Annotated in this window: 49 protein-coding genes and 3 pseudogenes; 33 read left to right on the top strand and 19 right to left on the bottom strand. The window is 57.9% G+C overall.

Features of this window, described 5'->3' with window-relative positions; translation table 11 throughout:
* Positions 1-2: 2 nt before the first annotated feature.
* The 3 genes and pseudogenes from LY284_RS36370 to LY284_RS36360 all read right to left on the bottom strand — a co-directional run bounded on the left by LY284_RS36370 (position 3) and on the right by LY284_RS36360 (position 4,428).
* Complete coding sequence (locus LY284_RS36370) at positions 3-434, bottom strand: hypothetical protein (RefSeq protein WP_029672327.1); 432 nt, start codon at positions 432-434, stop codon at positions 3-5.
* A gap of 163 nt (positions 435-597) precedes the next feature.
* Positions 598-1,182: pseudogene (gene istA, locus LY284_RS36365) on the bottom strand (IS21 family transposase); the annotation flags it as partial.
* A gap of 855 nt (positions 1,183-2,037) precedes the next feature.
* Positions 2,038-4,428, bottom strand: a complete 2,391-nt coding sequence (locus tag LY284_RS36360; RefSeq protein WP_375294348.1) for a heavy metal translocating P-type ATPase — start codon at positions 4,426-4,428, stop codon at positions 2,038-2,040.
* Between the two features lie 81 nt (positions 4,429-4,509).
* Here LY284_RS36360 and cadR point away from each other — a divergent pair, with 81 nt between their 5' ends.
* Positions 4,510-4,941 carry a Cd(II)/Pb(II)-responsive transcriptional regulator gene (gene cadR, locus LY284_RS36355; RefSeq protein ID WP_033536745.1) on the top strand — a complete coding sequence of 144 codons (432 nt, stop codon included), beginning with the start codon at positions 4,510-4,512 and terminating at the stop codon, positions 4,939-4,941.
* 33 nt (positions 4,942-4,974) lie between these two features.
* Here cadR and LY284_RS36350 read toward each other — a convergent pair whose 3' ends face one another.
* On the bottom strand, positions 4,975-6,276 hold the full coding sequence (locus LY284_RS36350) for an Nramp family divalent metal transporter (RefSeq protein ID WP_029672333.1): 1,302 nt from the start codon (positions 6,274-6,276) through the stop codon (positions 4,975-4,977).
* 169 nt (positions 6,277-6,445) lie between these two features.
* On the opposite strand from LY284_RS36350, the gene LY284_RS36345 reads away from it, so the two are divergent.
* Genes LY284_RS36345 through LY284_RS36335 form a run of 3 tightly spaced genes read left to right on the top strand, consistent with a single transcriptional unit; the run spans position 6,446 to position 8,908 of the window.
* Complete coding sequence (locus LY284_RS36345; protein WP_372492581.1) at positions 6,446-6,967, top strand: transposase; 522 nt, start codon at positions 6,446-6,448, stop codon at positions 6,965-6,967.
* Entirely contained in the window at positions 6,943-7,296 is a 354-nt protein-coding gene (gene tnpB / locus LY284_RS36340) for an IS66 family insertion sequence element accessory protein TnpB (RefSeq protein WP_077162218.1), read from the top strand. Before LY284_RS36345 ends, tnpB begins: the two co-directional genes overlap by 25 nt.
* 31 nt (positions 7,297-7,327) lie before the next feature.
* A complete protein-coding gene (locus LY284_RS36335; protein ID WP_233392125.1) occupies positions 7,328-8,908 on the top strand; it encodes an IS66 family transposase in 1,581 nt (526 codons plus the stop codon).
* A 51-nt stretch (positions 8,909-8,959) separates the two neighbouring features.
* On the opposite strand, the pseudogene LY284_RS36330 reads toward LY284_RS36335, so the two are convergent.
* The 5 genes and pseudogenes from LY284_RS36330 to LY284_RS36310 all read right to left on the bottom strand — a co-directional run.
* Positions 8,960-9,325: pseudogene (locus LY284_RS36330) on the bottom strand (DUF305 domain-containing protein); the annotation flags it as partial.
* 23 nt (positions 9,326-9,348) lie between these two features.
* Complete coding sequence (locus LY284_RS36325) at positions 9,349-10,557, bottom strand: permease (protein ID WP_029672335.1); 1,209 nt, start codon at positions 10,555-10,557, stop codon at positions 9,349-9,351.
* A gap of 21 nt (positions 10,558-10,578) precedes the next feature.
* Entirely contained in the window at positions 10,579-11,541 is a 963-nt protein-coding gene (locus LY284_RS36320) for a cytochrome D1 domain-containing protein (protein WP_029672336.1), read from the bottom strand.
* A gap of 17 nt (positions 11,542-11,558) precedes the next feature.
* Entirely contained in the window at positions 11,559-11,759 is a 201-nt protein-coding gene (locus LY284_RS36315; RefSeq protein WP_029672337.1) for a heavy-metal-associated domain-containing protein, read from the bottom strand.
* 677 nt (positions 11,760-12,436) lie between these two features.
* Complete coding sequence (locus tag LY284_RS36310) at positions 12,437-12,763, bottom strand: DUF4148 domain-containing protein (protein ID WP_233392123.1); 327 nt, start codon at positions 12,761-12,763, stop codon at positions 12,437-12,439.
* Positions 12,764-13,201: 438 nt separating this feature from the next.
* On the opposite strand from LY284_RS36310, the gene LY284_RS36305 reads away from it, so the two are divergent.
* Positions 13,202-13,618, top strand: coding sequence for a DUF411 domain-containing protein (locus LY284_RS36305; protein ID WP_029672339.1), 417 nt, complete (start codon positions 13,202-13,204; stop codon positions 13,616-13,618).
* Between the two features lie 447 nt (positions 13,619-14,065).
* On the opposite strand, the gene LY284_RS36300 is transcribed toward LY284_RS36305, so the two are convergent.
* Both LY284_RS36300 and LY284_RS36295 read right to left on the bottom strand, forming a co-directional pair.
* Positions 14,066-15,487, bottom strand: coding sequence for a heavy metal sensor histidine kinase (locus LY284_RS36300; protein WP_034472854.1), 1,422 nt, complete (start codon positions 15,485-15,487; stop codon positions 14,066-14,068).
* On the bottom strand, positions 15,484-16,155 hold the full coding sequence (locus LY284_RS36295) for a heavy metal response regulator transcription factor (RefSeq protein WP_029672341.1): 672 nt from the start codon (positions 16,153-16,155) through the stop codon (positions 15,484-15,486). Before LY284_RS36295 ends, LY284_RS36300 begins: the two co-directional genes overlap by 4 nt.
* Positions 16,156-16,842: 687 nt before the next feature.
* Between LY284_RS36295 and LY284_RS36290 the strand changes: the two genes are divergently transcribed.
* The 6 genes from LY284_RS36290 (at position 16,843) to LY284_RS36265 (ending at position 21,847) form a co-directional block, all read left to right on the top strand.
* Positions 16,843-17,322: a hypothetical protein gene (locus LY284_RS36290; protein WP_051996570.1), complete on the top strand. Its 480-nt coding sequence runs from the start codon at positions 16,843-16,845 to the stop codon at positions 17,320-17,322.
* On the top strand, positions 17,319-18,752 hold the full coding sequence (locus tag LY284_RS36285; RefSeq protein WP_029672343.1) for a TolC family protein: 1,434 nt from the start codon (positions 17,319-17,321) through the stop codon (positions 18,750-18,752). Before LY284_RS36290 ends, LY284_RS36285 begins: the two co-directional genes overlap by 4 nt.
* Entirely contained in the window at positions 18,753-20,048 is a 1,296-nt protein-coding gene (locus LY284_RS36280) for a copper oxidase (RefSeq protein WP_029672344.1), read from the top strand. It abuts the gene before it with no gap.
* A gap of 56 nt (positions 20,049-20,104) precedes the next feature.
* Positions 20,105-20,452, top strand: coding sequence for a copper-binding protein (locus tag LY284_RS36275; protein ID WP_029672345.1), 348 nt, complete (start codon positions 20,105-20,107; stop codon positions 20,450-20,452).
* 76 nt (positions 20,453-20,528) lie between these two features.
* The gene (locus LY284_RS36270) at positions 20,529-20,903 is read left to right on the top strand and encodes a copper resistance protein CopC (protein WP_029672320.1); all 375 of its coding nucleotides are present in this window, start codon (positions 20,529-20,531) and stop codon (positions 20,901-20,903) included.
* Positions 20,903-21,847: a copper resistance D family protein gene (locus LY284_RS36265; protein ID WP_033536747.1), complete on the top strand. Its 945-nt coding sequence runs from the start codon at positions 20,903-20,905 to the stop codon at positions 21,845-21,847. Before LY284_RS36270 ends, LY284_RS36265 begins: the two co-directional genes overlap by 1 nt.
* A gap of 273 nt (positions 21,848-22,120) precedes the next feature.
* On the opposite strand, the pseudogene LY284_RS36260 reads toward LY284_RS36265, so the two are convergent.
* Positions 22,121-22,801: pseudogene (locus LY284_RS36260) on the bottom strand (IS3 family transposase); the annotation flags it as partial.
* 786 nt (positions 22,802-23,587) lie between these two features.
* On the opposite strand from LY284_RS36260, the gene LY284_RS36255 reads away from it, so the two are divergent.
* From LY284_RS36255 to LY284_RS36240, 4 genes are all read left to right on the top strand, one after another.
* Positions 23,588-25,477 (top strand): copper resistance system multicopper oxidase, encoded by a 1,890-nt coding sequence (locus LY284_RS36255; protein ID WP_051996596.1) that lies wholly within the window; start codon positions 23,588-23,590, stop codon positions 25,475-25,477.
* A complete protein-coding gene (locus LY284_RS36250; RefSeq protein ID WP_233392121.1) occupies positions 25,474-26,595 on the top strand; it encodes a copper resistance protein B in 1,122 nt (373 codons plus the stop codon). Before LY284_RS36255 ends, LY284_RS36250 begins: the two co-directional genes overlap by 4 nt.
* Before the next feature lie 453 nt (positions 26,596-27,048).
* Positions 27,049-28,308, top strand: coding sequence for a hypothetical protein (locus LY284_RS36245; RefSeq protein WP_029672316.1), 1,260 nt, complete (start codon positions 27,049-27,051; stop codon positions 28,306-28,308).
* Between the two features lie 274 nt (positions 28,309-28,582).
* Positions 28,583-28,987: a four-helix bundle copper-binding protein gene (locus LY284_RS36240; protein WP_375294347.1), complete on the top strand. Its 405-nt coding sequence runs from the start codon at positions 28,583-28,585 to the stop codon at positions 28,985-28,987.
* Between the two features lie 98 nt (positions 28,988-29,085).
* On the opposite strand, the gene LY284_RS36235 is transcribed toward LY284_RS36240, so the two are convergent.
* Positions 29,086-29,673, bottom strand: coding sequence for a DUF305 domain-containing protein (locus LY284_RS36235; protein WP_233392119.1), 588 nt, complete (start codon positions 29,671-29,673; stop codon positions 29,086-29,088).
* Positions 29,674-30,977: 1,304 nt separating this feature from the next.
* On the opposite strand from LY284_RS36235, the gene LY284_RS36230 reads away from it, so the two are divergent.
* Positions 30,978-31,304: a DUF4148 domain-containing protein gene (locus LY284_RS36230; protein ID WP_049815721.1), complete on the top strand. Its 327-nt coding sequence runs from the start codon at positions 30,978-30,980 to the stop codon at positions 31,302-31,304.
* A gap of 490 nt (positions 31,305-31,794) precedes the next feature.
* Positions 31,795-32,478 (top strand): heavy metal response regulator transcription factor, encoded by a 684-nt coding sequence (locus tag LY284_RS36225; RefSeq protein WP_029672314.1) that lies wholly within the window; start codon positions 31,795-31,797, stop codon positions 32,476-32,478.
* A 286-nt stretch (positions 32,479-32,764) separates the two neighbouring features.
* On the opposite strand, the gene LY284_RS36220 is transcribed toward LY284_RS36225, so the two are convergent.
* The 3 genes from LY284_RS36220 to LY284_RS36210 form a co-directional block, all read right to left on the bottom strand.
* Entirely contained in the window at positions 32,765-33,112 is a 348-nt protein-coding gene (locus LY284_RS36220) for a response regulator transcription factor (RefSeq protein WP_029672313.1), read from the bottom strand.
* 328 nt (positions 33,113-33,440) lie between these two features.
* Complete coding sequence (locus LY284_RS36215) at positions 33,441-34,112, bottom strand: cytochrome c (RefSeq protein ID WP_233392116.1); 672 nt, start codon at positions 34,110-34,112, stop codon at positions 33,441-33,443.
* Between the two features lie 193 nt (positions 34,113-34,305).
* Positions 34,306-34,632 (bottom strand): DUF4148 domain-containing protein, encoded by a 327-nt coding sequence (locus LY284_RS36210; protein WP_033536748.1) that lies wholly within the window; start codon positions 34,630-34,632, stop codon positions 34,306-34,308.
* 989 nt (positions 34,633-35,621) lie between these two features.
* On the opposite strand from LY284_RS36210, the gene LY284_RS36205 reads away from it, so the two are divergent.
* From LY284_RS36205 to LY284_RS36145, 13 genes are all read left to right on the top strand, one after another.
* Positions 35,622-35,984 carry a hypothetical protein gene (locus LY284_RS36205; protein ID WP_029672310.1) on the top strand — a complete coding sequence of 121 codons (363 nt, stop codon included), beginning with the start codon at positions 35,622-35,624 and terminating at the stop codon, positions 35,982-35,984.
* 92 nt (positions 35,985-36,076) lie between these two features.
* Entirely contained in the window at positions 36,077-37,372 is a 1,296-nt protein-coding gene (locus tag LY284_RS36200; protein ID WP_029672309.1) for a TolC family protein, read from the top strand.
* Between the two features lie 11 nt (positions 37,373-37,383).
* Entirely contained in the window at positions 37,384-38,934 is a 1,551-nt protein-coding gene (locus LY284_RS36195) for an efflux RND transporter periplasmic adaptor subunit (RefSeq protein ID WP_029672308.1), read from the top strand.
* Positions 38,931-42,137, top strand: coding sequence for an efflux RND transporter permease subunit (locus LY284_RS36190; protein WP_029672307.1), 3,207 nt, complete (start codon positions 38,931-38,933; stop codon positions 42,135-42,137). Before LY284_RS36195 ends, LY284_RS36190 begins: the two co-directional genes overlap by 4 nt.
* On the top strand, positions 42,134-42,484 hold the full coding sequence (locus tag LY284_RS36185) for a copper-binding protein (protein WP_029672306.1): 351 nt from the start codon (positions 42,134-42,136) through the stop codon (positions 42,482-42,484). The genes LY284_RS36190 and LY284_RS36185 overlap by 4 nt, the downstream gene beginning before the upstream one ends.
* A gap of 79 nt (positions 42,485-42,563) precedes the next feature.
* Entirely contained in the window at positions 42,564-44,402 is a 1,839-nt protein-coding gene (dsbD, locus tag LY284_RS36180; protein ID WP_033536827.1) for a protein-disulfide reductase DsbD, read from the top strand.
* Positions 44,403-44,952: 550 nt separating this feature from the next.
* Positions 44,953-45,246: a hypothetical protein gene (locus LY284_RS36175; protein WP_029672303.1), complete on the top strand. Its 294-nt coding sequence runs from the start codon at positions 44,953-44,955 to the stop codon at positions 45,244-45,246.
* A 53-nt stretch (positions 45,247-45,299) separates the two neighbouring features.
* Positions 45,300-45,527, top strand: a complete 228-nt coding sequence (locus tag LY284_RS36170) for a DUF2933 domain-containing protein (protein ID WP_029672614.1) — start codon at positions 45,300-45,302, stop codon at positions 45,525-45,527.
* A 105-nt stretch (positions 45,528-45,632) separates the two neighbouring features.
* The gene (locus LY284_RS36165) at positions 45,633-45,791 is read left to right on the top strand and encodes a hypothetical protein (RefSeq protein WP_160172906.1); all 159 of its coding nucleotides are present in this window, start codon (positions 45,633-45,635) and stop codon (positions 45,789-45,791) included.
* 2 nt (positions 45,792-45,793) lie between these two features.
* A complete protein-coding gene (locus tag LY284_RS36160) occupies positions 45,794-46,345 on the top strand; it encodes a PCYCGC motif-containing (lipo)protein (RefSeq protein WP_049815765.1) in 552 nt (183 codons plus the stop codon).
* Positions 46,346-46,384: 39 nt separating this feature from the next.
* Entirely contained in the window at positions 46,385-46,702 is a 318-nt protein-coding gene (locus tag LY284_RS36155) for a P-II family nitrogen regulator (RefSeq protein ID WP_029672611.1), read from the top strand.
* Between the two features lie 352 nt (positions 46,703-47,054).
* A complete protein-coding gene (gene cueR, locus LY284_RS36150) occupies positions 47,055-47,450 on the top strand; it encodes a Cu(I)-responsive transcriptional regulator (protein ID WP_029672610.1) in 396 nt (131 codons plus the stop codon).
* A gap of 75 nt (positions 47,451-47,525) precedes the next feature.
* Positions 47,526-49,982, top strand: coding sequence for a heavy metal translocating P-type ATPase (locus tag LY284_RS36145; RefSeq protein ID WP_075644179.1), 2,457 nt, complete (start codon positions 47,526-47,528; stop codon positions 49,980-49,982).
* A gap of 67 nt (positions 49,983-50,049) precedes the next feature.
* On the opposite strand, the gene LY284_RS36140 is transcribed toward LY284_RS36145, so the two are convergent.
* Together LY284_RS36140 and LY284_RS36135 are read right to left on the bottom strand one after the other, a co-directional pair.
* The gene (locus tag LY284_RS36140) at positions 50,050-50,706 is read right to left on the bottom strand and encodes an isoprenylcysteine carboxylmethyltransferase family protein (protein ID WP_034472839.1); all 657 of its coding nucleotides are present in this window, start codon (positions 50,704-50,706) and stop codon (positions 50,050-50,052) included.
* A complete protein-coding gene (locus tag LY284_RS36135) occupies positions 50,699-50,944 on the bottom strand; it encodes a DUF2933 domain-containing protein (protein ID WP_075583530.1) in 246 nt (81 codons plus the stop codon). Before LY284_RS36135 ends, LY284_RS36140 begins: the two co-directional genes overlap by 8 nt.
* 385 nt (positions 50,945-51,329) lie before the next feature.
* On the opposite strand from LY284_RS36135, the gene LY284_RS36130 reads away from it, so the two are divergent.
* Genes LY284_RS36130 through LY284_RS36120 form a run of 3 tightly spaced genes read left to right on the top strand, consistent with a single transcriptional unit; the run spans position 51,330 to position 53,289 of the window.
* Positions 51,330-51,944, top strand: a complete 615-nt coding sequence (locus LY284_RS36130) for a LemA family protein (RefSeq protein ID WP_033536753.1) — start codon at positions 51,330-51,332, stop codon at positions 51,942-51,944.
* On the top strand, positions 51,941-52,789 hold the full coding sequence (locus LY284_RS36125; protein ID WP_033536754.1) for a YgcG family protein: 849 nt from the start codon (positions 51,941-51,943) through the stop codon (positions 52,787-52,789). The genes LY284_RS36130 and LY284_RS36125 overlap by 4 nt, the downstream gene beginning before the upstream one ends.
* A 2-nt stretch (positions 52,790-52,791) precedes the next feature.
* Positions 52,792-53,289, top strand: a complete 498-nt coding sequence (locus tag LY284_RS36120; protein ID WP_033536755.1) for a TPM domain-containing protein — start codon at positions 52,792-52,794, stop codon at positions 53,287-53,289.
* Between the two features lie 1,211 nt (positions 53,290-54,500).
* Here the strand turns inward: LY284_RS36120 and LY284_RS36115 are convergent.
* On the bottom strand, positions 54,501-57,671 hold a 3,171-nt coding region (locus LY284_RS36115), incomplete at its 5' end, for a conjugal transfer protein TraG N-terminal domain-containing protein (RefSeq protein WP_233392114.1).

Raw genomic sequence — 57,671 nt, 5'->3', positions numbered from 1 at the left:
GTCTATCTTAACCCGCGTTCGTCGCGCAAGTAGCTAGCAAATCCGGGAGCTTCCGATTCGAACGGGAACGGCTTGCGTTGACGATGTGGCCCGACGCTGCCATACAGCGCCAACTCCAGCATCTGTCGAACTGGATTACGCGCGTCATAAGCGACCTTCGCGCGAGCGATATCGGAATTGCACGACTTACCGTGAATCGACAGCCAGTGCTGCGCGAAGGCATCAATGTGGTCCAGCGCAGTCTGGCCGTCGGTTGCGCCGCGGGCGCTTGCGAATTCGCCGAACTGGCAAAGAATCGGCACCCGTCTGAAAACGTTGCGGTCCGCATAGCCCTGTGCACGCAGCCAACTGACGTAGTGCTCGATATAAGCCCCGGCGACGTTGGCCAGAATACGATCGACGGTGGCCGGCTTGACGTAGTAGTACTCCAACATGACAACCTCCGTTCCAAAATGGGAAGGGAGATTGATCATCCACCATCCGACCTGCGTTATGTGTCCGCTCGCAGTCGAGCCTTGAGGCGCGGTGCGCGTCTCAGGCCGCTAGGGCACAAAACGAGTCCGGGCACAAAACTACGATTTTGTGGCTGGCCACAAAATCGTAGATGCCGCGCCGAGGAACGCCGCCTAAGGCCACGAACGCTCGCGCGTGCGCGTCGAACAACATCTCGTGACTTTGCGTCGGATAGGCCACCAGCCAGAAGGCACGACTCGCGGCGAGCTTCATGTGGGCAACTTCTATCCGTCGCCTCAGCCCTCCGATAAAGACATACTCGCAACTCCAGTCAAACTGGAACGCTTCGCCGTATTCGAATGCGAGCGGCACGAAGGCACCGCGCTGCGCCCCAGCATCGCGTGCCTTCTTCCAGTTGCGCACAAACGCTGAGACGCGGTCGTAGCTCCCGTCGTAACCGGACGCGCGCAAATCCTCATATATCTGCGTTGCGGAACGACGCTCTCGCCTAGGTCGCGTTGTGTCGGCGACCAGCCACAACCTTAATTGCTCAGACCACGGGTCAATAACGCTGTCGTTGACGCGTTTCGGATACTTGGGCTCGCCCGTCGTGGGCTCGCGCAGCCAACGTCGAATGGTGTTTCTCGAGAGCCCCGTCTGTCTCGCAATGTCCCGAAGCGGGACGCCGTCGCGGAAATGCATCCGCCGAATCTTGGCCAACATGCTCACGGTAATCACTCCGTTCTGCTGCTTGGCGTCCAAGCAGGAAGTTGAACATGTGGGTCAATTTTCGATGCAAATTTCTAGCGGAAGTGGGTCAGTTTTGCGCGCGCATCAACATACAAGAACAACGAGAACAACCGCCGGCGTAGGGTGTGGCCTTTTTCTAGGGTCCCGTTTTCGACGGGTACCTGCACGACGTGCGCACCGATGCGCAGCAAGACCCAAATGCAGTCTTCACCTCCGCTGAGTTCCGAACGAGCCGTGTTCAGGCCGAACGTGTGAGGCAGGGATACTCAATTTCGTCCATGCGTCGTGCCGCGGTAGATTTGCCGGCTTCGACGACTTGAACTCAGTCGAACGCGTCCTACAATGGACTTCATCGTAACCAAGCCTCTCTTTGTCCCCAATGACATTTCCTGTTAGCGGCAATTTGAAAGTGCAAACAGAGATGCTGACCTTCCTCGTCATCTCCCACCTTGCGACCAAATTCGCGACCGGTGGATGGATGTCAACAGAGAATACCGTCGAGTCTTCCGTTTTCTGGTCGAAATCAATGCAGCGCGACGAAGATGTCGTAGCCCGGGTTATGTTGACAAGTCGTGCGCTATCGATTTCGAAGGTCATCGAAGCTGAGACTGGCCTCACGCTGAGCGGCAGCGCTCTAGCGTCCATCTTTGACAGCAATCTGCGGTTGGACTTCTCCTCTGCCACGACTCGCGATATTTACGAGCGGTGTTACAGGCATCTTCTGATGGTCAGGTAGGTTCAAAACCATACTCCAAACTATCTGCGCCTCAGGCGGAGCAATTTCGACGACGACCGCGTGGTGAACGCCAACCGAGCAGAGACCCTTACCCAAATCTACTTGCGCAGCAGTCGCAAGCCGTTCGCAACGACGAGCAGGCTCGCTCCCACGTCAGCGAACACGGCCATCCACATCGTCCCGAGTCCACCGATGGTCAGTGTAAGAAAGAGTGCCTTTATGCCAAGCGCCAACGTGATGTTCTGGACCAACACCGTGTGGGTCGCCTTCGAAAGACGGATGAACGTGGGAATCTTGCGCAAATCGTCATCCATCAGCGCGACGTCGGCCGTCTCGATAGCGGTATCCGTACCCATCGCACCCATGGCGAAGCCGATGTCCGCCCGCGCGAGTGCTGGTGCATCATTTATGCCGTCACCCACCATGCCGACCATCGCATTAACACTCGACAGGCTCTCGACCACGCGCAGTTTGTCCTCGGGAAGCTGGTCACCCTCGGCGCGGTCGACGCCCACTTCCTTGGCAATCGCTGCCGCAGTGTGTCCGTTGTCACCTGTGAGCATCGCGGTTCGCACGCCGAGCGCGCGGAGCTCGGAGATTGCTTCGCGGCTCGATTCCTTCACCGTGTCGGCAACAACAAAGAGACCAAGCACACGCTTGTTATCCGCGAGCATAACCACAGTCTTTCCGTCTCGCTCGTATGGTTCTAGTCGAGCCTCGAGTTCCTGCGAACAACGGCCAAGCTCCTCAACGAGGCTGTGATTACCGAGGGAGTAGTGGCGACCATCCACGCGTCCCGCGATACCTCGTCCAGGAATCGCCTCAAACTCCTCGACTGAGAGCCGCGCCACGCCATCGGCATTTCCTGCTCGCGTGATGGCTGTCGAGACAGGATGGTCTGAGCGACTCGACAAGCTGGCCGCAATAGAGCGCACGAACATGCTTTCGATGTCGGTCGCATGGAGCTCGAAGGCGACTTGCACCGGCTTACCGTAGGTAATAGTGCCCGTCTTGTCGAGTGCAAGCCAACGAAGCCTCCGACCCTGCTCGAGGAATGTGCCGCCCTTGACCAGAATGCCTTTGCGAGCAGCGGAAGCAAGACCACTAACTATAGAAACCGGCGTCGAAATCACAAGTGCGCAAGGGCAAGCGATGACGAGCAGCACCAGTGCCTTGTAGACCCAGTCAAACCATGCGCCGGCGAAAAGGAGCGGCGGAACGATGGCGACGCCAAGCGCAACCACGAAGACAATCGGGGTGTAGACCTTGGCGAACTGGTCGACAAATCGCTGCGTCGGGGCTTTGGTGCCTTGAGCGTCCTCGACCGCATGAATGATGCGCGCGAGCGTCGAATTGTTCGCCGCAGCGGTGACTTGAAACTCGAATGAACCCGATTCGTTGATGGTGCCTGCGAAGACGTTATCGCCGAGACCTTTTTCAACCGACATACTTTCGCCAGTAATTGGTGCCTGGTTGACCGTGGTACGCCCCTCTGTGACAGCCCCGTCAAGCGCAATACGTTCTCCAGGACGTACGCGCACAATCGCGCCCAAGTCGACGCGTGCCGCGTCAACGTCGACCCACGAACCATCTGCCTGCTTGACCGTCGCGGTTTCGGGCGCGAGGCTCATCAACCCTTCGATTGCGTTGCGGGCTCGGTCGAGCGATTTCGCCTCGATGAGCTCGGCAATTGTGAACAGCACCATCACCATCGCAGCCTCGGGCCATTGGCCTAAGGCCAACGCGCCCGTAACCGCGATGCTCATCAGCGCGTTGATGTTCAGGTTCAGATTCTTGATGGCGACCCAGCCCTTCTTGTAGGTGCCAATACCGGAACACGCAACGGCCACCAAGGCAAGCCCTGCTACGACCCACACTGACGCACCGAGCCAGTCGGAAACTTCTGCACCGAACGCGGCGACACCGGCGATGACCAATGGCCACCAGGACCTCTTGACCTGCCTCGGAGCGTGACGTGCGGCCGCTTCGTCGCCGAGTTCCGGCGTGAACCCAAGAGTCGAAAGCGCTTTGACGACTGCTTGGAGACCGTCGGGCCGATGAACTACTGTGAGGACCCGCTGCATGAGATTGAATTGCATCTCGGAGACCTCAGCCATTCCGCCGAGCTTCTTGCGAATGAGCGCTTCCTCCGTCGGGCAGTCCATCTGCATTATCCGCATCTGAGTGCTGACCAAGCCTCCGACCGCCGAAGACTGAGTGAGCGCAGCCAGAGCGGGCTGCGCTTTACTGTACCCACCATGCGGTGCGTGGTCGTGTCCATGGACGTGGTCACATTGCGCGTCTCGGCGATGCTCATGAACGTGACGATTGGTCGAATGCCCTGCGTCGTCATGCACCCGTCCTGTCGCATCTTCATCGAGTATGTCTGCGCAGGTATTTCCACGGCAACAACCATCGTGCGTCTCGCGCTTTGTTTTGGCCTGTTGCAACGCGATGTCCGAGCTTTTTTTACCGCAACAATCTTCCATGTCTGCTATCCGCTTGGTATATGCTCCCAGTAAACACCTTGGAGGAACTCCAAGGTCAAGGGTTTTTTGGGGGACAGATGTATGAGAATTGGCGAACTGGCAAAGGCGGCCAACTGCACAACAGACACGGTCCGGTTCTACGAAAAGGAAGGCTTACTCCCGCCGCCTGAGCGGACCGAGGCGAACTATCGTAACTACACTCCCGCCCACATCGACCGTCTCCGCTTCATACGAAACTGCCGCGCGCTTGACATGACGCACGATGAAGTTCGAGCGCTGCTGTCCGCATCGTACGAGCCGAGCATCGGATGCGGCACCATTGACTCGCTGCTGGACGAGCACATCGCGCATGTCGACGAACGTATCGCAGAACTTGTCCGCCTGCGGGAACAACTGGGTACTCTGCGCGCCCGTTGCGCGGGCGACGCGGCGGTCAAAGAGTGTGGAATTATGCAAGGTTTAACCTCGATGGAAACCACGCTTGAGAAACATCGAGGAACTCATCTGGGCTAGGAGGCAGCGGTTCATCGGCCTCACGAGCCGCGATTATCCTCGTGCTAATCCGAACGTTTGCAGCAACAAGAACGCGTTGAGTGCCAGGACGATGACCGCTGCCCCCGCGGCCAGTATGGTCGTAGATGCGCTATTCTTGCGGACACCCATGATGTCCTGTCGGCTACTAAACCATAGCAGCGCCAGCATCGGAAACGGCAACGCCAGGCTCAACACGACCTGACTGATGACGAGCGCAGTTGTAGCATTTACGCCGAAGCCGACTACCGCAAAACTGGGCAACATGGTCACGACCCTCCGCACCCATAGCGGGATACGAAAGCCAACGAATCCCTGCATAATCATCTGGCCGGCCATCGTTCCCACGACCGAGCTTGATATCCCGGAGGCGATTAGGGCAAGTAGAAAAATGCCTGCAGCGCCAATGCCCAGCAGCGGTGCCAATGTGTGATATGCCGTCTCGATTTCGGCGACATCAGGGTGTCCCTCGTGGAATGCGCCGGAAGCCATGATGACCATGGCCATATTGATAAGGCCGGCAGTGCTCAGCGCGATGACCACCTCGAGGTTCGAATACGCCAGTAGCGTGGTGCGTTCAGCTTCTGTCTCTGGGAGCATGCGCCTTTGAGTTAACCCAGAATGGAGGAACAACGCATGTGGCATGACGGTGGCACCAATGATGCCGACAGCAATAGTGAGAGCTTCTGAATCTGGAAGACGTGGCGAAAAGGTATGCGTGAAGACTTCTGGCCAGGCGACCCGTACGATGAACAGTTCGGCTAGGTAAGACAAGCCAATCACGCCCACCAGCCCCCCGATTGCAAGTTCGAGCGGACGGAAACCGGCGCGCTCAAACAACAGAAGCGCGTAGGTCACGAGAGCGGTGACAACCATGCTGACAAACAAAGGCATGTGGAACAGCAGGGATAGACCGACTGCTCCGCCCAGAAACTCGGCCAAATCCGTGGCCATCGCGGCCACCTCGCTCACGCCCCACATGAGAAGGACGAGGGACTTCGGAAAGTGTTCGCGGCAGAGCTCAGCGAGGTTTCGTCCGGTAACTATCCCCAGCTTCGCCGAAAGCGCCTGAAACAGCATGGCTATTAGATTCGCCAACAGCACAACCCAGAGGAGCGTATAGCCGTACTTCGCGCCAGCCTGAATGTTCGTCGCGAAATTCCCTGGGTCCATGTAGGCGATTGAGACGACGACCGCCGGGCCAAAAAACGGCAGGAACACCCGCGCGCCTCGCCCTTCGAGCCGCTCTCGCATCGCCGACTTCGTTTGCTCCGTCAGGGTTTTACGTCTGTCCTTGCGACGGGCACGGTCGTCCATTACCACTCCAGCCTGTCATCTGATGCACGCGCTGCACGTCAGCAGTCCGCCTGCACGCTGACACATCATTCGCCAGCGTGCTTGGCTTGCCACCTCTTCATGTAAGGTAAGCGGTCAATAAAAGACGCCCTTCCGTCTAGGGGCAGAAGGTCAGAAGCTAGGTGTCCACGTGGACACCTGCACACTGACACTGATGACAGAGAACAAAGACCTCAAGAGCCGCCTGGTGATTGGCGCGAAACGCGATGGCCGTCGCGAGTATGACGAAGCCGCACGGGACGAACTTGTCAGGATGTGCCTGAAGCCCGGCGTGTCTATCGCGCGCACGGCCATGGAACATGACGTAAATCCCAATCAGCTTCGCAAGTGGATCACTCGTTACCGTCAGCAGCGAATGGCGCAGGCCCAGCAGAACTTGGCGTCAGGGGTCGCAGACGGCACGCTGATCGATACTCCGACATCGGCGCGCTCGAGCGTGGCGCCGGCATTCATTCCAGTTGTCACCGCGCCATTGGCACCGCCCGATGTGACTCAAGAGCGGTCGCCGCCCCTGCCGTCGATGGTCGTCGCACTTCATGTGCGGCTGCCGAATGGCGTCGAGTTCGAGCTGGGCAACGCGAGTCTCGAAGAACTGGCGACGATCGTCCAGATGCTCGGGAGGCTACCGTGTTCCGGTTCGACGATGGGCTAAAGGTCTACGTTCACCGCGATCCCGTTGACTTCCGGATGGGCATCAATGGTTTGTCGATCCTCGTCGAGCAGGCGATGTCGCTAAACCCGCTGGACGAGGCCTTGTATGTGTTCGGCAATCGACGTCACGATCGTATCAAGATCATTGCCTGGGATGGCAATGGGTTCTGGCTTCTCATGAAGCGGCTCGAAGGTCATGATCGCTTTGCGTGGCCCAACGATGCGGCCGTCGTGATGCTGAGCACAGAGCAATTACGCTGGCTTCTACAGGGCGTGGACCTCGCCGCCATCAAGAAACACCCAAAGCGATATTATGCTCGCGTGAGCTGAACATCGACGCAGCATGCCTGTCTAACCGGGCATGCCGATCAATGTCACGATCACTGCCGAGGAACTGAAGGAGTTGCTCGCCGCACGCGACGCACTTGGTGCCGTTCAGCAGGAGCGTGACGAACTGCGCGGCACACTACGGCTGGTGACAGCGGAGCGGGATCTCGCGGAAGAGCGGCTGCGAGCGTACAAGCGCGAACTGTTTGGCGCGTCTAGCGAATCGCGCGAATCGGACCAGCTTGGTCTGTTCAATGAAGCCGAAGCGCTCACGGTCTCCGGCGGACAGCCCGCGCAGGAAGATACGGCAAATACAGCGGTGTCTGCCCACACACGCAAGAAGCGCGGCCGCAAGCCGCTCGAGCCGAGCCTGCCGCGCGAGGTCGTCCGGCACGAGCTGCCCGAGTCCGAGCGCTTCTGTGGTCACGATGGCCACGCGCTCGTGGAAATCGGCGTTGAGATCAGCGAGCAACTCGACGTGATTCCAGAGCATATCCGCGTCATCCAGCATCAACGCGTCAAGTACGCTTGCCCCTGTTGCGATCTGGGTATCAAGGTAACGCCGCCACCACCGCGGATCATTCCGCGCGGCCTGCTTACCGAATCGGCACTGGCGTGGATCATCACCGGCAAATACCAGTTTGGCATGCCAATCTATCGTCAGGCCGGGCTCTTGCGACGCTTCGGCGGCGACATCTCGTCGAACACGGTTGCCGTCAGCGTTGTGCGGGTTGGGCTTGCGACCCAGCCGGTGATCAACCTGATGCGCGACACGTTGCTCGAAGCAGATCTGATCTATGGCGACGAGACGACCTTCCAGGTGCTCAAGGAGCCCGGGCGCCGACCGCAAACAAAGAGCTACGTCTGGGCGCAAATGAACGGTTCGGGACCGCCCATCCGACTGTTCACTTACACGCCGGGTCGCGGTGCAAAACACGCCGCGCAACTATATGCCGGCGTCAGATCGGGGGCTGCGTTGATGACCGATGGATATGAGCTGTATAGCGGCATCGCGCACGACCATCAGCTCGTCCATCTTGGTTGTTGGGCTCATTCAAGGCGCGCGTTCGTCAAGGCGGAAGATACGGTGCCCAAATCCGCTCGCACTCCGGACCTTCTGTCAACTCGCTTCATCAACCTCATCGGCAAGCTGTTCGCGGCTGAGGCGCGAAGTGCGAAGTGGAGCGCCGTTCGCCGGCTGCGACTACGCCGCCGCTATAGCGCCCGCGTGCTCGCCGTCATCGAGCAATTGTTGATTGAGCATCTGCCTGCCGTCGTGCCGGGTAGCATGCTGGGCAAGGCGCTGCAATATCTGAATCGGCAGTGGCACAAGCTGAGCCGCTACATTGAGAACGGCGACTATCCAATCTCGAACAACGCGTGTGAAAACGAGATTAGGCCGTTCGTCGTTGCACGCAAGGGCTTCCTGTTTGCCGATACGGTTTCCGGCGCGCATGCGAGCGCGAATCTTTACTCACTGGTCCAGTCGGCAAGAGCCAACGGTGTCGATCCGTATCGATACCTCACGTGGCTACTCCGAGGCCTGCCGCTCGCGCAGACCGTCGACGACTACGCCGCGCTCCTTCCTTGGAATATGCCCGCCGAAGTGCGGTAAGTCATTGCCCAGTTCAATAACCCTGATGGGCGTCGTTAATTGACCGCATACCATGTAAGCAATCTCCTCATCTTGTGCCTTGATAATGTTCTTGGCCAGTCGCTTCATGTCGGGGTCCTTTCCGTACTTCAACTCCACCTTCGCCATATCCACGGCGCCTTGGTGATGGGGAATCATGTGCGCCACAAAGTCCTTGTCGGTGTTGCCCGTGTAGGGCGGAGCACTCATGTTTTTCATCATCTGTTCGCCGCCCTCCTTGAAGGCATGGGTTGCAGGGTTCGAATCACCGGCGGTCGACCCGGCCATACTCATGGCGGGCATCGACGCACTCTGCTGTGCGTGCACCGCGAGCGAAGCGCCCGAGAGGGCCACGCCAGCACAGACGGAGATGACATTGAGGAAGGTTACGTATTTCATGCTGGAGCTCCTTGCAAGTGAAATCAGTTGGATGGGTCCTGGCGATGATGATGCGCATCGGCATGTCCAGAGTGATGCCCGTGAGCGCCGTGCTCGTGATGGTCGCCCTCCATCATGCGCATCATCTCCGGACCACCTGTCCTGAAAAATACGACTGTCAAGACGATGAAGATTGCACCAAAGATGATGTCGAGTACGGTCGTGTAGTTGAATGTAATCGCTGCGTCGACGACTGCCGTGTGGCGTTCGCTCGGCACCCACCCGAGCGACTGGAAAAGCCCTTCGACCACGAGTGCCGCTGAAACCATTGAAAGATAGAAGGTCACAGCGAGGAACACCGTCATGCGGCCGCCGTAGTATTTCCTGTAGATGTTGAGGATGGGGAGAATGATGAGGTCGCCAAAGATGAAAGAAGCGACGCCACCGAAGCTGATGCCACCGTTCCACAGTACTGCTGCGAGCGGCACGTTACCCACGGAACAGGTGAACGACGCAACGGCAATCAGCGGGCCTACAAACGCGCCCCAAATCATCGCGACCGTAGGGTGGCTGACGAGGAAGAATTTCTGCCAGAAGCTGTCCGGCACCCATGCGCCGAGCGCGCCCGCGATAAGCAACCCTATTGCAATATCGCGCCAAAGCATCGACCAGTTCATCACGTAGCCGTGACTGATGGCTATCCAACCCTCTCTGGAAGCGAGACGTTGCTTCCAGGTCCCTTGCTGTTTGCTCATCGACATGGCGGCGTGACCCTCCATGCTGCCGGCAATACCCTCGTTCGCCTGTTCGATAGCCTCGCTTTTCAGCGAGCCCTTGAGAAAGAATCGGAAGAGTAGCGACAAGACGACAATCATGACTGGGCCGCCGATGAACTCAGCGGCTGCGAACTGCCAGGTAATCAGCACCCACATCAGCACGCCGAGCTCGAGCACGAGATTGGTTGCTGCGAACTGGAACGCCATCGCGGCCGTGAAGTCGCCTCCCTTGCGCACGATGGAGCGGGTCATCGCGACGGCGGCATAGGAGCAGGAGGACGAGGCAGCGCCGAGCAGACTGGCAGTTGTCAGCGACCCGGCGGACGCATTCGGAAGAAGCTTCGACATCTCCGACTTGGAGACAGCGACTTCAATCAAAGCGGAAAACAGGAAGCCGAGACTCAGCCCCCAGAATATCTGCCACAACATTGTGAAGGACATCCACAACGCGTGACCGAGGGCAGTGACAATCTGCATCGCAACCTCCTGCGAAGACTGCTACATCAGCGGTGCGCGGTTATAGAAGTAAATGCCGTGCGGTGATTTCCCGACCTTGATAGTGTTCACGAGCTTCAACGTCTTCATGTCGATAACGCCGACATAGCGCGTGAAACGGAACGTGACCCACAGGTATCGCCGGTCGGGCGTGAGCTCCATGTCATCGGGCCCGGGCAGCAACCCTGCGATGGTTCCCACATTAGTCAGCGTGTTCTGGTCTAGGATGCTGATGGTATTGCCGACCCGATTCGTCACGAGCACATGTTGGCCGTCGGCAAGGGAGCGGAAGTTGTGCGCCCCTCTATCCGTGTGAATTGTCTTCACGATTTTGCGCGCCCGCCAGTCAATGACGGCCACATAGTCAGCACCGGTCATGCCAATCAGCAGATACTTGTCGCCGGGCGTGAGCCACAGTCCTGCCGGCGCTTTGCCAACAGACATCTTCCACAGCACTGTCTGTGTCGCAAGGTCGATGGCGGCAACTTCTCCGGACTCCTGCAACGTGACGAAGACAATCTTGCTGTCGGCCGTGAAAATCATGTGGCTTGGCATCTTAGCGAGCGGCACCCGCTTGGCGAGCGAGACATTCTTGCCGTCGTAGTGGTAAATATCCACACGGTCAAGACGCAGTCCGTTGGTGACGAACCACTTCCGGTCGTAAGAAAAGCCAAGCTGATATGGGTCTTCGATGTCGGGAACCCACCTCTGAGTCTTACCTGTTTTCGGGTCCAGAAACACGAGGTTATTGCCCACCGAGTTTGCGACAATCAGAGACTGGTTGTCTGGCGTCGCCATCAGATGGTGCGGCTCTTTACCGACCGGGAAAGTGTCAACGACTTTCTGACTCGCCTGGTCGATGAGACTTACACTCGCGTCCGCCGAGTTTAGAACGATGACGTTCTCCGCCAAGGCGGGTGTACTTGCGAGTATCGCGACGGCAAGAGCGCCAAGCATATATCGCATCGGAGATATGCTCGGCTTCATGAAGCGAGCACCGTGGGATGAAAACCCGCGGCTTCGATTGCTGCCATGACCAGTTCCTGGGACACGGTCGAATCGACCTCGACAACCTTGCCGGCCACGTCGATTGCCACACTGGCTGCGGCGTCCTCCCGCGTGATGGCTTGCGTGATGGCGCTCGCACATCCGCCACATGACATGTCCTTGACTTCGAATTTCATTGCTGGCTCCAGCAGTTAGAAGCTCTGATGCTGAACCTTCCCATTGCGGGAAGGTCAAGCTTGTTCTCCGATTGCGCATGTCTTCCAATTCACGCGCAGGAACCGCGGGAAATGCAACGCCAAGGCCTCGTGGCGTCCGCTTTCCCTGATGGAGTCCCGCGACAGGTTTCACGCTAGCAAGCTTCAAGCCTGTGTTTTCCGGTGACTTCCGCCTTGAAGCGTCCATCTTTAGACCGCGCTCGGGATTTTCTCGACATGCCTGAGCGCAATCGCGGGCCCAACTTTGTTTCCTTGATAGCGGACAACTTCTCGAATAGGACGCACCGACGTAAATTGAAGCCCATTGAGCATGCTGGCGGCGACCGAAATGAGATTGGTTACGACCGACGGAACAGGATGGCATCGGCGGCAACGTGAGCGATTCTCTTAACCTGCAACGGCTCGTCATCGCACAGAAGTCAGCCGCCGAGGAATGAGCATCAAATTGAAGCGGAGCATCAAACCGAAGACCATCCGTTGCGCTGAAGTGACCGGGTGGCAGGTGCTCCGAGCAAAAACCAAATGTATGTTGAGCTCGCTAAAGTTTTTTGTCTAAAACCACAAAAAGAACATATCACGGCTGGCGCGAACGTTTAAAACAGCGGAAAGCGCGGTGCTCAGGTGCAGCACAATCGGGTTCAGTGACTTGTTGCTTTGCTGGGCGTGTCGAACTCTAAAGTCTTCTCAGGGTGAGCGCGAGCGTATGCGTCCTTGTTCTTTTTCATGGAAGCCGCGCTAGGCGGGTACTCCGACCGTCGAAAAGGCAAAATACCATCCTTGTAGGCCTGGACGAGTTCACGCCGAACCTCCTCGCGCGTTTTCCCCCGGTTCAACGGACCTTCATCGCCATAGGCTACGCCATTGACTCCTACTGTCAGCAGCATGAGCGTCGCGATTGCAATAATGAGTTTCATCGCATTCTTCCGTTGACCAAAATTCATATTGGCCTTCTCTTCAGTGTACAAGTCCGAAGCTGCTTCACGATGACGCGAAAATGATAAAACTGCCATTTGACTGTAATTTTTTGCCGACACCTCTCTCATAGAAAAAGAGAGAGCAAACGATGGAAGTAACGGTCGCTAGCCCAAGCTTCGCTGTTTATGGTGAGCAAGGTTATTTTGTTTGATGTAGACGACGGGGGCAGTTGCCAGGAGAACCAAGAATTACCTAGTACGGGACAAAAAAGTAGAAGCGTCCTAAGCCGGACTTTAGCCCCGAGGATAGCAGTAACAAGAATAGCGCGTCGCCCGGTTGACCTGACAGCTCTTAATAGCCGGTGAGAGACGCTCGAGTTACCGTCAATCTGCCGGGTGCGACGCCACGTCGCTTTTTCTCGGTGTCGCGGTCCTCGCAATTCCGCTAATATAACGTTTCAGAAGCAGTTCGGATTTTCGGAAGCGAACATGAAACGTCTTTTTATCACAGCGGCTTTTATGCTTGGAGCGCCGATAGCGCATGCCGCGGCTGTCACGGTCACGATATATAAAAGCCCTGATTGTGCCTGCTGCGAAGGTTGGGTTAAACATGTAAGGACTGCGGGTTTCGCGACTAACGTCGTTGATACGAGCAACCTTCAAGCGGTTAAGGACCAGCTAAGCGTACCGACCTTCGTGCGTTCCTGCCATACCGCTGTCGTGAGCGCCACGAATCAAGTCATTGAAGGCCACGTTCCTGCATCAGCTATAAAAAAGTTAGTTGCTCAACGGGCAGTGCGCGGTGTCGCCGCGCCGGGAATGCCGATGAATTCTCCTGGCATGGGAAAAATGGATGGGAAATTGGTCACCGTTGACTTCTCCGGAGAAAAATTCTCGCAGGACTGACCCGAACGAAGGGCGAGGTGTCAGATGCGTGATTCAAGCACGCGGCGAGCTCTCTCGCGGTTAGCTGCTCCAGGCGCATTTAATCGCCGATTTGCCCTCGCGGCCGGCCAGGATTGCTCCGTCATTCTGCAGGGATGGCAACGAGCAATCAATCATGGCTGGCGAATTCCCCATTTGTGCATCGCTCGTGATGTTTCAAGGATACTTTGCGAATCACCGCTCATGGTCGCAGGGCAATTTAATGTCCTACGGGAGCAGCGACGGGATTTGTTGCTCTGAGCCGCGACAAGTCTTGCGGCTCCTTGCCAACACGAATCGTCCACTTTCTAACTCTTCATGTCGACGAAACTCAGGCGTGCATTCGTCGGGTTTAGTACAATCACAAATTCTGCTCCGGGCTACCCTTGGCGCGACAAGCCTATTCGAGAAACAATGCTGACAACGTTTTCAGGCGGGGACGACCTCATTGATTGCAGCAGAATCGCTCGTTGGGAAATATAGAGTAAACGTCGTCCGACCAGCGGCACTTTGCACGTCAATTTTGCCGCGGTGCAGTTCCATAATAGATTTGACGATGGCAAGGCCCAAACCCGCATTCTTCCCGGAATCGTGTCGGGCAGGGTCTAGCCGATAGAATCGGTCGAATATCTTTTCGACGTCCGTGGCGGGTATTTCGACGCCTTCGTTAGTAACGGAGACGGCGGTATAACCGCGCCCGTTGGAACCTCGCAACTCGATGGTGGAACCGGGAGATGCATGGTCCAAGGCATTGCTTACAAGATTACTAACTGCTCGTCGAAACATCGTTGTATCGGCGCGAATAGTACCGTCGCCCTGAACGCGTAGCGAATTGCCGCGTTCCTCGGCTAGACCGTCAAAATAGGACGCGAGCCGTCGAAGCTCTGAAGCGATATCTACATCGACAGTCGTGATGGCTTGCTGAGCATTATCGGTCCGAGCAAGGAACAGCATATTTCCAATCATGCGCTGAAGCCGCTCGCACTCTTCGATGTTGGAGTCGAGAAGCGCTTCATACTCCTCAACGCTCCTGGTCTTGGATAGCGTGATTTGCGAAGAGCTGATTACGTTCGCGAGCGGCGTGCGCATGTCATGAGCGAGGTCCGATGAAAATTGCGACAACCGGACGAACGCGCGCTCCAAGCGGTCCAGCATTCGATTTACCGAGTGCGCTATTTCGTGCAATTCGACTGGGCCGCGCTCAATATTGAGTCGTTCACTCAAGTTGTGCGCCTCGATGCGAGACGCCTGGCGGCCAATACTTTTCACCGGCGTAAGTCCGCGCCTCGCCACGAGATAACCAAGAAGTCCTACCAGCGCCGAACCAATTGCCGCCGCAGCCCAAACGTCCAAGCGGTAACTAGCCAGCAGGGAAACTCTGTCAGAAGCACTGCGCGCGAGAAGTATGCGCACGGTCTCCCCGGAGGGCAGGGTCTCGCTTGAAAAAATGCATCTTGCAGACCCAATCGCTTCGGGCGAGCACGTGTAAGGGAACCCTTGCAGTCGCCGCGGCTCGTAAGCGGACAACAGACCACCGGGCGTTTCCGGGTGTTGAACCACTATCGCGCCCGCTCGGTCCAGGACCGTCAAATATACGCCCGGATGAGATAGCAGAATTTCGTGAAACATATTGCTGGCGTCGCGGACGCCTGCGACTGTCCCGGTGTTGTGAATGAGTTGTCGGAACTGACTGAGCTTTCCGTCAATCTCGATATCATCGCGTCGCTGAAGTTCTGATGAGAGCGACGTATACAGGAACGCACCCATTAACGCGAATACCATCGCCGCGACGCCGAGGAAGGCGAGCGCAAGGCGGCCGGACAGTGAATAATGCTGCCCATCCGCCTTCATGTGCGCTCCTCCAGTACGTAGCCCATGCCGCGCACTGTATGGAGCAGTTTTCTTTCAAAAGGAGCATCGATTTTGGCCCGCAGGCGCTTAACGGCGACGTCGACGACGTTTGTGTCGCTGTCGAAATTCATGTCCCAGAGTTGGGACGTGATGAAGGTACGCGTCAGCACCTCTCCTTGGCGCTCTGCCAGCAATTGAAGGAGCGCGAATTCCTGGGCTGTCAAATCAATACGAACGTTTCCACGACGGGCGCGTCGCTTGAAGAGTTCAATTTCGAGGTCAGCGATGTTGATTACGTCGCGCGCTCCGCGCGGCGAGCGTCGAAGCAAAGACTTGACGCGCGCCAGGAACTCCGCGTACGCGAATGGCTTTGAAAGATAATCGTCGGCCCCCAACTCGAGCCCTTTGACCTTGTCCTCCACCGTGTCCCGGGCAGTAAGAAGGAGCACCGGTGTCGATTTTTGTTGCCTCAACCGGCGAAGCACTTCGAAGCCGTCTAATTGGGGAAGCATCACGTCTAGGACGACAATATCAAAGTCTTCATGCAAGGCGAGGAAAAGGCCGTCCTTTCCGTTTGATGCAACGTCGACGTTGAAGCTCGCCTCGGTTAACCCCTTATGCAGATATGACGTCATTTTTTGTTCGTCTTCGACGAGGAGTATGCGCATATTGAGCCTTTCAATCGCAGAGGGCGTCGGTAAGGTTAGCAACGGCTGTCAGTCAAGCACATGACGCGAAAATGACATTTCGGTAATTTTAGGGTCTTCCATTACAGCTTGGTCATTTTCGAGCCACGGTCGCGTCATGCTCACCTGTGTATCGTCCTGTCAACTAATCCGCCGTAGCTTGCAACGGGTATAAACCCGCGTGCTAGACTCTTGCCTCATGACAAACTGGCGCCAATTCCTTACTGTCGTTCTGCTGATGCTCAGCCTGTCGGCTCGGGCATTCGCGGGCACACCGCTGAGCTGCGAACTTTCGCGGACTAGCGGAGGGAGTTCCTCCGTTAGTCATTTCCGTGCAACTCACTTGTTTGATGCAGCGTCGGACTCCGTCGCCGCCGTCGGCTCCGCCCAGCATCATCACGACGCCCATGACGGCTCACACCATCACGGCAGTGGGCCCTGCAGCATCTGCGCGTCGTGCTGCTTCGGTAATGCTCTGCCACCGGTAGCGGTCGTAGCGACACCCATCGAGCTATCTCATCAGGTGGCACCTACGCCACCGCACGTTCGCTCGGCCCGTTTTTTGACGGGCGGTATCGAACGTCCTCCTCGAACTCTTCTCGTTTAAGTCGAGTCGTCCCGCCCATGGCGTGACGCACCTTCGTTCTGTCTGCAACTCCTTGTGGACAGTTGACTTACGTCGAGAAATTTTTTATGCGAAACATTCTAGCGGCGCTGCTCACTGCGGCGGCGGCGATGCCGTCCTTCGCGAGCGAAACGCCGTCGCTTCCCGACCCTACGGACGCCGCGGCGCCGGTGCCGTCTGTGATGGTTCCGGCGATAGCCGGTTCATATCAATCGTTCCAGGACAAGCCGGTCGGGCCTTGGAGCGAGCTCAACAATGCCGTGGCTCCAACTCCGAAAAAAACCGGTCCGGCTGGAATGTCCGGGGTCGGAGAAATGGACCATTCCACGATGCCGTCGTCGACGGCCGTCACCAAAGCTAGCAAGGGCGCGGTACGTGGGGACGAAAAATCGCAGAAGGGCCGCAACGGCATGGCCGGAATGAGCCCTTCAGAGATGCCCGCGAAGTCCGCGACTGATGGCAACACGGGCTCGACTCGTGACAACAAGAAAGAGCATTCGAACCACGAGGGTATGCACGAATGAACCAGCGTTTTCTTTCCGCTGGCCGCCTAGTGACGACCGTAAGCATCGTCGCGGTGCTGGCCGGGTGTACGACTTTTTCTAAGGACGGCGGTTTTAACAGTGTCGCTAATGTCGCATCTGAACGACTGGGAAAAGACGCTGTCATCGTGAAAACTGACGATGACCGCAATGCGGTTTTCACGCGGACCAAGGAGTTGTTGGCCAAACCGCTGACCATGGACGATGCAGTGCAGGTTGCGCTCCTGAACAACCGCGGATTGCAGGTTTCCTATGGGGAGCTTGGTATCTCCGAGGCTGACCTCGTGCAGGCAGGACGATTGCCAAACCCGGGTTTCACGTTCAGTCGGACGCATTCCAGCAACGACCTGACCATCGGCCGTACGTTCTCGATGGGCATCTTGAGCATTTTTACGCTCCCGCTCGCGACTCGAATCGAAAGCCGCCGCTTCGAACAGACGAAATTGCTTACGGCCGATGCCATGCTCAAGGTCGCCGCTGACGCACGCCGCGCTTACACCACCGCAGTGGCCGCCCAGCAGTCGGTTGCCTACGCCGAGCAAGTCAAGGATTCGGCCGAGGCAGCTGCAGAACTCGCTCAGCGGATGCAACAAGCAGGCAACTTCAGCAAGTTGGACTACGCGCGAGAGCAGGCGTTTTACGCCGACTCCGTGGCTCAACTTGCGAAGACCCGCCAGGAAAGCGTTTCGGCCCGCGAGAAGCTTACTCGCGTCATGGGCCTTTGGGGTTCGGGTACTCAATACCAGCTTCCTGACCGGCTGCCGGACCTTCCGAATTCTCGCCCGGAATTGAATGACTTGGAAAGCTTTGCAATGCAGAACCGTCTCGACATTCAGGCGGCGAAGTTGCAGACACAGAGCGTGGCCACTTCCTTAGGCTTGACCAAGGCAACACGCTTCATTAACGCACTCGACGTTGGAATTCTCAATAACTACGAGACCGACAAGGGTCACGAGCACGGCTACGAAATCAGCGTCGAGATTCCCATCTTCGACTGGGGCGGGTCGAAGGTAGCACGCGCGCAAGCAATCTATATGCAATCGGCAAACCGCTTGGCGGAAACCGCTGTGAACGCCAGGTCGGAGGTTCGCGAATCTTACTCGGCCTACGTGACCGAATACGACGTAGCTAAGCACTACCGCGACGAAGTCGTTCCGCTGCGCAAGTCGATTTCAGACGAGCTGATGCTTCGCTACAACGGCATGCTTGCAAGCGTTTTTGAGTTGCTGGCGGATTCTCGTGAGCAGGTCGGCGCCGTCAACAGCTATATCGAGGCGCTGAAGGACTACTGGATTGCGGAGACCGATTTGCAGCAAGCAGTCGGTGGCCGCCTTCCTACTCTAGCCGTCGCCCAATCTCACCCCGCGCCTCTGGCACAGCCGGCATCGTCACCAAATTCTGAAGGTAAATAAATGGTCTCACGTCGAAATTTCATCGGCGGTTCAGGCGCTGCGTTGTTGGGCGCAGCACTTGTTAGCAAGGCCGGCGCTGCATCTCTGCCGGAGGCGCCGACAACGTCGAGCGTTAACATGCAGCCACCGTTGGTCCCGTCGAGCGGCCGCGCCTACACACCGGTGGTGACTCTCAATGGCTGGTCGTTGCCATGGCGCATGAAGAACGGCTGGAAGGAGTTTCACCTGACAGCCGAGCCAGTCGTGCGCGAAATGGCCCCCGGTATGAAAGCGAACCTTTGGGGCTATAACGGCCAGTCGCCGGGTCCAACCATCGAAGCGGTCGAGGGCGACAAAGTTCGAATCTTTGTGACCAACAAGCTTCCCGAGCATACCACCGTGCATTGGCACGGAATGCTGCTGCCGTCCGGGATGGACGGCGTTGGAGGGCTGACGCAACCGCATATCCCGCCGGGAAAGACCTTCGTCTACGAGTTTCAACTCGAGAAACATGGGACGTTCATGTATCACCCGCACGCCGACGAGATGGTGCAAATGGCAATGGGATTGATGGGTACGTTCATCGTCCATCCCAAGGACCCGAACGTCATGCGCGTTGACCGAGATTTCGTTTTTCTGATGTCGGCGTATGACATTGACCCTGGGAGTTTTACTCCGCGGGTCAACGAGATGACCGATTTCAACATGTGGACCTGGAATTCCCGAGTCTTTCCGGGCATCGACACATTGCCGGTGCGTAAGGGGGACCGTGTTCGCATTCGGTTCGGTAACCTCACGATGACCAATCACCCAATTCACCTGCACGGCTATGACTTTGAAGTGACGGGGACGGATGGCGGTTGGATTCCGCCGAGCGCGCGCTGGCCGGAGGTGACTGCAGACGTGGCCGTAGGCCAGATGCGAGCTATTGAATTTGCGGCGAATCGGCCGGGGGACTGGGCGTTTCACTGCCACAAATCGCACCACACGATGAATGCCATGGGCCACCAGGTGCCAAATCTGATTGGCGTGCAACAAAAGGATTTGGCGAAGCGTATCAATAAGCTCGTTCCGGACTACATGGCAATGGGGAGTGCGGGCGGCGCCATGGGGGAAATGGAGATGCCGTTGCCTGAAAATACGCTCCCCATGATGACGGGAACGGGACCATTCGGGCCGCTTGAGATGGGCGGTATGTTCACGGTTGTGAAGGTGCGCGAAGGCTTGGGCCGTAACGATTATCGCGACCCGGGTTGGTACAAGCATCCTAAGGGCACTGTCGCATACGAATACACCGGCGACATGTCTGATAGCTAAATCGCAGGTCCGCGGCGAGAAGCGGATATTTTCTAAACAGTATCTGGAGAAAGAGCATGAAAAAGACATTTGTTTCGATTGCATTCGGCGTTGCATTGGCCACTTCTGGCGCCGCATTCGCGGCGGGCGATATGGAGAACATGGACATGTCGAGCGGCGCCAAGCAAGGGGGGGCAGCTAACTCATCGATGTCGCACGGCGAAATTAAGAAAGTGGATACGGCGTCCGGCAAGTTGACCATCAAGCACGGCCCGCTTGAGAACCTCGGCATGGACGGGATGACGATGGCTTTCAAGGTCAAGGACCCGGCGATGTTGTCGCAAGTCAAAGTGGGCGACAAGGTTGATTTCGTTGCAGAGGAAATTAACGGTGCGTTGACTGTTACGAAACTGCAGAAACAGTAAAAGCATCTAGGACAGACAACTCGGTGCGCAGCGCTGTTTCGACGGCCCGCACCAACCACTATCAAGGAAATCAAAAATGAAGGCTTCGAAAAACAAGCTCATCGCGCCGGTCGTTGCGACTCTGGCCATCGCATTGACCCCAGCTATTGCCTTCGCACACGGCAAGCTCGAGAGCGCAGAACCTCCTGTGAATGGCACGGTTTCAACTGCACCGGGCGTACTGCGCCTAACCTTCAATGAAGACCTCGAACCGACTTTCAGCACCATCAAAGTCGCTGATGCGAGCGGTGCATCGGTAGGTGATGAAAAGGCCAAGGTGGACCCGGCAAACAAGCGCGTTTTGACTCTCGCCGTTCCGAAGTTGGCGGCAGGTACGTATTCCGTGCAATGGGCTGTCATGACCGGTGACAGTCACAAAGCGAAAGGCACGTATAAATTCTCGGTGAACTGATGAACTACGGCTCCTTGGACATCGAGCGCCTTTTGTTGATGGCGTTGCAAAACCTCGGTCTTGCGGCCATGGTCGGCGCTCTTCTCAGCGCGTGGTGGCTGAGGGGACCGAAATCCGATTGGCAAGTGCGCGCCTCGGCGAAGCTCGCACTTGTCTTCAGGATGTCAGCCATCGTAGCGTTGCTGTCAAGTACGGCAGGATTTTGGGTTCATTGCGCGTTGATGAGCGAGACTACTCTCCTCGACGCTTGGCCCGCAGTCCGCTCGATGCTGGTGAAGACGCAGTTCGGCCATATTTGGGCAATTGGGGCTAGTCTGCTGCTCTGCGCTGTTGTGTTGTCGTTCAAACCTACGAGTGGCGCCGGTATTCCGTGTCACCCTCTAATGTGGCTCTTGATAGGGGGAGTCGCTCTGGCAAAAAGTAACGCGGGTCACCCGGTAGATGCAGGTATTTTGAGTCTCCCCGTATGGGTGGATTGGGTTCACCTTCTCGCGATTAGTTCGTGGGTGGGTATGGTCCTCATGGCAGCGTACATCGTGTCGCCGGGAATGTTGCGCGCGAGGTCGACGGAACTCTCCGGGGGCGCGAGATATGTTCAGGCGATGTCGGATGCGGCTACCGTCGCCCTCATCGCCCTGTTCCTGACGGGCGCGTTCAACGGCTGGCGTGGTGTCAGCGCACCTGAGAATATTCTCGGTTCGTCTTACGGTGTGGTCCTCGTCTTTAAGCTTGCGCTCGTCTTGGTCGCCGCCGCGCTGGGCGGCCATAACCGGTTCTTCGAGATGCCCGCGCTTCTTGCGTCGCTGAAAGGGTCTTCGTCTGCCATTCAGACGCGTCAACTGAAACGCTTCGCGACCGTATTGCATATAGAGTCATGGGTCCTTATAGGCGTGATTGCAATTGCGACGGTGCTCGTATCGAGCCCGCTTCCGGGCACCGAGTGACAGAGCGAAATCTCGGCAGGCTCCTGCACATCGGTGCTCACAAGCCCCTCGCAACTTAAATTGGAAAGCGGTCGGCGCGAACCGAAGATAGCAACGCGGCGGTTCGCGGCGAGTCTACCGTCATCGAGATTAGTTGAGGCTCTCAGCAGACTCGTCTTTCGGGCCCGGAGTTCTACTTCGGGCCTTCTTAACCGCGTGGCGAGCCGTGTTTCTGCGATGGGAGACGCATCCGTCGATGTCCTCTCCGCACTGAAAGACCTTCTCGTGAATTTGTAGTCGGCGGGCATTGTAGAAGCCGAGCCAGTCGGCGATTTCATCCATCGCAGCACTCTGCGTTGCGAAGTGACGAGCGCGCAGTCGTGCGACCCCTCAGCGAGCCTTACAGGCTTTCGGTCGACGCACTATCACAACAATCGCCGCGACGGCTCCGTGACAAACGGATGCCAGTACGCCTTAAGCGTGTCCTGGAAGAGTCCGCTGCAATATTGGCTGCCACGGTGATACGCACCATCATTCCGGCTCCCAGGCGACGCCGGAACGCAATGCGATGCGCAGCGCATCTGTGGCCAGTCCGGCATTCATATGCGGCTGCATCGACCGGCCCACCACCTGCCATCTAAGCATGTCGATGACGACGGCCAGATACAAGCCAACCTTCGACCTCCGCGTCATACGTGATGTCGCTCGTTAGAGCTGCTTCGGCGCTACCGCCGTGAAGTTGCGCTCCATAAGTTCGGCGTGACCGGCAGGTTGTGGTTCGAGTTGGTCTTCGCAACGTACTTGCGCTTGTGCCGTGCGTGGATACCGTGCCGCGCCATCAGCTTGCGAAGCCGGTCCTAATCCACGCGTACGCAGCGCAATCAACTCCTTCCAAATGCGCGGCCGTCAGTATTCGCCCTTAACCTCGGCATGAATCGGCTTGATGTACGTCAGCAGCACGTCGTCGCTCACCCGGCAGGACGAAGCCGGAGCGGTATTCCTTCTCACATCCGAATTGCCATAGCGGTGCTTATGAAAAAATGACGCAACGTTTTACGATTCGCGTTCTGGAGGGTCAAACGGACCACGGTCAAAAGCTGCAAGCCGGGACAGCTTACAAGCGAAGACCCAATCAAACGTGACCCGCCGAGGGCACGGCCGCACAAATCCTCGAAATGCAGTACGGCAAGGATTCGGGAACGGCGGGCATGAGTTCGACTGAGCACGGCAAGGCGACAGCCACGCGGCACGGCCCAGGTGCGCAGGTGACTGCGAGCAGTTTGGGGCATTAAGCGTCGATGCGTCGCCCCGTCAGGTTCACGACCGCGACCGGCGGCGCTCGAACCCGGGGACTTTGGTATTCGAAAAAATACATCTTTCTCGACTTTCTTGCTCGAACTAACCAGTGGTTGGAGCGCGAACTGCGTAGACGCAGGATGGTGGCATGCTCGCAAGTGACGCATTGATTGCGCGCACATTACGACTGGGTCATTTGTTAGTCATCTTCAATCGTATTGCGTTTTTCCGCTTTCCTTCCGCTGTCTTGTGCAGTTAATCTCATCGACAAGTCGACTCGGTCGCTCGCATACAGAGGGCTGGTCAATGTTCAAAAGCGTTTTCGTATGGAATGTCGTCGGCTCCGGCTTTTCGCCAAGGGCGTCGATACTGCCTCGTGTGCAGTGCGCAAGAAGCCTCGGCGTTCGTATGACCATGCGGCGCGCGGTGGGACAAATCCTAGTTCTAGTTGTGAGAGGGCTTGACGTGACTAAGCTAAAGCAACAAGCGGATATTGATGTTGAAATCAACGGAAGGCGGCGTTTTGTACGCGGGCTCGCAGCCGGTAGTCTCGTCGCTGGCATTGGCGGATGGCCGATTGCATCACATGCCGCAACTGTAAGCACGGGTCCGACGGTACTTAGCGGCACGCAGTTTGATTTAACGATTGACTCGACACCGGTCAACTATACCGGGCGCACCCGACCTACAACCTCCGTCAATGGGTCGATTCCTGCTCCGATTCTCAAGTGGAAACAGGGTTCGGAAGTTGCGATGCGAGTCACGAATCGGCTTGCGGTTCCTACCTCCATTCATTGGCACGGCATCCTTGTCCCCTTTGGAATGGACGGCGTCCCTGGCATCAGCTTTCCTGGAATCGAGCCCGGCGAAACGTTCACCTATAGATTCCTTGTTCGGCAAGCGGGAACGTACTGGTATCACAGTCATAGCCGTTTCCAAGAGCAGACCGGCCTATATGGGCCACTGGTCATTGAGCCCGCCAATGGCGAGAGCGTCCCTACGGACCGTGACTACGTTGTCATGCTTAGCGACTGGACCGACGAGAATCCAGAGCGAGTCATGCAGAACCTGAAGGTCTCCAGTGACTACTACAACTACCAGATGCCGACGGCGCCGCAGTTTTTTAGCGATATCAAGCGAATCGGGCTCAAGGGGGCATTGAAGAAGCGGCAGATGTGGAACGAAATGCGAATGAACCCCACCGATTTCAATGATGTGTCGGGGGCCACCTACACATACCTCGTCAATGGTGTGGCTCCTGCCGGGAACTGGACCGCTATCGCGCGACCTCGTGAAAAGGTGAGACTTCGTTTCATCAACGGGTCTTCAACGACGCTTTTCGATGTTCGTATCCCGGGCCTGAAGATGACAGTCATATCGACAGACGGACAGGAAGTTGAACCGGTTGAGGTTGACGAATTCCGCATTTCGGTCGCCGAGACCTACGACGTTGTGGTTGAGATGCCTGACGACAAGGCGTACACGATTTTTTGTCAGTCGATGGACAGAAGTGGATATGCCCGCGCAACTCTCGCTTCATACCCCGGTATGCAAGCTCAAATTCCCCCAATGGACCAGAAGACCTGGCTGACGATGGACGACATGGGTATGGGCGGGATGGACGGAATGAAGGGAATGTCGGATATGGGCGACATGAAGGGCATGCACGACATGAAGGGCATGAGCGACATGAAGGACATGGGTGACATGGGCGACATGAAGAGCATGGGCGACATGAAGGACACGGGTGACATGAAGGGCATGGCCGACATGAAAGACATGGGCGACATGAAGGACATGGGCGACATGAAAGGCATAAACGGCGGAGGGACCACGGGGATGAGTGAGATGGCTCTTAAGACCGGCCCTGAAGTCGACATGCGACCGATGACTGTTTCGAGTTCTCTAAGCGACCCAGGACCACGGCTGCGGGGCAACGGCCGAAAGGTGCTGACCTATTCCGACCTGCGGACCATTGGCGGCCCGCTCGACAACCGCCCGCCTACGAGGGAAATGACGCTACGGCTTACGGGGAACATGGACCGTTTTATTTGGGGCTTTGATGGCAAGAAGTTCTCGGAAGCTGAACCTATCGTCTTCAACTATGGGGAGCGGCTCAGGGTTACGCTCATAAACGACACGATGATGAACCATCCGATTCATCTTCATGGGATGTTTATGGAATTGGAGGACGAGCATGGGCAATTCCTCGTGCGGAAACACACCATCAACGTCCAGCCCACCAAGCGAGTGAGCTATTTGGTAACAGCGGACGCTCCCGGGCAATGGGCGTTTCATTGCCATCTTCTGTATCACATGGAGGCGGGAATGTTCCGCAAGGTGGTGGTCGCATGAGCGCGAGCGACTTTTTCAGGCGCGCGAGCCAAAGGAAGCCGGTCAAGCCCTTTCCAACCGCGGTCGCGCTATTGATAGCCTCCTCGTCGGCCGTGGCTGCAGGAGATATGTCGCAGATGGACGGTATGCCGGGCATGAAAGGCATGGGCAACGTGGACATGTCGGACGAAGGGACTAACTCATCTCAGTCCCGCTCCGGCTCCGCCTTACAGACGGGCGGAGCACCCAGGGCAAAAGGAACGTCAGGGATGGACCGCGGGGACCAGACGAAATCGCCGGGCGACCAGCCACATCCCAAATCGGCTGCATCGACCGACAGCAATGGGTCGAAGTCTAGCGGCGACGCCGGTATCCGGGTGGATAATTCGAAGAGTCCGAAGGCAGGCCCGCTCAATGGACCCAATCACATCATTGGGGTAGACGAACCTCGCATTCCGATGGCGAACCCGAATGAAGGCATACCGATGCAAGGCATGGATATGTCCGACAGCGGTATCTACCATCAAATTCTCATCAACCAGTTGGAGTACGTTAAGGCAGTTGGAGGACAAGGATGGTCGTGGGACGGTGAGGCATGGATTGGCGGCGACATCAACAGGCTTTGGTTGAAGAGTTCTGGGGAGCGTCTTTACGGAAAAACAGACGATGCGCGCGTCGAAGCTCTCGTATCACATGCATACTCGACCTATTGGAACGCGCAACTTGGTGTCCGGCACGACTTCGGTAATGGACCGACTCGCGATTGGGCAGCCATCGGCGTTGAAGGACTAGCTCCTTATTTCTTCAATATACAGGCGACCGGCTATATCGGAACTTCCGGCCGCACCGCTCTTCAGTTGAAAACATCCTACGACATCTTGCTGTCTCAGAAGCTCTTTCTGACCCCCGAAGCCGAGATGAATGCATACGGCAAGTCCGACCCGGAGCGAGAAATTGGCAGTGGTATATCTGATATCAAACTGGGGTTGCGTCTTCGCTACGAGATTAGGCGAGAAATAGCTCCCTACATTGGCTTTGTGTGGGGACGCCGCTTCGGCCGTACGGCTGATTTTTCCCGCCGCGATGGAGAGCCGGTAACCGATACGGAACTGGTAGTTGGCTTGCGCCTTTGGTATTAACGCACCTCCGCTGTCCCCGTCGTTTGAACATGAAGCGTCGCGCCCGGCACTCCAACGTCGCCTTCGCCCTAGTAGTCCACAACTCGAACTAGGCAGATGATGTCAGCATTACATTTTGGTCATTCAACCGTCATTTTTGCGGTCCTCCTTCGACGAGGCATATCACGTAGGTAAAGCGCAACCTCGGTGAAGAAACCGTTGTCGGGTGGAACCGACGGCGGCTCGGTCATTCAGCCTTCCACGTCAGGCCGCGTTGCGCGCCCTAATGTGCCGTGCGACCGGTGGAACGTCCTGACGCGTTACTCGTTACAACACATGCGGCGAGCCGGGATTCTCCCGATGACCCACAAGGCAGGGCTAATGCGAGCCGGCACGCTCGGATGTACGTTTTCATATGGCTTTTGAGCAACGGGGCAGTGGTAGACTCGCGGCAAACGAGAGAGTCGCGAGCAAATGGACGAAATAGCAGCGTTGATTCAGCATTGGAAGCAAGACCCGACAGGAACGTTTCAGAGTTGGTTCTTATGGCCCGAACGCTTAAAGAATTTCCGCTCGATTCGCCAAGGGCTTCGACAAGTTGTGAAGGAGATAAAGGCAGGCACTTTCGGGAACGCGTACCGCGGGTCGTCACTCGAGACTGTCGTTCACTCAATCGCCGAGCAACGGCAAATATTTAAAGGGGCGGACCATGCGTTCATCTGGAAGCCGAAGCTCCGAATCCCGGACATCTACGAGAACTCCGGCAATCAGCGGGCGTTCGCGCGGCTCCTGGAAACTTGCGACTGCTGCAGCGAAGCAGAAGAAGTGCTTTGCGCCATACGAGCGCTCGATTCCCATGCTATCAAGGGGCTGGGACCGGCTGTCGCGAACTTGTTGTATTTCATCCATCCGACGCTGGTCAGTCCCTTCAATACAGCCATCGTCAAAGGCTTCAACGCAGTCTCGCGCTCGAACGTTAAGCTCGGCCGCTGGGACCATTATTTGACGATGCGGGAGAGCATTCTTGCGTTCAATGCGGCGCATCGCGGGCTCTTATCCAACGACCTTGGTGCAGCCGCTGGATTCCTGTTTGACGTTGGAAGCGAACGGTATCCGCTTCCGCCGATGGCTGACGACATGGCCTCACACGACGCGTGGCGCAAAGACCTTGAGGCAGTCCGCGCCCAATCCGCGAGTCAAGCCAAACAATTGGCGGCAAGCAGACAGGAGGATGCGACACATACGCAGATTCAAGGTTGGCTGCGCGACCTCGGACATTCGCTTGGATATAAGGTTTGGATTGCGACCAACGATAGGTCCCGCCCGTATGAAGAAGGAAAGCTCTCCGACGGATGCCTTGAGCAGTTACCGGTTGCGCTTTCAATCGTGGGCGGAGACACGGTACCTTTGATTGACGTCATCTGGCTGCATGAAGACGGCTCGGTTGTCGCCGCTTTCGAAGTAGAGCATTCGACGTCAATCTACTCCGGCATCGTTCGATTGCTCGACCTTGCGCTTGGGTCCGCAGATACTATTCAACGACATCTGTATCTCGTTGCTCCCGACAGCCGAGAGAGCGACGTTCGTAGTCAACTCGCGAGGCCGGCATTCTCGCGCGTGGCTGCGCTGAGCATGAAATACATCCCCTATAGTGCGCTAAAAGCAAATCGGGAAACCATCGCGCGTTTCGGCACCGGGATGAAGCCCATCGAGGCCATTGCCTCCAAGCTGTAGTCACTTGTCTCCCGTTGCTTGCTGGTCGCTTTAATCTAGACGCTAAGAATGTCCGGTTCACTCCGTAGCAGCGGCACGCATTTGTTCAAATGTTTCTGCGAAATGCTTCCTGTTGGGCCTGTGGTGTTCGTTGCGGTTCTGATAGATGAGCGGACACCGCATCATGCTCGTTGGAACGCTTGATTTAGCGAGCGATAGCCGTCGGTGGCCGACGTAGGAACAGACCTCGTCGCCGACCGATAGACCTACCGCATGTCATGACAGGACTGCATTGATGCTTGCATCACCGGGCACGATGCGTGCGCGTCCTTCTTCGCTGGCTCATCCAGCCCCTACTATTCAAGGAGGAAATATGGCTCACCAACAGTATCAGTCGTGCATTGACGCTTGCGATTCCTGCGCCACTGCTTGCGACAATTGCGCAACTGCATGCCTGTCTGAAAGCAACGTCTCCCAAATGGCCGATTGCATCAGACAGGACATGGACTGCGCTGGTGTCTGTCGTCTTGCGTCTGCGGTCATGGCTCGCGGCAGCCAACATGTCAAAGACATTTGTTCGCTATGCGCGTCCCTATGTGAAGCATGCGCTACCGAGTGCGAGAAACACCAACACGAGCATTGCAGGCAATGCGCAGAGGCTTGCCGCACGTGCGCGAAGGAATGTCGCGCGATGGCGTAGGACGCTATCTCGCCAAGCGGGCCCAGAGCGGCTCGCTCGGTCCGCCGTGCGAAAAAGGTGTAAGCACTTGGCGATGCAGTTTCTATATTCGGTAAGCGCTATCGACCACCGCTGTGCTGTCCGCGCAGATTTCCTCCTTCGGGTTGCAGTGGGCTAGCGTCCGAGAAGGGTTGATAATCTGCAATCCCGAAGTTCTTCTCGAGCAGCTCTCGCATCTCGTCGACGGCGCTAGTCTGAGCGTGCCACATTTGATTGCATAGGCGCGCGAGTGCCTCATGGCGTCGGTCTACACCGCTCATGCATCCATTAAGGGACTTAAACAACTGATAGTGGTGGTGACTGAATACCTCCAGGTAAGCGCGGTCGAAAGACTTGCCTGGCTGCGCATGCTCAAGTATTCCGATGGCCGCCTGTTGTTCCGGACGCAGCTGGGGTTGGTAGTTGATTCCATACCAGTCGTGAAGAAGCGACTGCAACTGAAAAATCTGCTCGCGCTGTGTGCGATTTTCCATACGAGCATTAGATTTGATTTCGTCCGAGCTGGCCTTAGCTTGTGTCGGAGGAAACCCCGGAGACGGTGACGTTCCCTCGGTTGGAGACAGATTGCCGCTCGTTCGAACGTCAGTGCCTGCGGCAAGCTCGGTCATCCTGAGCGCAGAAAAATGATGGTCCACGATGGTCTCCATCAGTCCCACCTCGAAATTCGCCGTTAGTCCTCGCCCAGGGCCGTCAGCATAGGTGGACGAGCTGGCAAAAGCAGCTACTGCTGCGACGATTGCGATTGCCGTTCGACGGCCTTGACGTGCACAGATGGTAAAAGCCGGAACGTCACGCCGTACTGTTTCCTTCCTCATACTAAATTGCATAATCCCCTCCGTGGAATTTTCCGAGTATGCGCATCGCCGAGTGACAGAGGGAGCGCTAGCATCCGTTAAGCCCGATTGGCAAAAATGACAAAGATTTCACGCGACAGTCATCAACCAGAAAGGAAGAGCTTCTCGCCTTTGCGCCACGAAACGGTGCCCAACTTCGTTTCTCATAATCTACGCAGCTCAACCCTAGTTAAACCAGTTAAACCCGGCCACGGCGAGGCGAATATGAGAGACGCCCTGGAACCGACGTCCGTGACACGTACGAATGGCCGCGTCGAGAAATGCCTCGGACCTCGCTTCACCGGCATGGCGTCGTGATGAATGTACAAGGCAAACGACACGGTCGACCGGGACGAGGCCGCAGAGATGCTCGCGGATGCGGTGCGATTTGCCAGTACGTCTATCACAGTCGATGCGGACAAGAACTACGAAGCGGCGGGGTTCGTGGCCATGTGCCGCTGTGACGCCGCATGTGGCGCAAAGCTCCGCATGCGCGGGCGGGTCCCAGGTCCGCGATTAACGCGCCAACGACGTAATGGTGGTTGCGCAATCAGTCAACTCAGACGCGAACGCATAGAGTATCGAGGTCTGTGGCGAGTCGACCCAGTTGCTGGGTAGGGCAAGACCGTCGGCAGGATTCGGCAGGCGATGTCCAGTTGCTTTTGCTGACTCAATCGGCCACAACTTGTTTCACGCGCGAACGCTTGCTGCTCAAGCAACATGAAAGGGTAAGCAAGACGGAAAGCGGCATCAGCGTCACCCGAATCAAGGAAGCTCGCCGTCGGAACACCACCGCGCTAGCTCTTGCGTATAAGCGAGCACGCGTTCGCGAAGGATAGTTCAACGACCTGCTAAGTCATTCAGCATCGCACCGACGCGATGTTACTTATTTGACCGCCATCACGGCTGCGCCGCGCACGGCAACCACTCATACCGTGAAAGAGCAGAACCTCTCAATTGGAAAAGCGCAATGCAGTGACACACTCAGCCCTTCGCGTCCTGCACGTTGGGTGACTGAATAGTCATCTGAGCGTCACGGTGTTTTCAGGTGCACGTCTTCAGAATAAGCCCCGTAGCGCGTCGAATCACCGACGCAGCTGTTAACAACGAGGTTAAACATGAAATTGCATCGTCTTGCTGTCGCCCTATGCTTGAGTGTCGCCACAACAGCTGCCTTGGCAGATTCTATGCACAATTACCCTCCGAAGGAAACCGCAAGAGCGGAAAGTGTTGAAACTACTCAATCCGCTCACGTCTGGCAAGCGCCGGTCGCTCAGGCCGCACCCACAGGGAAGACCCGACAGCAAGTCTTGCAAGAATTGAAACAAGCGGAACGAGACGGACTCATCCAGCACGGTGACAACGACTATCCGCCTAGCGAATCGCGCGTTCAATTGAACAAAGAAAAGTACGCTGCGCGGCAACGCGCGGCGCAAGCGCAGTAAGGGTCGGCCGGCTCGCGCTGCCTTGTTTCGCCAACAAGGTGCAGTGTTTGACAGCCAAGGTGTGAGCCGGACACTTAGGTTACGCTGGTGCTGAAAGAGCGAGGTCCAGCTTGAAAGCAGATATTGGTAGTGGCCGCGTAGTAATGGTAGCGATAATAGCGGGCGTCGTTCTTGCCGCCTGTGGCACGATATCGAATCAGAAAGGCTCTGCTGCTAGCACTAACACACGCGCTGCACCGAGTCCACAGTTGAAGCCCGAGTATCCCTGCCAAAACCTGCACGTAAAGCCAACGAACTGTCCTCCGCGGTAAGCGAACCGCGCGCATCAAGTTCGGCCGGTAAGGTTCTTGGAGAGGGGGAGGCTCACGGAGTTCATCCCTCGCCTCCTCGGTTCTCAATTTGTCTTCCCCGGAATAATCTCGAAGCGGAGTGCAACGCGGTGGGCGCTTCCGCTCGGAACCATTGGTCGAAAGGAATAAATCATAGCGGTATGCGCATCCTACTTATCGAAGACGAGCAGAAGATGAGTTCCTATCTTCGTAAAGGACTCACGGAGGCGAGTTTCACTGTCGACATTGCCGACAATGGTAGGCATGGCTTGTTTCTGGCCCTGCACGAGGACTTCGACCTGATTGTCCTTGATGTGATGCTGCCTCAGATAGATGGTTTCGAGGTGCTGAAACGGTTAAGGGAGCAAAAGGACACGCCTGTGCTCCTTCTGTCCGCGAGAGACACCACTGAGAGCAAAGTTAAAGGTTTCGAGCTGGGCGCTGATGACTATTTGGCGAAACCCTTTGCGTACATAGAGCTGCTGGCTCGAATCCGTACTCTTCTTCGACGAGTGCCTCGTTCGGCCCGTGACTACGTGTTCATTGCTGATTTAGAGATTGAACTCATAAAGAGACGCGTGAGGCGCGGTGGCGTACGGATTGAACTTACCGCCCAGGAGTTCGCTCTTCTTCAATTGCTGGCAGAGCGGCAGGGCGAAGTCTTGACTAGAACGTTCATCACATCGCAGTTATGGGACATAAACTTCGACAGCGATACAAATGTGGTCGACGTCGCGGTCCGAAGGCTCAGAGCTAAGATTGACTCCTCCTTTGACAAGAAGTTGCTCCACACTGTCCGCGGAATGGGTTACGTGCTGGAGGACAAGTCTCCGGCGAGTGAATAGTTGAAAGACCATCTTGTCCGAGGTCTTAAGGGTAGCACCCTCGCCGCAAGAAGTACGCGACGTCGGTCCCGGCGCGGAAAAGGGAGCTGGGCCTCCCGCGCACGGAGATGTTCCATGATGCGAGTGATACCTGCGGAAGGTGCCGGCTTGACGAACCTCTGGTCGGATTGGAGGAGCCCCTAGAAGGCGCGCACACCTCGATTTCGGTGACGACGTCAAGGGGACCATGCAGGCCGCCGAGGGCACTCGCGTTCTCTGCTCGTCCTGGCATGAATACCGCCCACGGCTACGGTGCAGTAAGCAGGTGTTCAATCTGGTGCATCGAAATGGGTTTGATTAACCAGTCGTCGAATCCGCTCAGTTCGCCGCTCGTGCGAATTTCAGCGCGGCCTGTAATGGCAACAATGCGGGCATGCCTTGACAGGCCGCAACGAATCTGAGAGCACACGTCTCGTCCATCGACATCCGGTAGTGAGATGTCCAGAAACACCAGGTCGAAGATTTGCTGAGACGCCATCCAGCTTGCCGTGGCTCCATCATATGCGACCGACACAGAATGGCCCAATTCGAGTGCGATATTTGCCAACATATCGGCTGTGTCTATGTGGTCGTCGACGAACAAGACCTTCCCCATGACAGCTCTCCAATAGTGCAGGTCGACCGAAACGCCGTTGCTGTGGCGTCGATGCGCAACCGCGCGCTGCGCAGTTGGCACTTTGCAACTTGTTCGCGACAACGCTCCTGTGTTGAAAAAAAGGCCCGACATTTCTGCCGGGCCCAAGGTGGACGGAATCGCTTACCGGCAAAAACGCGTATTGGCATACGCGTTCAGCCTTTGCCGTACGAAACCGTCCGCGTGGCCGAAACTCGACCTCTCCGCGAGCCAACCAATCGAGAAACCGGCAGCCTCATGCGGAGCGCCTCAGTCTGTACGAAGGCCCTCGAAGCGTGACTGGAAAACTTCAGTCCGCGCCATGAGTATGATGGCTGGTCTCTGGGCTATGTGAGGAAGTGGCATCATTCTTCGCGTCCTCTGCTGCGCCGTGCATCGACTTCATTCCAGGCATGTTCTTCATACTCTCCATTTCCTCGTCTGGAGGCGCGTTGGCCACCATTTCCTTGTATTCCTGTGGGCTCATACTCGGCAGTTTGTTCACGAAGGCAACCATACTCCAAATCGTCTCATCATCGTGTGTCTTGCCCCAAGCGGGCATTGCGCTCATCTTGAGGCCGTGCTTGATAACCCAGAATGCGCTGCGCGGGTCCAATTGCGACTTCGCCAGCTCCGGCGGCTGAGGGTAGAGTCCAGGAGCCAGCTCCGAATCTTTCACTCCAGGTGCAAGGTGGCATGTCACGCACATTGCCGCGTATTGCCCCGCGCCCTTAAGAATGAGTTCGGGACTATTGAGGTCTGGCAGCGCGATGTCCTTCGAATGAGCCTCGATGGACCTCATCCGCAATGTTTGCAAAATCTTGTAGGTAAGGGACCAATGCGGAGCATCTGCCCCCATGTTGTAGCTTCCAGACAAGACGAACGCGGTCGCACCGACGAGCGCGACGGCCGACAATGACGCTGCAGGAAGAACCCAGTGTCTCATGCTCTCACCGAGAAGAAGGGAATCGGCCAACATCATCCAATCAACGCTTCATGGCGGCTCGAACGCTGTCTTCGCTGAAGAAATCCATGTTTGGCAGTTCGACGAACCTCTCGTTTTTCCGTCGAACTGCCGCCCATCGCCAGCTGAATTCTGCAAACTCTTGTGCCACGTTGGCTAAGGCCATCCGTCGAGCGAAGCAAGTTGGCCTGAAATCCTAGTTGTGTGGAGGTCAGCGATTGCGAATCCGATAGAGTTCTCTATTGCGTTCGATGGTTCTCTCGCTGGGCGGGTAGTCGTTCTTGCTGGTGGGGATGATGCCGTCCCGTTGCGCTTGAATCATTTCGGCGACGACTTCCGCGCGGCTCTTCCCAATTTTGCCTGTAGCAGCCACGCCATCGGAGCTGCCGCCATACGACTGCGTGCTGCTGCTCGACGCCGCTAACGATTCGGCCACTCGGGTCGGCTGTACGCCGTTCAAGCGATAGGCATGTTCGGCAAAAGCTGGCGCTGCGACGGCGATGCTCAGGGTAGCAACCAACAACGGGATTACTTTCATTGCGTCCTCCAAGTGAGTTTGATTGGAGGAAAGTTTAGGTTTTGGACTCTGTCGGGAGCATGGCTTCAACATGAAAATTGCGCAACGTTTGAAGCGTAGAAAATGTGGATGAAGTTGGCTGGCATTCTCCCGGTTGGCTACCTACTCTCGCATCTTAATGCCTCGGAGCGTATTGAAGACGTCTGATGACGAACAGATTGCCAAAATGTAATCCCAGCGCAATGAACCGTGCGCCGTTGGTTTGTATAGTTAGAATATTGGGATGCAAAATCTGGTAAAAATGACTGCGTTAAGTTTTGGCAAATAGGACTGCGTATCAAATCAAGACTCTTCGTGATAAAGCGACGACTTCAAATCAGGCGTGCTCGTGTAGCGTTGCGTCATCGGTTCTGAGCGGTTTCGACGTGCGTCAGAGGGTGCTACCGATGTTTTAAGAGCCGGCGCGCGGGACACTGTGTCTCGCGCGACTTCATGCCGTTTTGACGTCCACGCGGATGGTGGACCTCGACTATGCTTCCCTAAGCGTTCGACGGACGTGCGGGTAGTCGTGTGCACCGCCATCCCTTCAGACCCGGTTGCAACGCCGGGTCTTTTTTTTTCCGAAATTCACGGGCTGGGGCTCGAACGTCTCCGGATATTGCGGCGAACTGCCCCTACAACCGCGGTCCGTCGGAACTAGCAGTGTGCCAACCGCTTTGGTCCCTGGTCCAAGCGCATGCTGACGGTCTACGTGGTCGTTTGAAGGATAGAAGTGGGTTCCGGCCTGCTGCGCCGTAGCTTTGTGCGTAAATTTACCGCCGGCAGGTACCGGACGCTTAGTGATGTTGGCTGCACTATAAAACCTCGCGTGCATCCTAGCGCGGTAATCGGCACCGCGTTGAGCTGCTCCGCCGGACGTGCTGCCGGTGCACGTCGTGGCCGGTAAAAAAGCGGCGCGGACGACAAATTTCCTAGAACGTGTATAAAATAGCTTCGCTACGCTTCTAGACATGAAATTTCTTCGGATACTGCTCCTCCTGTTGCTTTGCGCTGTGCTGCCCATCAGTGGGCTGGCGGCCAGCGGCTTGACCGGAGAATGTCCGATGCAGATGAGCGCGGGCTCTGACGAAGGAAGCGCGATGTCGTCGGAGATGCTCGGGTGCGAGATGACGAAATCTTCTCAACCTGAGAAGGCTAAAGGGTACTTTTGCAAGGCAACGGCGCAATGCCAGCTCGGCAGCCTCTACCACCCGGTTTCGCGCCTCGAGGTAACGCGTCCTGCCGCCTTGTCCAGCCCGCCCCAATTCCACTACGCGCACTCGCTCGTCGACCGTGAACCGGCCGGCCTCTGGCGACCTCCTCGCACTCTCTAATCCCTTGCTGACAGGTTCGCCGCAATAGCGGCGAGGTCGTCCTGCATTCAGGACGTGGATTCCCTATGGGAGTCCGCCGTTGGGGTTAGAACATGCCTTTAATCATTGGCACGCCGTCATACCGGCGTGCATCCCCGCGCGCGCATTCACTTTTTGCCGCGCTGATTCTCACGAGCGTGACTGTGTACGCTCAGGAAACACCCATTACGCTTGATGCAGCACTTCAGGCGGCGACCGACCATTCTGCCGTCATGGGGGCGGCGCAGGCCTCGGTGCGCGCGAGTTCAGAAGCGGCCATCCGGGCAGGTCAGTTGCCCGACCCGGTACTCAAGGCGGGCATCGATAATCTGCCCGTGACAGGGCAGCAGAAATTCACGGTCGGCCAGGATTTCATGACGATGCGTCGCGTCGGCATCGAGCAGGAATGGGTGTCGGGCGAGAAGCGCCGACTCCAATCCGCTCTAGCAAACGACGTTGTTGACCGCGAGCGAGCGGGCTATCTTGCTCAGCTCGCGAACACGCGTCAGCAGACTGCCATCGCGTGGCTGAATGCGGTGTACGCAAAGAAGACTGTCTTGTTGCAGCAGGAACTCGTTGAACACATGAGTCATGAGCTCGCCGCGACGAAGGCTTCATACCGCGGGGCGAAGGCGACCGCCGCTGATGTCACGCAAGCGCAGGTGATGCTCGCGCAGACCCAGGACCAGTTGCTCAAGACCCGCCAAATTTTCCAGACGGCACTCATCGGGTTGTCTCGATGGACGGCGATGCCTGCGTCCGACGTGGCGGGCGAGCCGCCCGCGCCCCTATCCTACGTATCGACGCTACCTCCGGAGGAGCTCAGTGAGGTACAGCCGGCACTCGTCGCTGCGTCGCGCGACATCGCGCTCGCCGATGCCGATACGGCCGTCGCGAACAGTAACCGAAGCCCGAACTGGACGTGGGGCGTTGCGTACCAACAGCGCGGCGGAGCGTACTCGAATATGGTGTCGATTGGCGTCAGCATCCCGTTGCCCATCAATCGCAAAAATCGCCAGGACCGGGATGCGGCGGAAAAAGCGGAGCTTGGCACTAAGGCGCGCCTGATGTACGAGGACGCGCAGCGTCAGGTCGAAGCCGACATCCGCACTCAGTCCGCCACCCTCGCGAGCGGTCGCGAGCGCATTGCCAATCTCTCCAACTCGCTACTTCCGGCTGCTGGCCAGCGCGTACAACTAGCGGCTGCCGCCTATAAGGCAGGCACCGGCTCACTCGCCGACACCTTTGCAGCTCGACGCGCGCAACTAGAGGCTGAACTTCAGGTGCTTGAACTGCGGCGAGACGTGTCACAGACCTGGGCACAGCTTGAATACCAGGTCGTCCCAGCTTCGATGACTGCGGGTCAGTGAAGGAGAAACGAATGCAAAAGAAACAACTGGCACGCGCAGCCTTGGCGGTGTTTGCGGCAGCGGCGCTGCTCGCCGTCGGCTATGTTGCCGGCACCCATCGTCCGGCTTCAGGAGGAGCAGGCGCTGTCGCCGCCGCCTCCACGTCAGGCGACAAGGTCGACCCGAAAACGGGTCGCAAGGTGCTGTATTGGCATGACCCGATGGTCCCGGCACAGCATTTCGACAAGCCGGGTAAGTCGCCTTTCATGGATATGCAACTTGAGCCCGTCTACGCGGACGAAGGTGGTAGCTCGACGGGCGTCAGCATCGACCCTGGCCTCCAGCAGAACCTCGGTATCCGTTACGCGACCGTGCGCCGTCAGGAAACTTCGGAAGGGTTCGACGCCGTCGGCACTACACAGTTCGACGAGTCGCGGGCAGACGTCGTGCAGTCACGCGTCACAGGTTACATCGACCACCTATACGCCAGCGCCCCGATGCAGCGGATTGCGAAAGGCGCACCGATTGCGTCGCTATTCGTCCCCGACTGGCTGGCACCCCAGGAGGAATACCTCGCGCTCAGGCGCAGTGGAATGGACACCGGCCTGCTGGAAGCGTCCCGCGCGCGCATGCGGGCGTTGTCGATTCCGGACGGCGTCATCGCGGCGCTCGACCGGACCGGTAAAGCGCAGACCCATGTCGTGCTGTCGTCGCCAGAAACGGGCGTCGTGAGCGAACTGAACGTCAGGGATGGCGCGATGGTCACGCCGGGGCAAACGCTGGCCAAAATCGCGGGGCTCTCGAAGTTGTGGCTTGTCGTCGAAATCCCGGAAGCGCTCGCATTGACGGTGCAACCCGGCATGACGGTCGACGCTAGGTTCAGCGGTGACCCGTCCCAGCACTTCAAAGGCCAGATTCGGGAAATCCTGCCTGGCATCAGCACGACGAGCCGCACGCTGCAGGCTCGCCTTGAACTCGACAATTCAGCGCTAAAGCTGACGCCGGGCATGCTCATGCGAGTGCGCGTCGCTGGCCAGAAGGCAGTGCCGCGGCTGCTGGTGCCTTCAGAAGCCGTCATCACAACCGGCAAACGCTCCGTCGTCATCGTGAAGAACGGCGACGGACGCCTGCAACCTGTTAGTGTCACCGTCGGCAACGATGTTGGCAACGAGACTGCGGTGCTCAGTGGCCTGAACGACGGCGAGACGGTTGTCGCCTCCGGCCAATTCCTCATCGACTCCGAAGCCAGCCTGAAATCAGTTCTGCCGAGGCTCGAAACTCGCGCGGCATCAGGGGCAACGGGCGTTACGCCCGCGACCGTTTCGGCGCCAGCCTCTGCCCCTGCGGCGACTCAGACGTATGAGACCACCGGTAAGGTCGAGAAGGTAACTGCGGGCGACATCACATTCTCACATCAGCCCGTTCCGGCGCTCGGCTGGGGCGCGATGACGATGGCGTTCAACAAGCCTTCGCCCGATGCATTCCCGGACGTCAAGGCGGGCGAGACGGTGCATTTCGTGTTCAGGCAGACGGATGACGGATATCAGCTCACGAAGGTCGAACCGGTGGGAGGCGCCAAATGATTGCGCGTCTCATCCGCTGGTCCATCCGCAATCGCTTCCTCGTGTTGCTGGCGACGGTCCTGGTCGCGTCTTGGGGTGTCTACTCGGTGAGTGAGACGCCACTCGACGCGCTACCGGACCTGTCCGATACGCAAGTCATCATCAAGGCCTCGTATCCGGGCAAGGCGCCGCAGGTCATCGAGGACCAGGTCACCTATCCGCTGACCACAACGCTGCTCGGCGTGCCGGGCGCAAAAACCATCCGCGCCTATTCCTCGTTCGGCGACGCGTTCGTGTACGTGCTCTTCGATGACAAGACCGACCAGTACTGGGCACGCTCACGCGTGCTCGAATATCTAAACCAAGTGCAAAGCCGCCTGCCGCCAGGAGCGACGGTCTCGCTCGGTCCGGACGCAACCGGCGTGGGCTGGGTGTACGAGTACGCGCTTGTCGACAGGACAGGGCAGCACGACCTCGGGCAACTGCGCGCGCTGAACGACTGGTTCCTGAAGTTCGAGCTGAAGTCGGTCCCCGACGTGTCTGAGGTGGCCAGCATTGGCGGCATGGTGCGCCAGTATCAGGTCGTCCTTGACCCGGACAAACTGCGCGCATATGGCATCACCCAGGCAATGGTGACCGATGCACTGGGCAAGGCGAATCAGGAATCGGGCGGGTCGGTGGTCGAGATGGCGGAGTCCGAATATATGGTCCGCTCTTCCGGCTACCTTCACTCGCTGGATGACTTCCGCAACATCGTGCTGCGCACGAACGATACGGGTACACCTGTGTTGCTCGGCGACGTGGCACGTATTCAGATTGGACCTGAGATGCGGCGCGGCATTGCGGAGCTGAATGGACAGGGCGAAGTTGCGGGTGGCGTCATCGTGATGCGCTCGGGGAAGAACGCGCTGACGACTATCGACGCCGTGAAAGCAAAGCTCGCCGACCTCAAACGTTCTCTGCCCGCCGGCGTGGAAGTCGTAACGACCTATGACCGCTCGCAGCTTATCGAGCGCGCCGTGGACAACCTCAAGGACAAGCTCATCGAGGAGTTCATCGTCGTCGGGATTGTCTGTGCGGTCTTCTTGTTCCATCTGCGCAGCGCGTTTGTCGCGATTCTGTCGTTACCGCTCGGCGTCCTCGCAGCCTTCATCGTGATGCGCTATCAGGGTGTCAACGCGAACCTGATGTCGCTTGGCGGCATTGCGATTGCCATCGGCGCGATGATTGACGCAGCCATCGTGATGATAGAGAACGCGCACAAGCATCTGGAAGCGTTCGAGCATGAGTATGCTGGCACGCGGATTTCTGCCTCGCAACGCTGGGACCTCATTGCCACGTCTGCGGCTGAAGTGGGGCCGGCGCTCTTCTTCTCTCTGCTCATCATCACGCTGTCGTTCATTCCAGTCTTCTCGCTGGAAGGGCAGGAAGGCAAGCTGTTCTCGCCGCTGGCATTCACGAAGACCTACACGATTGCGGCCGCTGCGGGACTGTCGGTCACGCTCGTGCCCGTCCTGATGGGCTACCTCATACGTGGCCGCATCCCGCACGAAAATGCCAATCCCATCAACCGGGTGCTGATTCGCCTCTACAGGCCGCTGCTCGAAGCAACGCTTCGACGCCCGTGGTTTGTCATGGGGCTCGCCGTGGTTGCGTTGGCTGCCACGATAGTCCCGGTTTCGCGTCTCGGTGGGGAATTCCTGCCACCACTTGATGAAGGCGACCTGCTGTACATGCCGACGGCGCTTCCGGGCATCTCGGCTGAGAAAGCGTCGGAACTACTGCAGCAGACCGACCGGCTCATCAAGACCGTGCCGGAAGTGGCCACTGTCTTCGGCAAGTCCGGCCGCGCCGACACTGCCACAGACCCGGCCCCCCTTGAGATGTTTGAAACCACGATTCAGTTCAAGCCGCGCAGCCAGTGGCGCCCGGGCATGACGCCGGAGAAGCTGGTCGACGAACTGGACGCGACAGTCAAGGTCCCGGGGTTGTCGAACGTGTGGGTGCCCCCCATCCGTAATCGCCTGGACATGCTGTCGACGGGCATCAAGACGCCCGTCGGGGTGAAGATTTCGGGCGCGGACCTTTCACAAATCGACCGAATTGCGACGCAGGTGGAAGCGGCGGTTAAGGATGTACCCGGCGTGACGTCCGCATTGGCCGAACGGCTGAATGGTGGTCGGTACATTGATGTCGATATCGACCGGTCGGCGGCGGCCCGCTACGGGCTTGGCGTGAGGGATATCCAGGCAGTCGTTTCCTCCGCGGTGGGCGGCGAGAATGTCGGCGAGGTGATTGCAGGCCGCGAGCGCTTTCCCATCAATATCCGCTATCCACGCGAGGTTCGGGACTCCCTCGAGAAGCTGCGACAGCTGCCAGTCGTGACGGACCGTGGCGCGCAAATCCAGCTCGGTGATGTAGCGCATATCACGATTGCCGACGGTCCCCCGATGATTCGCAGCGAAAATGCCCGTCTTTCGGGCTACGTCTACGTGGACATCCGTAACACGGACCTACAGTCAGCTGTGAAAGCGATGCAGCGTGCGGTCGCAGAAAAGGTCGTCCTCCCTCCCGGCTACTCGATTGCTTGGTCCGGGCAGTTCGAGTACCTGGAGCGCGCGGCGGCGAAACTGCGCACGGTCATTCCCGTGACACTCGTCGTCATCTTCGTGCTGCTCTTCCTGACCTTCAATTCGGCGGCCGATGCGTTGCTGCTCATGTCGACAGTGCCATTCGCGCTGGTCGGCGGCCTCTGGTTCGTCTGGCTACTGGGCCATGCCGTGTCGGTCGCTACATCAGTGGGTTTCATCGCGCTCGCCGGTGTTGCTGCTGAATTCGGCGTCGTCATGCTGCTGTACCTTAAGGGTGCCCTCAATCGTCGCCTGGAAGACGGTGAGCCTCTGACAGAGGCGCTGCTTTTCGACGCAATACGCGAAGGCGCTGTGTTGCGCGTGAGGCCAAAAGCGATGACGGTTGCGGTCGTGCTGGCTGGTCTTATCCCCATCATGGTCGGACACGGCGCGGGGTCAGAGGTCATGCAGCGCATCGCCGCGCCGATGGTCGGCGGCATGGTCACCGCACCCTTTCTGTCGATGTTTGTGATTCCTGCTGCCTGGTTCCTGTTACAGCGCCGTCGTGCGCGGCAGGCCGACGCGACACCTTTTCATAGTGAAGTACCTTCCGGCACGAGAGTGCCATCTACCGAAACTGGAGAAGTCCAATGAAGAATCTGATTGTCGCAACAGCAGCGTTTGCAGCCGTCTTTGCCACCCCTGCGTTTGCGGGCGACGACATGGCCGGCATGAACATGTCCGCGAAGCCGTCGGCTGCGAAGGCGTCGTCGAACGCCGCGCTGACCGACGCAGAAGTAAAAAAGGTAGACGCAACGACCGGCATGATTACGCTGAAGCACGGCGCGCTGGAGAACGTCGGCATGCCGCCAATGACGATGGCCTTCAAGGCAAAAGATGCTGCGATGGTCACGCAAGCTCACGAGGGTGACAAGGTCCGGGTTCGCATCGAGAACGTCGACGGCAACCTCACCATTGTGAGGCTTGAAAAGCAGTCTTGACGAGGTACTGATACCGTACTCGCAGGCTCGCTATGTGCGGTGGGCCTGCGGTCCGGCCGACAGGAGACAGAGGCCAGCGATGCTAGCAATATCAACCAATGTATGGAGCGCGACGGTCAAACGCGTGTTGCGCGTTGCACTCGGCTTGCTGTTCGTACTGACGTCGCTGGCCGCCCACGCTGTCGACGAGTCGGAACTACTGTCACCTGAACAAGCTTTCCCGTTAAAGGTCACGCTCAGCGCGCCGCAGGAGGTGCAACTCGATTTCAACACTCACGAAGGCTACTACCTTTACCGGGACAGGTTCCGTTTTGCGGTCGACGGCACACCGATAAAGCCGGACCACATGCCGCCGGGTGAGCTGAAAAGCGACCCAACATTCGGCATGGTCACGGTCTACCACCGGCCCATGCAAATCCGTATTCCTTTGCCCCGCCCGATTGCGAGCAGCATTGTGCTGTCCGTCACATCGCAGGGATGCGCAGACTTGGGCGTCTGCTATCCGCCGCAGACGCGAAGTTATCGCGTGGCAGCGAATGGCTCAGTTGCCTCCGTCGCACCAGGGAATAACGCGCCGGCGGCTGTTGACGGATTTCCCGACACTGGCGACGCCCTGCCGGCCGCCAGGCTTGGACTCAATCTACACCCTGCGAATGGCATTTCCCTCGCCGAACTGTTCGGCTTTCTGCTTGCGGGCTTGTTAATGGCCGGTACCGTGTGCATGTACCCGCTCATTCCCATTGTGACCGCGGTTATCGGGGGAGCGCGGGAACCGTCGTCCTTTGGCCGAGGCTTCGCTCTAACATTCGCGTACGTGCAGGGGCTTGCGATTACGTATGCGGCGGCGGGCACCATTGCGGCGCTCATCGGCATCCCGTTAGTGGCGGTAACACAAAAGCCTTGGGTGCTCGCCAGCTTTGGCGTGCTCATGGTCATCCTGGCGCTCGGAATGTTCGGTGTCTTCAGACTGCAACTGCCGACGAGCTGGCAGACCCGAGTGACGGAATGGAGCAATCGTCTGCCTGGGGGGCGCCTTGTCCCAGTGTTCATTGCGGGCATGCTGTCCGCGCTGATTGTCGGGCCGTGCGCGACGCCGGCGCTGGCCGGCGCACTTCTGTATATCGCCAACACCCGCGACGTCATTGGGGGAGCGCTGGCCCTTTACGTGATGGGTATGGGGATGGGAATTCCGCTGCTACTCGTCGGTACCTTCGGAACTAGAATGCTTCCTCGGGCCGGTCACTGGATGGTCGCGGTCCAGAACACGCTGGGGGTAATGCTGCTGGCAGCGGCGCTGTGGTTCGTCTATTCGCTGCTGCCTGTTTGGTTGTTGATGATACTGATTGCGCTGCTGCTCACCGGTTGCGGCGTGATGCTTCACGCGATTGACCCGCTGCCAACAGCTGCGCCCGCGACTACGCGGGTGAGCAAAGCGCTCGGCGTGCTGCTACTGGTCGCGGGCATCGCCGAGTTCATTGGTGCTTTGTCAGGTCAGCGGGACGTCCTCGAGCCCCTTGGTGGTGTGATGCGAGTTTCGTCGGAGAGCACCGGCCAGGGAGCCGCACGCTTCGAGGCGATACGGTCGAATGCAGAACTGGACCAGGCGCTCAACGCAGCACGTGGCCAACCGGTTATGGTCGATTTCTATGCGGACTGGTGCATCAGTTGTAAGGAACTCGAGCGCTTCACGTTTACTGACCCGCGCGTAGTAATCGAATTTGCTCAATGGAAGCTGCTGCGCATTGACGTCACGAAGAACACGCCCGAGGACATAGCGATGCTGCGGCGCTTCGGACTTTTCGGGCCGCCGGCACTGATTTTCTATGACAGGAACGGCAGGCAGCAACGCGACGCGCAGCTCGCGGGATTCGTCGGTGCCGATGCGTTCCTGTCGCACCTGAGGAAATGGTCCCAGTGACATGAAGCCACACTCGAATCTCGCGACGTGTCGTAGCGTTGTGCTGCGACCAAGCCTATACTGAACTTCATGAAATTCTGGGTAAAATTCGTCGCATGTTTTCTGATTGTCTGGTTGCCTTTGATGGGCTACCCGGCATCGGCGACGTCATGCCCGGAAATGACGGCAATGGCTTCACGACAAGCCAGTGTGTCGGGTGCCTCGGACTCGACACCCTGCGCACATGACGCGAAACACAGCGCCGTGAACGCGCAACACGTCTGCCCGGGTGGCGCAGGCGGTTCCCTTTGCGGTGTGTCGGCCATACCCGTGAAGTATTCGGTCCTCGTCACGCCTTCGTCGCCCGTCTTTCGGGCCGTAACTCCCGCCTTCGCTGAAGAGTTCATTCCCGAACTTCCCGCCCCTCCGCCTCGCTCGCTGTAATTCCTCTTTCGACCAGGTTTGAACGGTTCTACGCCGTGGCTCGCGCACGTTCGCTGCGCGCAGCGACTGTCGACCTGCGCATGAACGTTTTACGAGCGACACGATTCAATCGGATTCGGAGCTTTTCATGAACACGAAAACTGTAGGTGCATTGATTGTTTCGGCAGTACTTCTGGGTGCAAGTGCGGTCAGCATGGCAGCAGGAGCAGGAGTGAACAACTCTCCCGGCTCGTCATCGCAGAGCCGGGAACACGGCCCAATGATGGGCATGGGCGGAATGATGGGGGGCTGCCCGATGATGGGTGGTACGGCCGGTATGGACCCTAAAACCGCGATGAAGATGCACGGCGAGATGATGCGCGCGATGGGCGACATCATGCTTAAGTATTCGGACCAAGCCGCAGGGGCTCCGTCGAAGTGAATGAGTCGGCACTCTCCCGCTAAATCTCAAATCATAGCCTTGAGGATTCAATCATGAAGTGCAACACAAAGACGATGGTGACGATTGCGCTTGCTCTCGCACTGATTCTTGCAGTCGGCTACTGGGCACTGCCTCAGATACGAGGCGAACTCGGCAGATTCATCGCGATAGCCAGCGTGCTGATTTGCCCGCTCTCGATGCTGTTCATGATGCGCGGCATGCAGACCCAAACCGATAGACCGGAGAAGTCCGGTCAGGCGACGGAAAAAAGCGGCTCGTAGTTCAACACTCTGATGGCATTACGCAGGGCCGGTGTGGCATTGATGGTCGTCGCGCCGAGTCCCTGCGTAGCACGGGAGCGAATCATGTTTAACGGAAAGCCGATATTGAACATCATCATCGGTCTCTTTGCGGCCATCGGTTTGATTGTCGTGCTGGGTGCAGTTGGCATGACGGCGATGCATATCAGCATGATGCAGGGACTGCATTCCTGCAGTCAGGCGATGCTCGACCCCGGCGCCGACAGAAGAACTGGGAGGCTCTGATAATGAAACGCGATACACCCGAGAAGAATCCGTGGGGCAAGCCGTCGCGAAAAGCGCGGCTTCATCTGCTGTTCCTGTCGGCGCTGGTTCTCGCGATACCTGCTGCGATGGTCTGGGGGCCGTCTCTTATGCGCCACGAGACGACATCGGTTGCGATGGTGGCAGGACCATCCAGTCAGGTACGGCAAGGAACTGCCGCAGTTCCCTGGCATATCGGAATGCTGCGTCCTGACGGGTTGCGCATCATCCCAAGTGGCCGGTCAGATGCCTCCCACGTGCTGAGTCCGAATAAGTTCGTTGCCAAGGACGTGCGGCACGCCTACTGGGTTGCAACGCAGATTCCCGCAGTTCTCAACAAGCTTTACTGCTGGTGCGGTTGCGAGAATCGTGGCGTGCATCGCTCGAACCTGCAGTGCTTCGAAGACGAGATGGCCGTGACCTGTGCCGTGTGCCAGGGTACCGCTGAGATTGCTTACCAGATGACGCAGGACGGCGTTCAGGATGCGGGCAAGATTCAGGCGGGAGTCGATGCGAAGTGGGCGCCAAGAGGATAGGCCCGAGCGGCTTTCTCGCAACTTGTCATGGAGGGGAGCATGGAACTGAGATGCGTTGTTGCAATTGTGCGGCCCGAAGTCCTTAAGGTGTTGGAACGGCGGCTGGGAACAGTTCACGTTCATGGGTTGACCGTCACGCGAGTCAAAGGATTCGGGACTCATCCAAACCCGTTCTCGAACGATTGGACGACCGAGCACATCAAGATTGAAGTCTTCACCGAGAGCGAGCGTGTCGATGCGCTGGTCCAGGAAATCATGGACACCGCGCGCGGCGCCTCAGGGGACGACGGAATCATCGCAGTTCTTCCCGTGGAGCGCTTTTTCCGCGTGCGGACGGCTTCAGAGGCGGCTCCGTGAGCGGGAAAGACGGCGGACGGGACGTCCCCCCGTGCCCGGTCGACGTGCTGACTGCCTCAGTGGGCCCGTCACGTTGTCGAAGCGCGCAAGATTCTCGCGATGCTCTTTGAGCGCGCCGTACGGCAGATATTCGACGCCGAGCTCGACCGGGGTCCGTGCCGACGTCGAAGAAAAATCGAGTGACAGCCGGCGGGTCTGGCTTAGTTCGGCGAGTGCGAAGCATGTCCATACCGATTGTCAGACGAGTCTATCGCTCAGGAGCGGCCACCGATTGAAGCTCCTTGACCTTCCCATGGCAGGAAGGTCAACAATGGGTTGTATCGGTCGAGCGGCCGTTTCGTAAGGGGAGACCATGAACATCGGTGAGGTTGCGAAGTCATCGGGCATGTCCGCCAAGATGATTCGACACTACGAGGAAACGGGCCTGATTCGGGCTGCCGCGCGAACCGGGTCGAACTATCGGGTGTACTCGTCCCGAGATGTCCAAGTGCTGCGCTTTGTTCAGCAGGCCCGACATCTCGGATTTTCGACCAGACAAATTGCGGTGTTGCTGGCTCTTTGGGAAGACCGCAGCCGGTCAAGTCGTGAGGTCAAGCGGCTCGCGAACGCGCATATTGCAGACTTGAATTCAAGAATTCAGGAACTGGTGGACATGAGGGATACGCTCATGCATCTGGCGAAACACTGCAAAGGGGACTCACGCCCCGACTGTCCGATTCTCGACAAACTGGTTGGCGGGACGCATTGATGCATCCATGGGTCGAGGTTTACGATAACCGAGGCAAGTTGTTCAGGGCATGACGACGAGATGGGAGCACTCGATATGAGCAGGCCACTTAGCGACGGTAAGACTTCTCACGACCATTTGGGTGCTGCCCACGAGCCGGGCGGCCAACATGACCAGCCTACGGTCAATGTACAGGGTAAACCGTCTGGGCATGTTTACGACAATCACATCGCGCACCACGGGCATGGTCATGTCGGTGCAAAAGCGGAGACTAATGGCGTGCTCAAGGACCCCGTTTGCGGTATGCGTGTCACTGCGGATTCGCAATTCCGGTCCGAACATGACGGACATCAATATTATTTCTGCAGCGAGTCATGTCAGGAGAAGTTTCGGGCTGCCCCGCTGCGTTATGTCGACCGGCCGAACGATACATCTGTGCAGCCTTCTCCGGAGGGCACGATATACACCTGTCCGATGCATCCGGAAATTCGCCAGGACCATCCCGGAAACTGCCCAAAGTGCGGGATGACCCTCGAGCCCATGTTGCCCAGTCTCGAGGACGAAGAGAATCCGGAATTGACCGACTTTCGTCGCAGATTCTGGTGGACCCTGCCGTTGACCGCCGTGGTGTTCGTCCTAGCCATGTTTGGCCATCGGCTGGACTGGATAGAAGCATCCACCCAGAGCTGGGTTGAGTTCGTTCTCTCTACCCCCGTCGTCGTTTGGGCAGGTCTGCCGTTCTTCGTACGATGCGTTCAGTCGTTCGTCAATCGCAGCCCGAACATGTGGACGCTCATTGGACTCGGCACAGGCGCGGCCTATGCCTATAGCGTCATCGCGACGGTTGCTCCGGGAGTCTTTCCTGAAGCTTTTATCGCCCACGGTCGTGTCGAGGTGTACTTTGAAGCTGCGGCTGTCATCATTTCGCTCACCCTGCTGGGTCAACTACTTGAACTGAAAGCACGGTCACAAACGTCCGCTGCTATCAAGGCGCTCCTGGGTCTCGCGCCGAAGACTGCGCGGCGTATCAATGCTGATGGAACTGAGGAGGATGTCCCTTTGACTCACGTCCATGTTGGCGACCTGCTCCGCGTACGGCCGGGCGAGAAAGTGCCAGTGGACGGGGTGGTCATGGAGGGTTCCAGCTCGCTGGACGAGTCAATGATTACGGGCGAACCAATTCCTGTCGGCAAACGGGTCGGAGACCATGTCATAGGCGCGACCATGAATGCGACGGGCAGCCTCGTTATCAAGTCGGAGAAAGTCGGGTCTCAAACCGTACTCGCACAAATCGTCCAGATGGTGGCGCAGGCCCAGCGCTCGAGGGCGCCAATGCAACGCATGGCTGATAAGGTTGCGGGTGTGTTCGTCGTCGCCGTAGTTGGTATCGCGGCCTTGACTCTTCTCGCCTGGGGCTTGTTCGGCCCCGACCCGAGCTGGGTGTACGGTCTCATCAACGCCGTGGCGGTGCTCATCATTGCATGTCCGTGTGCACTCGGGCTCGCTACGCCGATGTCCATCATGGTTGCGAGCGGCAAAGGGGCCTCCAATGGCGTGCTTTTCAGGGATGCCGCCGCGATTGAGAATCTGCGCAAGGTCAACACACTTATCGTGGACAAAACGGGCACGCTAACCGAGGGGCGTCCCGCCTTTGACCGTGCAGTCGGTGTGAACGGACATTCGGAGGAAGATGTTCTCCGGCTCGCGGCGAGCCTCGACCAGGGTAGCGAACACCCGCTTGCCGCGACCATCGTGGATGCGGCCAGTCATCGAAAACTGGCCCTCGAGAAGGTGGAAAACTTCGAATCGAGCACCGGGATTGGCGTGCGAGGACTTGTCGGCGGTCGGAAACTCGCGCTCGGCAACACCGCGTTGATGGAAGTTGAAGGCATTTCCGTTCGGGAACTCGCCACAGAGGCCGATGCGCTGCGAGCGCAGGGGGCGAGCGTCATGTACCTGGCGGTCGACAAGACGCTGGCAGGTCTTCTCGCGGTTTCGGACCCGATAAAGGCGACGACATCCGAGGCATTGAAGCGGCTCAGGGAAGACGGCATTCGCGTTGTGATGGCGACTGGCGACGGTGTCGTGACAGCCAAATCTGTGGCGACGAGGCTCCAAATCGACGAGTTCCATGGCGAGGTCAAGCCCGCCGACAAGCTTGCGCTCGTAACGAGGTTCCAGGAGGAAGGCAAGGTCGTGGCCATGGCCGGAGATGGTATCAACGATGCGCCAGCGCTCGCCAAGGCCGACGTGGGTGTTGCGATGGGAACCGGTACGGACGTCGCGATGAGCAGCGCTCAGGTCACGCTTGTCAAAGGCGACTTGCGCGGCATCGCGCGGGCCCGGGAGCTATCTGAAGCCACCATCCGCAACATGAAGCAGAACCTCGGCTTCGCGTTCGTCTACAACGCATTGGGTGTCCCGCTGGCCGCCGGCGTGCTCTATCCATTCACAGGGCTGTTGCTGTCCCCGATGATTGCGGCGCTAGCAATGAGTTTGAGTTCGGCTTCAGTCATCTCGAACGCGCTGCGTTTGCGCAACGTAGAGATTTGACTCATCGCTTCGGATTGTAGGGCGGGTATCGTGGCTGTATACGGTACACGCCCACTTCCTCGATGCCTCATTGGACCTGCGCGGTATCCCTGCCAGATAGCCTCGGAACGAAGCGCGGTGTTCGTGCGGCATATTCGCGCCACGCCTGTCCGAACTGCTGTTCGGAATCATGCTCCTCCTGACGGGCAAGGTGCACGTACATAGCGACGAGAATCGGGAACATGACGAGCGTCACCAACGTGGGCCACTGCAGCAGGAAGCCAGCCATGATAATGACGAAGGCGACGTACTGCGGATGCCGAACTCGAGCATAGGGTCCCGTCGTTGCCAGTTGCCCTTTGCGCTGCGCTTCATAGAGGACGTGCCACGCCGTCGACAGCAGATAGAAGCCACCGAAGATAAGGGCAATGCTGGACAGATGTGGGAAGACAAGGTGCGGATTGCCGTGCTGGCCGGTTATCGTCCACCAGATGTGACCGGCGTCGTGGGTGAACAGGTTCGTTTGCGGAAATTTCGCCTGGAGCCAACCAGCCAAAAGATAAATGGTAAGCGGAAAGCCGTACATCTCGGCAAACAGCGCGACGACGAACGCCGAGAAAGCTCCGAAGGTGCGCCAGTCTCGGGCAGTATTTGGTTTGAAGAAACTGAAAGCGAAGATGATGAAGATTAGGGAGTTGATGGCAACCAGCCCCCACAGTCCATACCCGCCAGTTGGGTCATTCATCTCGCCCTCCCTCCGTGTCCGTGCTTTGAGTAACGCTGCGCTCTCCGTGATGGTGTCCGTGGTGCATGAAAAGATGCATCAGCGGGCACGCCAGGAGAAGCAGATATGGAAGCGCGCCAAGAAAGTGCGCGCGATGTTCTGAGAACATAAAGAATGCGGCTATCGCCCCGAAGCCGAGCAAAGCAATAGCGCCGCGCGATTTCCAAAACGGTGACGCGACGTGAGAAGGCATCTTCATACCGGGCTCCCTGATAACTGGCTGGACGTTGTCGACTGTAACGACGGGGGTGAAGAGTCGATTGACCTAACTCAAGGGAAGTGCGATGTGGCTGGAATCGTGACTCGAGAATCGCGAGCGAGAAGCGTTTCCACACAGTTCCGGAGCTGACGACAGCTTGTCATCAAGACTGGCCAGTGACGCAGCAGCAAGGGGGCAACGTCAAACATGAACCTCGTTGATGTGCGTCAAAAGCAAAGTTCTCTTCGAGCGTAGGCTGGCATCACCATCTCGGCGGTGGTGCGTCGCTTCCACCTGGCAACCAAGGAATTTGCGGTCGTCGCATACGGCGCGCGGTCCTGTGGCAAGTACAGGAGCCGGATTCTCGACGGATAGGAACAGCTCAATGCGCACACTACTTTTAGGCTTGGTCACCGTCATCGTTCTCGCAGTCTCGGGGTGCGGCTATAACACCATCCAGACTCGGGACGAGCAGGTAAAGGCTAGCTGGTCAGAAGTGCTGAACCAGTATCAGCGGCGCGCCGACCTCGTTCCCAATCTTGTGAATACGGTCAAGGGCTACGCAAGCCAGGAAAAGGATGTGTTCACGCGCGTGACGGAGGCACGGGCACGGGTGGGCTCCATCCAGGCGACTCCTGAGCTTATCAACGACCCGCAGGCATTCGCGAAGTTCGAAGCAGCTCAGGCCCAACTGACGAACTCGCTCTCGAGGTTGCTGGTGGTGTCTGAAAATTATCCGCAGCTGAAGTCAGATGCCAATTTTCGGGACCTGCAAGCCCAATTGGAAGGAACTGAAAATCGCATCACGGTTGCCCGAAACCGCTACATTAAGGCGGTGCAGGACTACAACGTCACAGTGCGCTCGTTTCCGTCAAATCTAACGGCGAGTGCGTTCGGCTATAAGGAGAAACCCAACTTCTCGGTGTCGAACGAAGCGGAGATTGCCCGCCCTCCACAGGTTGACTTCAGCGCGGCGCCGGCGAGCGGAGCGGCCAATTGAACATACTGAAAGCGGCCAGAATCGTTTTCTTCGCGCTCGTCTCGTTCTGGCTGCTTGTTGCCAACGCAGATGTCGCGATTCCAACGCTAACCTCGCGCGTCACCGACGAGACCAAGACGCTCACCACCGACCAACGCGCAGCGCTCGAGCAGACGTTACAAAAATTCGAGGCGAACAAAGGGAGTCAGCTTTCGGTGCTCATCGTTCCGACGACGCGACCCGAAACCATCGAGCAGTATTCGATACGGGTTGTCGAGCAATGGAAGCTTGGTCGCCAGCGTATCGACGACGGTGCGCTACTCATCGTCGCAAAAAATGACCGAACGTTACGCATCGAAGTGGGATATGGCCTCGAAGGCTCGCTGAATGACGCCACGAGCCATCGCATCATCGACGAGGTAATCGTTCCCAAATTCAGACAGGGAGACTTCTACGGCGGTATCACGGCCGGTGTTGACAGCATGATGAATGTCATCAATGGTGAACCGTTGCCCGCGCCGGACCGAAACGCAGGCGGTCGTTCAGGGCGCGTAGGAGGCTACTTGCCCATCCTTTTCGTGCTCACCTTGGCGCTTGGTGGCGTGCTTCGTTCCATCATGGGACGTCTCCCGGGCTCGCTTGTGACGGGCGGCGCTGTTGCGGGCATTACATGGGTGCTCTCGGGGACAGTCTTTGTGGCAATCGTCGCGGGGGCGATTGCTCTCGTGTTTACGCTGGTGGGTGGTGGCATGGGTGCGTACGTCGGAGGGCGAGCTATCGGCGGACGGGGTGGCGGGTCGGGGAGGTCACCGTTTCGCGGTGGCGGCGGTGGTTTCGGCGGCGGCGGCGCCTCGGGCAGGTGGTAGCCATGGACCTAAGACGCGTCGTCAGACACATGTTCATGACTCGCTGGCAAGTGGACCGTGCCTTCCCACACCGGACGCTGCGAGCAATTGAAAAGGCGATTCAGACAAGTCACCACGCCCACATAGGACAGGTTCGATTTGCCGTGGACGGCGCACTGCACGTTAGTGAACTACGGCGCGGCACGACAGCGAGGGAGCGCGCAATTGATGTCTTTTCGGAGCTTCGTGTTTGGGACACTGAGCACAACAATGGAATACTCATCTATCTCCTGCTCGCCGACCGTGATGTTGAAATCGTCGCTGACCGAGGTGTGCACGCCCGGGTGCACGCTGCCGAATGGGAAAGGATTTGCAAGAAAATGGAGGCGAATTTCAAGCTCGCCAAGTACGAGGTCGGCGTTCTCAAGGGCATAGAAGAAGTGACCGAACTGCTCACGAGGCACTTCCCTATCCAGCAGGAGCTACGCAGCGAACTGCCGAGCAAGCCGACCGTATTATGAGCCGGGCCACCCCGCATGGGGAAGGACAACGGATGGCCGATTTATACCGCGTCAGACGATGGCAAGCAGCGTCAAAGGCCGCAGAGGCAAAACTCCAACTGGGAGACGAAACGCTGCACGTATTGGCTCTCGGGGCGCTATAAATTTCTAGGAGCGCTTTCGTGTCGCATCAATCTGGCACCCGTTGTATGGGTCTGTATGCTCAATTTCATGTAAGCGCTCGTGCGAAGTGCTGGTCGCGCGACTGCTTAGCTGTCTGCGTATAAATCCGATTCTCTAATATACTAAAAAGAGTTCGTTCCAAGATATTAGGCTTTCTTCAAAAAGCTAAGAACAGAAGTCTCTTTTAGGGCCACACTCCGTTCACATCTTCGGCCCTTCGCCGTATCTCAGGCGGCGAGTCGCCACCGTCTCCATGCGGTCTTCATGCAGGAACGCATGGGGAGACCTAAATGCGGAGAGTCAATGCACGGCAGTTCCCAGAGATGACCCTCCAGACGTTCAGTACGGGCACGCACTGCGACTGAGTTCGCAGCGGCAACGTGACGAATACGAACTGCAACTGAGGATTGAATCGCGGCAGCGTCATAGTTACTTCTTGGGTCAGTCTGTCTTGCGAAGCACTGCACGGCATCGTTCGAGCTCCTCGGTGAGCGAGTCTATCTCCGTCTGCATTTCCGCTACTCGTTCAAGAAGCCGACCGACGTGGTTCCAATAGGCACCGCCCGAACCATCTTCCTCACGCGCCAGTTCCTGAATCTTACGAAGGGCCGGCTCCAAGTCGATATGGTCTTCCGAGAGGGGCAACGCTCTGGCGCGGTTTCCACTCGGGCAGTGTCAGGCTGACGCGAGCGCCTGAACAAGACACCCTCGTTCACGTATCGCTTCATGATGCGCAAAAAAGGACCAAAATGAGGACTAGCGCCACGGCCGGCACATACAGCAGGGCCAGGTTTCGAAGAGCGAAGTCCAGGAGTTGTTTCATGTCTTCTGAAGTTGCATGACTACCAGACGTAGTTGCCTGCGACGCTTTTTCGTCACTTCTCAACGAAAGCCGCGGCGGCACGTATTACTCGCTTCTTTTCATCGAACCAGCCGACAAACGATATTAATTTGGCGCCAGAAGGCAAAGCCTTGTCGGAGCTAGAGCGCCCTAACCCGGAAAATGCACGGGAATCAAGACCACCCCTTTACGTGCTGGTCAAAATCCTCTACTGGCCGCCGGGGCCACGACGTACAAAGTGAGACTTCGGCGGTTCACCTTGCTGGGCTGCGGGCTTATCCGCAGGCTTCTCAACACGATCGGTATTGCCCAGACGCGTACGGGAAGACTGCCCGTCCTTTCGGCCCACGTCGACAACGTTGTCTGCGACATTCGCAGCCGTTCTGATCACTGTGCCGTGACCGTTCGCGTCGAGGCCGGAATCAGCAGCGAGCCGCTCGGCGCCCGTGACCGCCTGCTCAACGTTATGACGACCGCCGGCAACCCTCGACTGAACTTCGTTCTGCAGATCAGGGGCAAGGTTGAAGTTCGGGTCCGCCGCCTTGGGCAATTCCTGCGGTCGACCTGCGAGGGCGGGAGCGTTCGGCACGCGGGAACCTGGGTGAGCCGGTGCAAGGTGCGCCGCCGCCGGGTGAGCTGTGGGATGCGCCTGAGGAACGCTGGCCGGCGCTCGCTGTGAAGGAATCGCCCCAACCATTGGTCCGTGCATCCGCGCTCCGGCCGCGTTCGCCAGTCCGCCGCCATCCACGCCCGTGCCATCAACCGGCTTGCCGATATCGAGGTTCATTGGCCCGCTATTCACGTTGGGCTCGAAACGCATGTGCTGAAGCGCGCGGCCTTCGTCCGCGAGGTATCGCGCTGCTGCAAGACGATCCGCCGGCGCGGCCTTTTCGTCCTGCGCCATCATCACCGCTGCGCGATGCCGATTAACCGCATCCTGCGCGTCACGATCGCCAACGACGCGGTCCGTCGCTCCGGACGCTGCGTCCGACTCGGCCTTGGCAATATAGGGTTGTACAGCCGAGTTCTCAGAGAACTGGCGGCCGGACGTTAGCTGGAACGCGGCGTATTCGCTGTTCGATCTCTGCTGCCATGCAAGCTCCGTTGCACCGATGGTGGAACTCATGTTGACCATGCTGGACGTGTCGCGCACGCCTTGGCTCGCGGAGTCGGAGACCGATTGCACCTCGCTGAGTGTTTTTTGGTAGGACTGCTGGATAGACAGACTCTTGGACAGTTCACTCGACGAGCGTTGCCCCGCACTCGTGTTCTGGAACTCAGACATCGTCTTGGACAAGGCGCGTGACATCGCCACGGAGTCGTTGTAGTTTTCATTACGCGTGCGGCTTTGTGCGTCCTGCAACGAATCGTTCGCACTCGTCGCCGTGTCGCCGTGCGCGCCCACGTTGAAGCGAAGTCCCCTGTTGCTGAAGCTCGCGCTTCCGCCCCCACCAGCGGACGTCTGATTGGAGTTGCTGCGCACGCCCGTGACAGCGCCACCCGCCTGCATGTCATTACCTGTGCGCTGTTCTGCGTTGAAGTTGCGTGCAAGGGCCTCCCCGACCTGGCGATCCAGCCCGATGCTCTGGTAGTTGCCGCTGCTGATGGCGCTGCGAATATCGGCGAGGTTCGACTCCCCTGCCGTCAAGGCCCTCGACCGCGTGTCCGATTCGGTCAGTGATCGCGCGGCCTCGCGTACCGAATTACCGAAGGTATTGCTTGTGGAGACGGCGTTAAGGCTACCCGTCATCGCCAGGCGGCCGGACCCATTGCCTGTCTGGCTGATCGTGCCCACCGCGCTGTTCTCGAACATCGGTCGCGTCGATTCGGGCGCTGGCGCGAGGTTATCGGCCGTATCCCGACCTTTAGGTGCGATCGTTGTGGCGACACTCGTCATCGCGGACGATTCACCCAGCCCAAAGATCAGGCTCATCAACACCGGAAGGCTCGCCATGATATGGGAGCCGACGCCAATCTGCAGGCTGAGTTCCTTGTACGCGGAAAGCGTGGACGCCTGCGAGATCCAGCCGCCTTGGCGCAGCGACTGGAGGTAGTTCGCCACGTCGACGCAGATCATGCTGTTCACGAGCTCCGCGCCGACGTTCACCACGAGCAACGGCCACACGATGATGTGCGCGACCGTCTTGACGCATTTCCCCGCCTCGATGCCCGCGAACATCATCAGCATGACGATGGCCGGGCCGAGCCCGATGATCATCGCAAGCAGGTAATTGCCGAAGCTGCCCGCGTACCGCAGCATCGGCACTTCGCTGGCCGCCTGCTGGAGGTTGTTTCGCTCGACCTCGGCGGCCTGTAGTGCGGTCGCCTGACATTCCACTAGCGTGTCGCTACTCGCCTTCAGGCAGTTCAGGTTCGTCTCGACTATCTCCGAGAAAAGCAGATTCATGAACTCTGCATTAGCCTGCCCCGTCCCGCCGGAGAACACGTTGCCCAGGGTATTTGCCCGCGTGACTGCAGAATACTGCGCTGCAACCGTGTTGAAGCTATAGTCTGCCCCCGGCAACGGCTGGTCCATGCCGTTGACCGCGCCCTGAATGACACGTGTGAATTCGACGGAATTGAGTGCGTCGGTAATGTCGTCCGCGACCTTGTACGCGGCATCCGAGCAGGAAAGAATCTGCGTCGAGCTGAGCCCAGGATCATTCACCATGCCGTTGGTGTTCAGCGATGCCTGGTACAGCAATGCGCCAAGAGCGGTCGGGTTCAGCCCGTTGATCGAAATGGACTGTGCGCTCGTCGCGCCCGTGTTGCCGGCGTTCTGGACGAGATTCTGGATGCTCGCGTAGTTGACTCCGGAATCGGGCCCGAGGCAGGCTGCGAGCACGGTTTTCACTTCTGAGTCGACACCGCCGAGTCTCACCATCGCCGTGCGAGAGGTTAGCAAGACCTTTAGTGGGTTCAGGAAACCATTTGCACTCGCCGAGATTGCGGGATAGTCCGCGTCAACGGTCTGGAACGCAGTCGAGTATGCCGCGTTCAGATCCATCGACAGGATGCTGCCGGCGGCCGGAATCGCCGAAATGACGAGCGGAACGTTATCGACCTCGGTAACCGCACCATTGACCGTTGCCTCGAGCTGCACCGTGCCCTTGAGCATCGGATTGGTGAGGGTCATAGCCAAAATGAAGGGCATGAGTGTGTTGAATGCGCCATGACCAAGGACGGCGGCACCCTGCCCGCCTGGGCTCCTCAGGACGGCGCTGGTGGACGACGCAAGCAGTCGCCACATGGCGACAACAAGCGCAAAGCCCCAGATCCACGCGTCCTCCTTGCAGATCATCGCTACCCCGTTCAGCACGGCGTAGAGCGTCGTCAGGTCGGCGCTCGTGGAATAGATGGTGAGAGTTGGAATAGCCAC

The sequence above is a fragment of the Caballeronia sp. PC1 genome, from assembly GCF_021353155.1.
GTDB classification, from domain to species: Bacteria; Pseudomonadota; Gammaproteobacteria; order Burkholderiales; family Burkholderiaceae; genus Caballeronia; species Caballeronia cordobensis.
Note: the sequence above shows the minus strand (reverse complement) of the source record. Positions and strands in the feature narration are given on the sequence as shown.

Excerpts from the sequence above, each read along its gene's own strand:
- LY284_RS36370 (WP_029672327.1), bottom strand. The coding sequence starts at position 434 with ATGTTGGAGTACTACTACGTCAAGCCGGCCACCGTCGATCGTATTCTG.
- LY284_RS36360 (WP_375294348.1), bottom strand. The coding sequence starts at position 4,428 with ATGGAAGATTGTTGCGGTAAAAAAAGCTCGGACATCGCGTTGCAACAG.
- cadR (WP_033536745.1), top strand. The coding sequence starts at position 4,510 with ATGAGAATTGGCGAACTGGCAAAGGCGGCCAACTGCACAACAGACACG.
- LY284_RS36350 (WP_029672333.1), bottom strand. The coding sequence starts at position 6,276 with ATGGACGACCGTGCCCGTCGCAAGGACAGACGTAAAACCCTGACGGAG.
- LY284_RS36335 (WP_233392125.1), top strand. The coding sequence starts at position 7,328 with ATGCCGATCAATGTCACGATCACTGCCGAGGAACTGAAGGAGTTGCTC.
- LY284_RS36325 (WP_029672335.1), bottom strand. The coding sequence starts at position 10,557 with ATGCAGATTGTCACTGCCCTCGGTCACGCGTTGTGGATGTCCTTCACA.
- LY284_RS36320 (WP_029672336.1), bottom strand. The coding sequence starts at position 11,541 with ATGCGATATATGCTTGGCGCTCTTGCCGTCGCGATACTCGCAAGTACA.
- LY284_RS36315 (WP_029672337.1), bottom strand. The coding sequence starts at position 11,759 with ATGAAATTCGAAGTCAAGGACATGTCATGTGGCGGATGTGCGAGCGCC.
- LY284_RS36305 (WP_029672339.1), top strand. The coding sequence starts at position 13,202 with ATGAAACGTCTTTTTATCACAGCGGCTTTTATGCTTGGAGCGCCGATA.
- LY284_RS36300 (WP_034472854.1), bottom strand. The coding sequence starts at position 15,487 with ATGAAGGCGGATGGGCAGCATTATTCACTGTCCGGCCGCCTTGCGCTC.
- LY284_RS36295 (WP_029672341.1), bottom strand. The coding sequence starts at position 16,155 with ATGCGCATACTCCTCGTCGAAGACGAACAAAAAATGACGTCATATCTG.
- LY284_RS36285 (WP_029672343.1), top strand. The coding sequence starts at position 17,319 with ATGAACCAGCGTTTTCTTTCCGCTGGCCGCCTAGTGACGACCGTAAGC.
- LY284_RS36280 (WP_029672344.1), top strand. The coding sequence starts at position 18,753 with ATGGTCTCACGTCGAAATTTCATCGGCGGTTCAGGCGCTGCGTTGTTG.
- LY284_RS36275 (WP_029672345.1), top strand. The coding sequence starts at position 20,105 with ATGAAAAAGACATTTGTTTCGATTGCATTCGGCGTTGCATTGGCCACT.
- LY284_RS36270 (WP_029672320.1), top strand. The coding sequence starts at position 20,529 with ATGAAGGCTTCGAAAAACAAGCTCATCGCGCCGGTCGTTGCGACTCTG.
- LY284_RS36265 (WP_033536747.1), top strand. The coding sequence starts at position 20,903 with ATGAACTACGGCTCCTTGGACATCGAGCGCCTTTTGTTGATGGCGTTG.
- LY284_RS36250 (WP_233392121.1), top strand. The coding sequence starts at position 25,474 with ATGAGCGCGAGCGACTTTTTCAGGCGCGCGAGCCAAAGGAAGCCGGTC.
- LY284_RS36245 (WP_029672316.1), top strand. The coding sequence starts at position 27,049 with ATGGACGAAATAGCAGCGTTGATTCAGCATTGGAAGCAAGACCCGACA.
- LY284_RS36240 (WP_375294347.1), top strand. The coding sequence starts at position 28,583 with ATGCTTGCATCACCGGGCACGATGCGTGCGCGTCCTTCTTCGCTGGCT.
- LY284_RS36235 (WP_233392119.1), bottom strand. The coding sequence starts at position 29,673 with ATGGAGACCATCGTGGACCATCATTTTTCTGCGCTCAGGATGACCGAG.
- LY284_RS36230 (WP_049815721.1), top strand. The coding sequence starts at position 30,978 with ATGAAATTGCATCGTCTTGCTGTCGCCCTATGCTTGAGTGTCGCCACA.
- LY284_RS36225 (WP_029672314.1), top strand. The coding sequence starts at position 31,795 with ATGCGCATCCTACTTATCGAAGACGAGCAGAAGATGAGTTCCTATCTT.
- LY284_RS36220 (WP_029672313.1), bottom strand. The coding sequence starts at position 33,112 with ATGGGGAAGGTCTTGTTCGTCGACGACCACATAGACACAGCCGATATG.
- LY284_RS36215 (WP_233392116.1), bottom strand. The coding sequence starts at position 34,112 with ATGATGTTGGCCGATTCCCTTCTTCTCGGTGAGAGCATGAGACACTGG.
- LY284_RS36210 (WP_033536748.1), bottom strand. The coding sequence starts at position 34,632 with ATGAAAGTAATCCCGTTGTTGGTTGCTACCCTGAGCATCGCCGTCGCA.
- LY284_RS36205 (WP_029672310.1), top strand. The coding sequence starts at position 35,622 with ATGAAATTTCTTCGGATACTGCTCCTCCTGTTGCTTTGCGCTGTGCTG.
- LY284_RS36200 (WP_029672309.1), top strand. The coding sequence starts at position 36,077 with ATGCCTTTAATCATTGGCACGCCGTCATACCGGCGTGCATCCCCGCGC.
- LY284_RS36195 (WP_029672308.1), top strand. The coding sequence starts at position 37,384 with ATGCAAAAGAAACAACTGGCACGCGCAGCCTTGGCGGTGTTTGCGGCA.
- LY284_RS36190 (WP_029672307.1), top strand. The coding sequence starts at position 38,931 with ATGATTGCGCGTCTCATCCGCTGGTCCATCCGCAATCGCTTCCTCGTG.
- LY284_RS36185 (WP_029672306.1), top strand. The coding sequence starts at position 42,134 with ATGAAGAATCTGATTGTCGCAACAGCAGCGTTTGCAGCCGTCTTTGCC.
- dsbD (WP_033536827.1), top strand. The coding sequence starts at position 42,564 with ATGCTAGCAATATCAACCAATGTATGGAGCGCGACGGTCAAACGCGTG.
- LY284_RS36175 (WP_029672303.1), top strand. The coding sequence starts at position 44,953 with ATGAACACGAAAACTGTAGGTGCATTGATTGTTTCGGCAGTACTTCTG.
- LY284_RS36170 (WP_029672614.1), top strand. The coding sequence starts at position 45,300 with ATGAAGTGCAACACAAAGACGATGGTGACGATTGCGCTTGCTCTCGCA.
- LY284_RS36160 (WP_049815765.1), top strand. The coding sequence starts at position 45,794 with ATGAAACGCGATACACCCGAGAAGAATCCGTGGGGCAAGCCGTCGCGA.
- LY284_RS36155 (WP_029672611.1), top strand. The coding sequence starts at position 46,385 with ATGGAACTGAGATGCGTTGTTGCAATTGTGCGGCCCGAAGTCCTTAAG.
- cueR (WP_029672610.1), top strand. The coding sequence starts at position 47,055 with ATGAACATCGGTGAGGTTGCGAAGTCATCGGGCATGTCCGCCAAGATG.
- LY284_RS36145 (WP_075644179.1), top strand. The coding sequence starts at position 47,526 with ATGAGCAGGCCACTTAGCGACGGTAAGACTTCTCACGACCATTTGGGT.
- LY284_RS36140 (WP_034472839.1), bottom strand. The coding sequence starts at position 50,706 with ATGAATGACCCAACTGGCGGGTATGGACTGTGGGGGCTGGTTGCCATC.
- LY284_RS36135 (WP_075583530.1), bottom strand. The coding sequence starts at position 50,944 with ATGAAGATGCCTTCTCACGTCGCGTCACCGTTTTGGAAATCGCGCGGC.
- LY284_RS36130 (WP_033536753.1), top strand. The coding sequence starts at position 51,330 with ATGCGCACACTACTTTTAGGCTTGGTCACCGTCATCGTTCTCGCAGTC.
- LY284_RS36120 (WP_033536755.1), top strand. The coding sequence starts at position 52,792 with ATGGACCTAAGACGCGTCGTCAGACACATGTTCATGACTCGCTGGCAA.